The sequence below is a fragment of the Halorussus aquaticus genome, from assembly GCF_024218795.1.
GTDB lineage: Archaea > Halobacteriota > Halobacteria > Halobacteriales > Haladaptataceae > Halorussus > Halorussus aquaticus.
In genome coordinates this window covers 111,763-166,548 of record NZ_CP100400.1, presented here as the reverse complement: position 1 = coordinate 166,548, position 54,786 = coordinate 111,763, and the positions used below count along the sequence as shown (strand labels likewise).

Here is a 54,786-nt window from a genome sequence, read left to right as displayed (position 1 = left end):
TAGGCGCGCATGATACCCATGAAGCCGAAGGTCGGCGCGACGTAGCGCATGAATGTCGCGCCGATGGCAACCACGTCCGCGTCGGTGGTGAACACCCCGACGATGGGTTCGGCCCAGAGCCAGCCGACGACGCCGACCGCCGAGAGGACGACGAACATCGCCTTCGCGGCGAACAGGCTCGTCGCGGCCGCGCGGTCGTAGTTGTTCGCGCCGACGTTCTGGCCGGACATGGTCTCGACGCCGCGCGCGACCGCGATGGCGGGCATGAAGACGACCGAGAGCACCCTCGTGCCGATACCGAACGCCGCGACGACCGGCGTCGAGAACATCCCCACGACCAGCAGCATGAGGTTGATGGAGAGCGCGCGGCCGGTGCCCTCCACCGACGCCGGGAGACCGATGCGGACGATCCGCTTGGCGAACTCGAAGTTGGGCCGCATGTCTCGGAGGTTGATTTCGACGCCGCGGATTCCGGCGAACATGATACCGAGTCCGGCCACGAAGGCGAGCGCGCGCGAGAAGATGGTGGCGTACGCCGCGCCTTCGAGACCCATCCGCGGGAACACCCACCAGCCGAAGATGAGGAACGGGTCGAGGACGATGTTGAGCAGGACCGAGAAGAACATCACGACCATCGGCGTCACGGTGTCGCCGTAGCCCCGCATCAGCGAGATGAACATCAGGAAGCCGAACATGAACACCAATCCGAGCGAGATGACCCGCATGTAGGCGACCGCCAGCGGGTAGACGTCGGGTTCGGCCCCGAAGAACAGCAGGAGGTCGTCGACGACGAAGTACCCGGCGACCCCCAGCAGTATCGAGACGACGACGGCGAACGCGACGGTCTGGGACGCGGCGTACTCGGCGTCGCGTTCGTTGCCCGCGCCGACGTTCTGGGCGACCATGACGCTGCCCGCGACCGACAGCCCCATCCCCAGCGAGATGAGCAGGAACACCATCGGGAACCCGAAGCTGATGGCCGCGAGCGCTTCGGTACTGTACTGACCGACCCAGAAGGTGTCGGCGAGGTTGTACGCGGTCTGGAACAGGTTGGTGACGACGATGGGAATCGAGAGCAGGACGAGCGGTTGTGCGATGCCGCCCTCCGTGAGGTCGAGGCTCTCTTGGTCGAACGCACGCGCGAGGAGCCGTCGCGTCTGCGCGAGTCGGTCGCGGACGCTCACCGTTCGGCCTCCGCGAAGGAATCGGTGGCGAGTACGTTCGACTCGACGTAGCGTTCGAGCGTGCGCCGGGTCCGTTCGGTGGACCGACCGACCGCGACGCTGCGGGTCTGCGCGCCGTTGCAGACCGTCACGAGGAAGTCCGCCGTCTCCTCGGCGTCGAGGTCCGCCCGGAAGTCGCCCGAATCGACGCCCGCCGCGAGGACCGCGGCGAAGCGGTCGCGGAGCGCCCGGTCGAAGTCGTCGAGGCGAGCGCGGAACGCCTCGTCGTAGGGACCCTGCGCCTTCATCTCCAGCACAGCGGTCTTGAACTCCCGGTTCGGGGACTCCGCCGACGATTCGAGTACCGCGTCGAGAATGCCGAGCAGGCGGTCGCGCGGCGTCTCGCCCTCGACCGCGTCGAGCCGCGCGGTGAACGACTCCAGCAGGTCGTCGAGGAACGCGAGCAGCAGGGCGTGCTTGCTGTCGTAGTGGTAGTGGAACGCGGACTTGCTCTTCTCGGACTCGGCGGCGATGTCCTCCATCGTCACGTCCGCGTAGCCGTGTCTGCAGAGCGCCCTGTAGGTCGCCTCCATGATGTCGTCGGTGGGGGATTCGTCCGACATGCGAATCGAGTAACTACCGTAACTGACTGACTGGGCAGTCAAAGCGGTTGTGGTCGTCGGAGGGTGTGCTATTCGCCCCCGTTTCTCAGGGTTCGCTCTCGACGACAGTCAGGGCGTCCGTCTCTCCGCTTCTCCCGAGTCCGTCTCGCCGAGACGCGGTCTCGGACCGTCGCGGCGCGTGGGAACCGGTGCCAAATTCGAATTTCGAAATCTCGTTTCGGAAGTCGTAATCCATCGCCGGATTTATTACGATGAGCGAACTCCACACTACCAACCAATGACCGACGACAACGCAGGCGACGGACGGACCATCCTGCTCATCGGTAGCGGACCGATCCAGATCGGACAGGCCGCAGAGTTCGACTACTCCGGCGCGCAGGCCTGCCGTGCGCTACAGGAGGAGGGTGCGCGAGTCGTGCTGGTCAACTCGAATCCGGCGACCATCATGACCGACCCGGAGATGGCCGACGAGGTGTACATCGAACCCATCACGACCGAGGCCATCGCCGAGATTATCCGGAAGGAGAAGCCGGACGGCGTCATCGCGGGACTGGGCGGCCAGACCGGCCTGAACGTCACCGCGGAACTCTCCGAGGAGGGCGTCTTGGAGGAGTACGACGTGGACATCATGGGCACGCCGCTGGAGACCATCTACGCCACCGAGGACCGCGACCTGTTCCGCCAGCGCATGCACGAACTGGACCAACCCGTCGCGCGCTCGACCACCATCTCGCTGAACGACGGCGACGGCGACGACGAGGGCGAGACGGTCGCCGAGTTGACCGAGGACGACCTCCGCGAACGCGTCGAGGCCGCGGTCGAGGAAGTCGGCGGTCTGCCCGTTATCGCCCGGACGACCTACACCCTCGGCGGGTCGGGGTCGGGCGTCGTCTCCGACATGGACGAACTCGTCGAGCGCGTCCGCAAGGGCCTGCGCCTCTCGCGCAACAGCGAGGTCCTCATCACCGAGTCCATCGCCGGATGGGTCGAACTGGAGTACGAGGTCATGCGCGACGCGGGCGACTCGACCATCATCATCTGCAACATGGAGAACATCGACCCGATGGGCATCCACACCGGCGAGTCCACGGTCGTGACGCCCTCGCAGGTCATCCCGGACGACGGCCACCAAGAGATGCGCGACGCCGCGCTCGAAGTCATCCGCGACTTGGGGATTCAGGGCGGGTGTAACATCCAGTTCGCGTGGCGCGACGACGGCACCCCCGGCGGGGAGTACCGCGTCGTGGAGGTCAATCCCCGCGTCTCCCGGTCTTCCGCGCTCGCCTCGAAGGCGACCGGCTACCCCATCGCCCGCGTGACCGCGAAGGTCGCGCTCGGCAAGCGCCTCCACGAGATAGAGAACGAGATTACCGGCCAGACCACCGCGGCCTTCGAACCGGCCATCGACTACGTGGTCACGAAGGTCCCGCGCTGGCCCAAGGACAAGTTCCCGGACGTGGACTTCGAACTCGGTACCGCGATGAAATCGACCGGCGAGGCGATGGCCATCGGCCGGACCTTCGAGGAGTCGCTCCTCAAGGCCCTGCGCTCCTCGGAGTACGAACCCGGCGTGGACTGGGCCGAGGTCGACGACGAGACCCTCGAAACCGACTACCTCGAAGCGCCGACGCCCGACCGCCCGTACGCCATGTTCGAGGCGTTCGAGCGCGGCTACACCGTCGAGGACGTGGTGGACCTGACCGGCATCTACGAGTGGTACGTCGAGCGCTACGAGAACGTCGCCGAGGCCGTCGTCGCCGCTCAGGAAGGGAACTTCGAGCGGGCGGCCGAGACCGGCTTCACGAACCAGCAGGTCGCCGCGGTCGCAGGCGGCGAAACCGAGAGCGCGGCGAACGCCGCCCCGCGGAGTTCGAGCGGCGCCAGCGCGACCATCGACGACGTGGAGGCCACCGCGCCCGAGCGCGACTTCAAGCAGGTGGACACCTGTGCGGGCGAGTTCGCGGCTTCGACGCCGTACTACTACTCCTCGCGCAGTCCCGGCGCGGGACTCGGCCGCGACGAGGTGCAGGTAGACAGGGACGTCGAGAGCGTCGTCGTGGTCGGCGGCGGTCCCATCCGCATCGGACAGGGCGTCGAGTTCGACTACTGCTCGGTCCACGCGGTCCGCGCGCTCCGCGAGCAGGGCATCGAGGCCCACGTGGTGAACAACAACCCCGAGACGGTCTCGACAGACTACGACACCTCCGACGGCCTGTTCTTCGAGCCGATTACGGCCGAGGAAGTCGCGGACGTCATCGAGACAACCAACGCCGACGGCGTGATGGTCCAGTTCGGCGGCCAGACCTCGGTGGACATCGGCGAACCGCTCGAAACCGAAATCGAGCGCCGGGGTCTCGACTGCGAGATTCTGGGCACCACGGTCGAGGCGATGGACCTCGCGGAGGACCGCGACCGGTTCAACCGCCTGATGGACGACCTCGGCATCGCCCAACCCGAGGGCGGCACCGCGACCAGCGAGGCCGAGGCCCTCGACCTCGCTCACGACATCGGCTACCCGGTGCTGGTCCGTCCCTCCTACGTGCTGGGCGGCCGGGCGATGGACGTGGTCCACGACGACGAGGAACTCAAGGAGTACATCGAGGAGGCCGTCAGGGTCTCGCCCGACAAGCCCATCCTCGTGGACGAGTTCCTCGCGGACGCGGTCGAACTCGACGTGGACGCCGTGGCGGATGGCGACGACGTGCTAATCGGCGGCGTGATGGAACACGTCGAGTCCGCCGGGGTCCACTCCGGCGACTCGGCCTGCATGATTCCGACCCGCGCGCTGGACGACGAGACGCTGGGTCGGGTCCGCGAAGTCGTCGAGGACATCGCGGTGGCGCTCGACACCGTGGGCCTGCTGAACGTCCAACTCGCGGTGCAGGACGGCGAGGTGTACGTCCTCGAAGCCAACCCGCGCTCCTCGCGGACGGTCCCGTTCGTCTCGAAGGCGACCGGCGTCCCCATCGCCAAACTCGCCGCGAAGGTGATGGCGGGCGAGTCGCTGGCCGACCTCGAAGCACAGGAGCAGATTCCCGAGCAGGTCAGCGTCAAGGAGGTCGTCCTCCCCTTCGACCGCCTGCCGGGGAGCGACCCCCGTCTCGGCCCGGAGATGAAGTCCACGGGCGAGGTCATGGGCACCGCCGACACCTTCGGCAAGGCCTACGACAAGGCTCAGGACTCGACCGGCAAGCCGATTCCCGAGGGCGGAACCGCAGTCGTGGACCTCAGTGTGGACGGGTTCGAGGAGTACTACGACGTCGCGGAGTTCGACGACCTGACCACCGCGATTCAGCGCGGCGAAGTGGACCTGCTCGTGACCCGGAACCGCGACGCCCTCGAAACCGCAGTCGAGGAGGAGATCACGTACTTCTCGACCGAGGCGAGCGCCGCCGCCGCGCTGGAAGCGCTGGCGGCCAAGGACGAACCGCTCGACGTGAAACCGGTCGGCGACCGGCCCAAGCGGACCCGCGACTGGGGCAGGTAACCGAGGCCCCGACGCGAGGAACGGTCCTCGCGGACTCAGGTGTCCTTGTAGAACGTCGTCGAGGTCCACTGCTCGTGCCACCCGTCGCAGTCCTCGGTGAACCGACCTCTGACCTCGGCCTTGCTGATGTCCTTGTCGCCCATGCTCGGGTCGTGATCCTCCATGTCGCACGTGCTCGTCGGCTGCATGGCGAGCGTACTCTTTCGAACCGAGCCGTCACACTTGTCCTGCACGTCCCACTTCCACTGACAGTAGCCGTTGTACTGGGAGGACTGGTCGGTCCGCTCCATGGCGGGTTCGCTGTAGCTCCAGTTGACGCCGAAGGTGATGCCGGGACTCCACCCGAGGGTCGCGCTGATGCTGTAGGAGGTACTCACGCTACCGCCGTCGCTCGGCCCCGCGGGTTTCCAGAAGCCGTCGCCGACGTCGTGCCACGCCATCTGGGTCTCGTCCCAGCGGTGTTTGTTCCACGCCTTCTCGTTCTTCCACGAGCTACCGAAGGCCCGGTAGCCCGGCTCGATGGTCGTCGGCGAGTGGAGTCCGTGGAGCGACCCCTCCTCGTTGCCCGCCGTGTCTTGGAGCCAGTAATACGTGGAACTGACCACGCCGTACGGGTCGTTGGCGTACTCTATCTGGGTGTTGTACACCTGTTCCATGTTCTCCACGTCGTTGACGGTCCCGCCGACGCTCTGGGTAGTAACGTCGGCGTCGGACGCTTCGAGTCTCCGGGAGATGTCGCCGACTCGGTTCTCGAAGCGGTCGTGAATCAGGTCCTCCGCACGGGGTCCGGTTCGGCCTTCGGTGGCCTGTGCCCGCGCCGTCTCGGATTCGCTCGCCAGACCGACGTACGAACGGCCGACGCCGTCGGCATCGACTCCGTACGCGTACGCGACGACGGTTCCCTCTTCGGACGAGTCCGGCCCTTCCCCACCCGCCTCGGGTCGCGCTGCCGGGACCGCGTCTACGGTGTCGCCGGTGTTGCGCTCGTAGTCGGCGACTGCTCGCTCGCGCACGGTTCGGCGCTGTCGTTCCGAGACGGGGCTGTTCACGTTGCCGGTGGCGGCGTGAACGTCGGAGGCCTCGTTCGACCTGTTGCGAGCGGCCGTCACGGCGGTTCCGCTCGTGGCTACCGTCGCGAGACCGACCGCACTCGCCTTGAGAATCGACCGTCGTCCGGTCCGTCGCTCCGTCTCGTCGGAATCTTGATTTCGACCAAACATTTCATCCATATATTTATCCGGTGAAATAATATATCAACGGTCTGCTCCCCACTGCAGTTCGTTGCGACCCTGTAGCCCCGTGCAACTACAAAAGTTGTAAAATTCCTCATCTTACAAAACCTTATTTGAACCTAATTCGTTATGGTTGTATGTTCGAGGAACGTGGCCCGCGGGAAAAAGGGGTGACACCGTCCGGGCCATCCACAGACGACTTGATTCGGACGATGGCGAAAGCCGAGGAGTTAGTCGAGATGTTACGCGACGGTCCGAAGTACAAGCCGACGCTCGCCCGGGAGATGGGCGTCTCGAAGTCGACGGTCTACAACTGGGCGACCGAACTCATCGAATACGACGTGGTCCGACGAACGGACGAGGGGTACGAACTCACGCCGTTGGGCGAGCAACTCGCCCGACTGCTCTGCTACACGAGTCGCGTCTCGGCGCGGCTCTACGACGCGAAACCGCTTCTGCGGTCGCTTCCGAGCGAACACCACCCGCCGTCCCGCGCCCTCGTGGACGCCGACATCGTGGACATGACCGACAACCCGTACGCACCCCTCGAAACGCTCTTCGACTGGGTGCGTGCGGCCGACCGCGTCAGGGGATTCCCGACGATAGTCTCGGCGGAGAAGTTAGACGTTCTCGCTCGGAAACTCGATTCGGGCGAGATGACCATCAACGTCGTCGTAGAGACGGCAGACGTGGAACTCCTGAAACGCTGCGCGCCGAACGCGTTCTCGGACATCGTCGAAGGTGGAGAGGTCTACGTGACCGACCGCGAGATTCCGGTTCGACTGTTCGTCGCCGAGGAGCTATCGCCGCCGGTCGGTGTGGCGGTGTTGACCGACGACGGACACCTCGCGGTGTTCGCACGACTCCCGGGCGACGAGGCGGTCGAGTGGGGCCTCGACCTGTACGAACAGTATCGCGACGAGGCCACTCGTCTCACCTCGCCCTGAGAGAAGCACATCGACGCGGCCGAGACGGCGAGACGCGGTGCGCCCGGCCCGAAAGCAGTCCTTCGGACGACTGGTGGTTCTCGGCGACGCGTTTCGTCCGCTCCGTCCTGGGCGGGGTTCAAACGACAGTGAAACCGAGTAACCCGCCGACCAACAGCGCCGCGAGCGCGTACCACGGTTCCCGGCGAACCGTCCGTTGGGCGGCCGGTATCTTTCCGGAGTACTTCAGGCCCAGCGCCACGGCGACGAAGGCGGCGACGAACCCGATTGCCACGTCGGTTCGACCGATACCGTGAGCGTAACCAGCGAGGACGCCGACGACCGCACCGAGGATGGCGGCGTGAATCTCGGTGTAGGTCAGGGAGTTCTTCGATTCGAGGACCGATTTTGCCATAGACGGGTCTACGGCTACGGAACTTAAATTTGTTTTCGGGTACGTAAAATTAGTCGCGGTTCACGTTCCGACGCCGGTCGTCGTCTCCTGATAGCGGAGCAGTTGGTCCGCGCGGTCCGCTTTCGCCAGTAGGACCTCCTTGAGCGTCGGCGGGTTCCGGACGCGGGTGTCTTCGAGGAGGCGTTCGGGCAGCGCCAGCGTTCCCTCGGGAATCCCCTCGTCCCCGTGGACTGCGACGTGTCGCTGGTCTACCTTCATCACGAGCGGACTGTCGAGTCGTTCGATACCCTCACCAGAGGTGTACAACTGCTCGTTGATGCGCTCGTGTTCGTCACGGCGCATGACCGCCTCCTCCCGGTCGGACGGTTGGACGTACAACCGACCGAGGTAGTAGCCGCTCGAAAACTCCTCGAACATGGGTCGTGGTGTCATATACCACTACGTAGGCATAAACGTTACGTAAATATTTATATAGTAGGGCAATTCCACTTTTTAATGAGTTTCGACTTGTTTCGGGAGCGGGGCGTTCCGACACCGGCGTGGAGGGAGACAGGAAGGAGACGAGAGAGCAACGTCGACGATGAAAGTAGCCACCGAGAACGCAGAGACGGGAGACCGCACAGAAACACCCCAAACTGGATTCGACCGACCGCTGTCCCGCAAGTCGTTGGACTGACTTTCCGCTGCGTCGCCCGACTCGTCCGGGAAGACCTTAGTCGCTGGCGCTCCGCGTCCCCTGCATGGCGACGTTGGAGCGATACGCGCGTCGGTACCTCGAAGACGGACCCAATCTCGCGTGGTTGCTGGTCGTGAACGTGCTGGCGATACTCGTCGGCGTGCAGTTCTACGTCGAAACGCTACCCGAGGTTCCCGTCTACCTCTGGCCGTTCTACGCCGACTCGCCCGCCGCGCTGTTTCTGGTGACGCTGTCGCTGGTCACGCTCCTGCCGAACCTCGGTCGCTCGCTGGGCGACGCACCGCAGAACCGCGCGCTGGCCTACCTCCACACGCTGGCGTTCGCGTGGCTGGTCAAGTACGGTATCTGGACGTTCGTCTCGCTGAACCTCGGCTTCTCGGCGTACTTCGGACCGCCGTGGAACCCCGACGCCTTCTGGGCGTACTGGTTCATCATCGTGACTCATCTCGGGTTCGTGGCCGAGGCGTACCTGCTGCCGTACTTCGGCGCGACGACCCGCGGGGCGCTGGCCACCACGCTCGTGGCCCTCTTGGCGAACGACGCCATCGACTACCTGTTCGGGTTCCACCCGCCGCTCCGGTACGAACCCGGCCTACTGTTGCCCGCGGCGACCGTGGCGCTCTCCGTGCTGGCGGTCGCGGCCGCCGCCCGCGCGTTCGGCCGACTTTCGAGCGCCGACGGTAGCGTGTAGGCAGGTTCTAAGCCGATTTTAAACTCTAAGAACCGATTTGGGCCGTCGGAGTAATCACCGTGAACGGAGCGAACGAATGTCGCCCTTTTTAAGCCACGGGAGTATAGGACCAACCGATGAGCCCCTACCGAGCCGTCCTGTTGGCGCTGTTCGTCGTCGGCGGTGCGCTGACCGCCGCGGTCCCGGCGGGTGCAGTCGCCCCCGACGGATTCGACGCGACCGCAGTTGGTCTCGACGGTGACGCCGACGCCCGCACTATCGACGCGGTCGAATCCCGCGCTATCGACGCGGTCGAACCCCGCGCTATCGACGCGGTCGGAGACGGGGACGTGCAGGTGTCGGGGAGTCTCGCTACCGACGCGACCGAAGCGGATGTTCTCGTGAACGCCCAACGCGCCGAGAACAACTCCACCGACAACTCGTCGCTGGGTGCGGACATCTCGTCGTTCATGCAGTCGAGTATCGCGGAAGTCGGGGGTGCAGTCGAAACCGGCATGTGGTCCGCGTCGTTCAACGCCACCGAGAACGAGTCCAAGCAGGTTCGACTGGTCGAACGTCGAACCTCCGAACTCCGCTCGGAACTGCGCGACCTCAAGCAGCAGAAGGCCGAACTCGTCGCCGAGCGCGAGGCTGGCAACGTCAGCGAAACCGCGTACAAGGCGAAGATTAGCCGCCTCATCGGCCAGATTAACGCCCTCGAATCGTCCATCGATACGACCACGGCCCGCGCCAGACAGGTGAACGCCAGCGTCGAGACCCTCGGTACGCTCCGGGCCGAGACCGCCAACCTGACCGGTCCCGAGATCGCCTCGGTCGCCCGCAACGTGACCGGTGTCGGTAACGGACCCGGCGTCGGAAACGGCCAACGCGGTCCGCCGGGCGACCCGGGTAACGCTACTGACGTCGGCAACAACAGCAGTGTCGGCAACGGTAACGGTGTCGGAAACGGGAACGGCGTCGGTATCAGCGATGGCGACGGGAACGGGACCGACGTGGGAAACGGGAACGGCGTCGGTGACGGAAACGGTACGGCTGGCGCGGGTAACGGAAACGGGAACGGGAACGGTGTCGGTGACGGAAACGGTACGGCGGGCACGGGCAACGGAAACGGCACGGCGGGCGCGGGTAACGGCAACGGAAACGGCGCGGCGGGCGGCCGAGACGAGACCGGCAACCCGTCCAGTGGCGGTACCGATGTCGGAAACGCGAGTTCCGACGACGGTCCCTCGGTCGACCCCGGCACTTCGCCGACGGTCCGCGAGGTGGTCCGCGGAGCCACGGCGGCCCCCGGATTCGTCGGCCACGTCGAGACCGCGTTCGACGCCGGAACCGTCACTCCGGACGGCGCACTGACCGTGGCCACGGCGTGACGCGGTACGGCCCACCCTTCTTGACGCGACGTGCGGCCCAGACACGACCGAAAGACACGCTTTTGAGTACGCGATTCGTAGTCCGGATAGCGAATGGACTCCGCCGAGCTACTCGACATCCTCGGGAACGAGAACCGCAGGCGCATCCTCCGTCTGCTCTCGCGCAAACCCTGTTACGTCACAGAGATTAGCGAGTATCTCGGCGTCAGCCCGAAGGCGGTCATCGACCACCTCCGGAAGCTAGAGGACGCCGGTCTCGTCGAGAGTCGCACCGACGACCAGCGACGGAAGTACTTCAGTATCTCGCGCAACCTCCGACTGGAGGTGAGCGTCTCGCCCTACGAGTTCGGCATGAAGAGCGCGTACCCGGCGAGTACGAACCTCGACGCGAGTCGGTGGCGCTACGTCTCGCTCAACGTCCAACTCGACTCGTCCGACGCCGACTCCGACGAGGACGGACCGGGAGAAGACGCAGAGACGGGAACCGACGGAGAGGGGGCAGTCGAAGCAGACACCGACGACGGGCCGGTCGAAGCGGGGGACACCGAGGTCGGCGACGAAGTCACCGAGAGCGACGACCAAGACGACGAGGACACCGAGACGGTCGGCGAGGCCACCGCGCTCGCGGCGGAACTCGACGAACTCCAGCAACTCCAGCGCGAACTGTCGCTGGCCCAGCGGTGGGTCCACGGCCGCATCACCGACGTGCAGGACCGACTCGGCGACGCGGTGAACGGCGACGGGGAGGCCCGCCTCCGGGCGGACGTGCTGGCGGCCGTCGCGGGCGGCGCGACCACCGTCGAGGAGGTGTGTCGGGCGGTCGAAGCCCCCGGCCACGTCGTCGAACCGGCGCTCGCGGAACTGGCCGACCGCGGCTTTCTGGACCGCGACGAGGACGGGGAGTGGGTTCTGGCAGAGTAGCGAGGAGCGGACGCTGGTGGTGAGGTTCTCAGAGACGACTATCGCGTACCGAAGCGGTTCCTCGAAGCGTCAGATGTCGGTCGTCAGGCCGTCTCGGAGGTCGCCGCCGAAGTAGGCTCCGAGCGCGCCCGCCACGAGACCGGTCCCCGCGCCGAACGCCACGAGCGGAACGCCCATCCCGCCGAAGGCGGTCAGCGCGAAGTGGCCGAGCATCGCCGTGATTCCCGCCGCGACCGCACCTGCAGCGGCCGATTCGACGATGGTCGAGCGTTCGACCGCCAGTCCGAGGACGAACGCCGCGACGAACGCGCCGAGCAGTCCCGCGAGGTTGTCGAGGAACGGAAGCGGGATGAAAGCGTTCCCGGCGACCGTCCCGCCGCCGAGCAGGACGAGCGTGTAGAGGAACAGGCGCGGCGAGAAGAAGCCGACGGCGCGGTGTTTTGCGCGCTGGAGGAACGACGACGTTTCGGGCGACTGGGACTCGGCGTCCGCGGAGTCGTCACCGAGAACGTCGGTGAAGTCGTCCGCGACCGAGTCGCGCGTGCGCTGGTCGGAGCGCTGGGGCATACGGGAATGTGAGACGGCCGAGGTAATGGGTCTTTCCGTGACTCCGCTACTCGTGCGGTCGCCAAGTAGAGACGTGTTCGTGGTCTCACCGCGGTCTCGTCGCCTCGTCAACGAGCGATCGGAGCGTTTTCGGGGACCGAGACCGGCGCGTGTGTCCGGCCCGATTGGGGTTCAGCACGTCCCGCCACGTTCGCACCGCCGGGTTAAATTCGCCGAACTCTATCTCCGACGCCAGCGGCGTCACGTTCAAACTGAGTTGCTGCTATCGCTCCGCCGAGAACTCGGAGAGAGGCACCTTCGAGGTCCCGTTTCGACCGAGCGTTCGCGCCTTGATATCCTAGGAGACGACGACGCTCACGTCGCTGGCCGACAGCCGCAGATGCTCCGGGTTGGAGGTCCGCTCGCCGACCTCGGCGCGCAGGAGGACCCGCGACCGTTTGCGGTAGTCGTATTCCACGGTCGCCGCCGTAGGGCCGCTGAATTAGTACGCTTCACTAGTCCCGAGCAGGCCGACGAGTCCGAATCCGACGAGCAACCCCTGTTCGTCGCCGTTCGCCGCGGTTTCCGTGAAGAACAACAGGAGGCCCAGGAGACCGAGAACGGCGAGCAGAACCGGGAGATTGCTCCGTTCGGTCTCGGTCCGGTGAAACTACTTCCAATTGGTCGTGGCGACGAACGGACCGACGAGGCGACTGACCCACTGGCCGACGGGTTCGTGGCCGACCGAGGGGTTCCGACCATCCGGTTCGCGGATGGTGTACTTGAACACCTCCTGGCGAGTAATCTATTGGGCCTCCCGCTTTAGCGCCCGCACGAGGGTTCGGGGGTCCATCCCACGACAACGGTGTTCCGTAAAGACATGAGCGTCCCGCAGGTCCTGACGGTCGTAGTCACAGTTCGTCGTCCACAAGACCGTTTCTCGGACGGTCTTGACGGAGTGGTCCTGGTCGGCCAGCCAGCAAGTCGCGGCGTACCGAATACGGGGATTCGGACGACAAACAGGACCGCGTAGCTGAGGATGACGACGAAGTTCTAGAGAGGTCATTCGGGGTCCATCCCCGGAACGAAGTGCGAGAACGGACGTCAGGAACCGCGGTCCCCGAGAATCAGGTACATTAATTATATTACAATATGGAACACAGTTATTCTAACGTATTTTTGAGCTGCCATTCGGTCCGCGGCGCGCCGTCGCCGAACGCTGTCAGACCGGCGAGGGAGGGTTTTAGGAGAAGATGCTCCCCGTGCAGTGCTTGGCGTACAGGGGTATGTGAGATACTGAGGCGACTGATATCAAGTATATCTCTATTGATTAAAACACCATCCGGAACCCATATAACTTCAATATATGGTATGAATTTAATAGCTATTAGAATATAAATATATTTAAAGAGCTAGGAAATTATTATAAATGCAATGAGGAGAAGAACCAGACGAAGTGCGCTACGGGGTATCGGTGTTTCAATGGCATCTCTAGGATTTGTTAATCCAGTAAGCGCAAAAGAAGATGCAGGAAATACATCCAATAGTGAGTATAATTCTATCTCCACCAAAAACATAAAGAAGATCAGCAATCTTCAAAGCGATGGAAATGGTGGGATATTCGTTGTAGCAGTTGAAAAGAGAGAGCAAGACGTAGTTAAGACGGACTACTTTATCGCACTGGCGCAGTTATCAGAGAACCAGTATCGAATCAAGGAAACAACAGAAGAAATCTATAAATCCTTGTTAAATAACGAGGATAGCTTCATTACTACACAAGAGGCAGAAGACCTTGTCTACACAAAAGGGATAGATGCGATAAATAAGGGTCATATATCAATCGATTATACTGGCTACTGTAGTGAGTTTGGGACAGACAGTCACCATAAGCTTACAATGAGTATTGACTTTAAGGAAAAAATCAATGACATGGGATTAACCGCGGCAGGAGCAGTCGTTTCACTTTTCCTCGACACTAAAGCTAAGATAAAGGCGCTTGTGGTTCTCTCGGGCTACGGATTAGCAATGGTAACTCGTCATTCCGATGTTAGCTGGGTGTATCGAGAAGCTGACAACGGGCCGGGTGGTATTCCAGTAACTCATTCTTATGTAACCGGAGGCTACAAGGATTACGATTGGAAAAATATGAGTCAGTGGACGGACATTACTGGACACGTCGTTCCCAAATCACTCCCGTAATATTTTAACTAGCTATTCTTATCTTTTTATTCTTACCGAAGCGTTAATATTCATTAGATAGTTCCGTTCTGATATGGGAGTAGTTAAGTACCTATCAGAAGTAACCGACTACAGTAGTAAATGGTTGAAAATAAAGGTAGTGGTTTTAGCGACCATCATATCTCTTCTTATTTCTTCTAGAGTAATAGGTAAACTAACCGAATATTTTGGGTATCATTCCCCGATAGCAGGAGCGATAACGATCCTATTTTTCTACATCATATACGTATCGTTAAGTATTGCAGTAAATAGATAGTTGGACGGTCTTGACACACCACATCCACAAATAGAGGATAGGACTCGAAAAGATGGTTTCAAGTCCGGCGCGCCGGTACCTCGTAGTATGAATCCCGGCGACCGCGTCCGCGTCCAGCGGGCCGACCAGACCTACGAGGGCGTACTGCTCCCTTCCTCGACGAGCCAGAACCTCGTCGTCAAGTTGGAGGGCGGCTACAACGTCGGTATCGACAGGGCCGACGCCGACGTGGACGTCCTCGAAAGCGACGTGTACGACATCGAGGAGGGTGACACCGAGGAGTCCTCCGCGGTCGAGTTCGACCCCGACCTCCCGACGATATCGCTCATCTCCACCGGGGGCACCATCGCCTCGACGGTGGACTACCGGACCGGCGCGGTGACCGCGCAGTTCGACGCCGAGGACGTGTTGCGGGCGGTCCCGGACCTCGCGGGCCGAGCGAACTACCGCGGGCGCGTCGTCGCCAACATCCTCAGCGAGAACATGACCCCCGACGTGTGGCGCGACCTCGCGGAGGCCGTCCGCGAGGAGATAGAGGCGGGCGCGGACGGCGTGGTCGTGATGCACGGCACCGACACGATGCAGTTCACCGCGAGCGCGCTCTCGTTCATGCTCGACACGCCGGTCCCCATCGTCTTCACGGGGAGCCAGCGGTCCGCGGACCGGCCCTCCTCGGACAACGTGATGAACGCGGTCTGCGCCGTCGAGGCCGCCAAGGCCGACGCCGCGGAGGTCATGGTCTGCATGCACGCGACCGAGAGCGACGACGCGTGCGCGCTCCACCGCGGGACCCGCGTCCGGAAGAACCACACCTCGCGCCGCGACGCCTTCGAGACGGTCGGCGCGAAACCCCTCGGCGAAGTCGCGTACGGCGGCGAGGAGACCGAGGTTAGCTTCCGGCGCGACTACGCCGAGCGCGGCGAGACCGACCTCGACATCGCGCCGGAACTGGAGTCCGACGTGGAACTGCTGAAGTTCACGCCCGGCACGGACGAGTCGGTGCTCGACCTCGCGGAGGGCAAGGCCGGACTCGTCCTCGAAGGCACCGGTCTGGGTCACGTCCACTCGGAGTGGACCGACCGCATCGCGGAGTTGGTCGATTCGGGCACCACGGTCGTCATGACCAGCCAGTGCATCGAGGGTCGGGTCTGCGACCGGGTGTACGACACCGGCCGAGACCTGCTCGACGCGGGCGTCGTGGAGGGCGAGGACATGCTCCCCGGCACCGCGAAGGTCAAACTGATGTGGTCGCTGGCGAACAGCGACGACCCCGAGGCGACCGTCCGGACCCCAATCGCGGGCGAAATCACCGAGCGGTCGGTCCCGTGGGAGTGAGATGACGGGCGCGACGATTCAGTTGCGGGAGGCCCGCCACGAGGACTACGAAGAGATAGCGGCGTTCACGCAGAACACGTGGCCCGATCGAGAGGGCGGCGACTACATCCCGGACATCTACCACGACTGGATAGACGGCGACGACCGCCGGACCGTGGTCGCCGACGCGGGCGACGACATCGCGGGCGTCGTCCAGTGCGTCCTACTCTCGGACTGGGAGTCGTGGGGACAGGGGATGCGAGTCAACCCCGCGTTCCGCGGGCGCGGCGTCGCCAGTCGCATGACCGAAGACCTGTTCTCGTGGGCGCGCAAGCAGGGCGCGACCGTGATGCGAAACATGGTGTTCTCGTGGAACGTCCCCGGTCTCGGCCAGTCGCGGGCGACCGGCTACGACCCCGCCACGGAGTTCCGGTGGGCGCTCCCCGACCCCGACCCGGACGCCGACCCCGACGCCGAAATCACCGCCGACCCCGAGGCGGCGTGGCGGTTCTGGACCGGCGGCGACGCCCGCGACCACCTCCGGGGCCTCGCGCTCGACGACGTGGAGACGTGGGCGGTCTCCCAACTCACGCGCGACCACCTCCGGACCGCGGCCGACGACGGGGGCCTGTTCGTCGTGCAGGACGACGGGACGAGAGGGTTCACCCACAGGGTCCGGGAGTACGAGCGCCCGGCCGAGGACGCGGACGACGGCGGCGACGAGACCGACCGGTGGGTCGAGTACGGCGTGGGTGCGTGGGAGGACGCGGCCAGCGCGGACGCGCTGTTCGACGCCGTCGCCCGCGACGCCGCCGAGCGCGGGGCCGACCGCGTCCGGATGCTGATACCCGAGACGGTACGGGCGGTCAGCGACGCGGCGCTGTGCCGGGTCGAAGTCTCCGACGAACCCGACTTCGTGCTGGCGGCGGACCTCACGCGCTAGTCGTCTTCGGCGGTTCGCTCGTCGGCGCGCTCTTTCTCGGCCGCCCGTTCGTCCTCCTGTTCGTCGTCCGTGCGTTCGTCGGCGGTCCGCTCGTCGTGTTCCGTCGGGATGTTCGGGTCCGACACCTCCACGTCGTCCTCCTCCCAGTCGAAGTCCTCGAACTCGCCGCCCGGTTCGAGGATGAACGGACCGGAGGCGAGCGTCCGGAGCGTCACCGCCATCGCGCGGATGACGTACGCGGTGAGCATCAGGTACGGAACGAGCGCGATGGTGTAGGCGACGCTGACGAACACCATCAGCGGCGACAGCGTGAACAGCGACACCTGCGGGAAGAGGTTGGTGTCGAGCGCCAGCAGGACGTAGGAGGTGACGATGATGGCGGGCAGCGAGACGTACAGCAGTCTGCTCGACAGGTGGGCGAACTCGCGCTTGTAGTACAGCGACTTGAAGTACTCCCGGCCGGTGGCGAACACCTTCAGCGTCTCCACGATGTCCTCTATCGCCGCCTGCTCGTCGTCGTCCAGTCCCTCGCCGTACTTGCGCTGGAACCGGCGGGCGACGTGGAGTTGCCACGAGTAGTCGTAGTTCAGCCCCGCGAGCAGGACTCTGAAGGTGCCGAACTGGGCGTCGGTCAGCGTCTCGCCCGCGCGCTCGGCCTCGTCGGTGATGTTGTCCGAGAAGGTCTCGGCCTCCCTGCGGAACTCCTCGTCGTCGCTCCGGGCCGCGATGTCGGCGAGCGTCGAGGACTGCTGGTCGATTATCTTGAGGATGGCCCGGAGGAACTCGGCCGGACGCGCCGGACTCACGTCGCCCTCGATGAACTGCTCTATCTGCCCGCGATACTGAATCGAGGCGTCGATTCGCTCGCGCTGGTGTTCGATGTCGGTTATCTCCTCGGAGAGGACGATGGAGTTGATGGAGACGACCACCGAGACCAGCAGAATCATGCCGCTCAACAGCGTGTTGAACAGCGTCTGAACCGTGTTCGTGTCCTTGAGCAGCGCGTACACGTCCACCGGTCGAACGACCGACATCGCCAACAGGACGACGAGGACCGCGACCAGCAGGACCAGCGTGACGTGGGCGCGCTCGCCCCGCAGGAGGAACCAGTGAGCGACGCGCTCGCCGAGCGACGACGGTGCGCCCCGGTCGCCCGGTATCAGCGTGTCGAGCGAGCGATGCTCTGGCACCAACTCGTCGAGCGTGTCGTTTCCGGAGTCCCCCGACCCCATCTCCGTTACGAGTAACGGACCCCATCGTTAAGAACTTCTGGCTGCGACGACCCGGGGAGAAAGCGACGCCTCCCGGAGTTCAGGCGCTCCCTACGCCGGGGGCGCGAGGCGACTGGGTCCGGTCCGGGTCACCCGCCGCTGACCGGGGGAAACAGCGCGAGTTCGTCGCCGTCTTCGAGTTCGGTGTCGAGTCCGTCCTCGGTGTGGACGTTCGTCCCATTCCGGAGGACGTTGATGTGGTCGCGCAGGTCGCCGTCATCGTCGTAGATGCGCGCCTCGAGGTCCGGGTGTTCGGCGACCAGTTCCGCCAGCGCCGCGCCGACCGTCTCGCCGGGACCGGTCTCCACTTCCACCTGCTTCCCGCCCGCGATTTCGGCGAGGTCGGCGAACAACTTCCACTCCATGCCGGAACCTTCGGGTCGGTCGGCCTTTGTTCCATCGCTCCCCGAAGGGAGACGGAGATGGAGACGAGTCGGCTACGCAGGTCACGGAAAACCGCACCACCGCAAACCGCGAACGTGCGGGAGGACGGGCGAATCGCTCACTTCCGGCCGGAGACCGCCGCCTCGTCCTCGCTCTCGGTCGGCGTCGCCTCGCTCGCCGCGGCCTCGATGCGTCGGAGCGTGTCGGGCCGTCCGACCACGTAGAGGGTGTCGCCGGGCGCGAGACGGCGGTCGTCGGCCGGAATCGTCTCCACGCCCGTCGCGTCGCGCACCGCGACCACCGTCGCGTCGATGCTCGCCACCGGCGCGCCGACCAGCGGACTCGCTTCGGTGAGGGTGACCGCGCCGAACGTCTCGTCGGCCGCGCGGAGGCGCGCGGAGAACTCCCGGTCCGCGCGGAGTTCCGCCGGGAGCGTCACGAGGCGATACTCGGTGTCGCGGTCGAGGCGGGCCGCGTCGGCGGCGTCCAGCGCGAGGGTCGCCACGTCGTCCACCGCCGCCCGGAGTTCGGCCGTGGCGACGCGCTCGGGGGCGGCGTCCGCGTCGCCCGCCGCCGACGAGTTACGCCGCCACACCTGCACGAAGTCGCCCGCGCTGGCACCGAACGCCGGGTCCGCCCGGACCGCGACCGCGACCGTCCCCGGCGCGAGCGTCGGCCCGAGTCCCGACACGCGTCCCCCGACCGCGAGGAACTCGACGGTGCCGTCGTCGGCGAGTTCCACGTCCACGTGACCCGCCCCGTAGTCGTCCCGGAGTCGCTCGGCGAGGCGCTCGGTGAGTTCGGCGCGAGAGAGACCCCGGGGGAACCGGAGCGTCTTGCCCGCGATGGTCTCGCGCGTCGCGGCGTCGAGGGGTTCGTAGCCGTCGATGTCCTCGATTTCCTCGGGGAGTTCGACCGCGACGAACCGGCCCACCGACCCGACGAACCGACTCACCTCGGCGTCGTAGCCGACCACGCCCGCGAGGATGCGAGCGCCCGACCGCGCGCCGATTGCGGCCGCCGCCGCACCGAAGACGAACGCCGCGACGTTGACGAGCGCGGTTTCCGGGGTCGGCCCGGCCTCCCCGGTGCTGAGGAACTGCCGGAGCGCCGTGGTGGTGTTCAGCCACGCGCCCACGACGCCCATACCGACCAGCACGGCCAATCCCTCCGGCATCTCTTCGTGGGTGTACGACCGGTAACCCACGCCCGCCACGGTGGCCACGCCCCCGGCGAGCAGCGAGAGACCGACCACGCGCAGGACCGCCATCGCCGGGCGTTCGAGTGCGGTGAGGAGACTCATCGGTTCACCTCCGAGTCGCCGGAACGCCGACCGGTCGCCGCGTCACCCGAACTCCGACCCGCCTCCGTCGCGGTCGGACTCCGACCGACTTCCTCGAAGCGGTCCAGCGCCTCGCGGGACCCGACGACGTAGAGTTCGTCGCCCGCCGCGAGTCCGGTCGTGCCGCGGGGCGCGACCGTCCACGTCCCGCCGCGCCGGACCGCCAGCACCGCGACGCTCCACCGCTCGCGCAGCGCCGCCCCGCCGAGCGTCACGCCGTCGAGGGGACCGCCCGCCGCCAGTTCGATTCGCTGGATTCGCTTGCCGTCGCGCCGGAGGAGCGAGAGGAGTTCGAACTCCCGACGGGTGCCTCGGGCGCGGACCCGGAGGTCGGCCGACGCCGTCCCGAGCAGGGTCTCGGCGTCGCGCCGCGACACGGCGAGGGTCACCCGGCCGTCCCCGCCGGTCGCCCGCGCACCGCCCGCGCTCGCAGTCGGGGTCACGCTCGCGACGCTCGCGTCGGGGTCCTCGTCCGATTCGTCGTCGGGCGCGGCCGGACGACTCGTCGGCGGGGCCGAGGCGGTCTCCCCGGACCGGGCGCTCAGGACGGTGCCGTCCACCGTCGCCTCGGCCGTCGAGACCGTCACCTCGTCGTTGCGTGCAAGCCCCGTCGGAACCAGCGCGTCCACCGAGACCGCGCGCTGGCCCTTCGGGACGCGCCGCGAGAGCGCGCCCGCTGGCGGGGCCGCGCTGACGGTCGCCCGACCGCGCGAGTCGATGCTGGCCGACACCTCCGCGAGGTCGTGGTCGGTCCGGAGTCGCTCTTCGAGGCGGAGTTCGAGTTCCGACAGCGGGAGGTCGGCGGGGAAGGTCCACTCGCCGTCCCGCAGGGTCGCCCTGAGGTCGTCGGTGAGGGGCGGATACCCCTCCACGTCGCCGACCTCGCCCGCCACCCGAACCCGCACTTGTCCGAACCGACCCACGCGCTCGACCGCGTCGGCGGACAGGCCGCGCTCCCGGAGACCCCGGACGGTGAACCGACGCGGGAACTCCGCGCCCATCTTGTCGCCCTGCGAGTGGGCGTAGAGCGTCGCCATCATCACGACGAGCGCCGACACCAGCGCCGTGGGCGAGGCCACGAACTGGGGGTCGAGCAGGCCGAGCAGGCCGCCCTGAATCCCGGCGATGGCGACCCCGAACACCAGCACACCGAACCCGGGAATCGTGACGCCCGTGAAGTACTTGAACGTGAATCCGAGCGACCACGCCACCAGCGCGGGCACGACGGCGGTCAGAACTCCGATGTAGATGCCGAGGAGGAGTTCGACGAGGAGGTCCGGGACGAGGAGCATTCGTACGTTCCGGACAGACAGACCATCCCCAAAGAACTATCGACGCGGGGTCACCGGACCGCCGACGGTCCGGCGCGGCGGAGCGACGACCGACTGTCGGACCGCCGACGAGTCCTCGCGGAGTACCGACGGTTTATTTGGGGTGACCGCGACAGAACCGGTATGGAGGCGGCGACGTGGCGACGCCGAATCGGCGTTCGACTCACCGTGACGCTGACGTTGGCGGTGGCGGTTCTCTCGATAGCGACCGGCATCTCCAGCATCGGCTTCACCGCGGCGTCGGCCCAGAGCCTCTTCGGCGGGCAGATTCCCCAGTGGGCCAAGGAGACCGCCGGGTTCACCGGGACGCTGACCGGATTCCTGATGCTCGCCAGCGCCCTCGGAATGCGTCGGGGGCTCCGACTCTCGTGGTACTCGACGGTGCTGCTCCTGCCGCTGACCGCGGCGCAGGGGTTGGTCCAGTCGAGTCCCTACTCGCTCCCGCTGGTCGTCCTCTCGGCGGCCGCGCTCCCGGTGGTCGTCGTCGGGAGACGCCGGTTCGACCGCGAGGTCGATTTCACGACCACTCAACTGGCCGCCATGGCCGCGCTCGTGGGCGTACTGGTGTACGGAACCGCGGGCACGTACGCGCTGGCCGACCAGTTCAACGGGGTCAACACGCTGTTGGACGCGTTCTACTACACGCTCGTGACGGCCAGTACCGTGGGTTACGGCGACGCCGCGCCCGCGACCCAGACCGCCCGCCTGTTCGGCCTGACGGTGGTCGTCCTCGGTGCCACGACGTTCGCCGTCGCGCTCGCGTCCCTGCTGGGTCCCGCCATCGAAGCGCGCCTCGCGACCGCACTCGGAAGAATGACAGAATCACAACTCGAACTCCTCGAGGACCACGTGGTCGTCCTCGGCTACGGCGACCTGACCGAACCGATACTGACCGAACTCGACGAACAGGTGGAGTTCGTCGTCGTCACGCCCGACCAACAGCGCGCGACCGAACTCTCCGACCGGGGATACAAGGTGCTGAAAGCCGACCCCAGCGACGAGGACCCGCTCAGACGGGTCGGCATCGAGGAGGCCCGGGCCGTCGTCGCGGCCACGAACAACGACGCCGAGGACGCGTTGGCGGTGCTGACCGCAAGCCAACTCAATCCGGACGTGCGCATCGTGGCGGCCGCCACCGACCGCGAGAACGTGGTCAAACTCAAGCGGGCGGGCGCGGACACGGTCATCAGTCCCGCGACCATCGGCGGCCATCTGCTGGTGCGCTCGGCGCTGGGGAGCGACGGGATGGAGAGCGTCGCCGAGAAACTCGCGGGCGAGTCGGCGAACCGCTGAGTCCGACTCGCGGTCAGAACCCGCACCCGACGGTGAGTCCGTGATTCCATCGCCCGATAGTCGCGGGTCACCGTCACCGAGTAGCGTTTCTATTCCGCGATTCCCAAGGTTATTTGAGCCGGGACGGTAGCACCCTGATATGCGATTCCTCCAGATCGCCGTGCCCGTCGGCAAGCGCGACGGCGTCGAGTCGGTGCTGTCGGAGGCCGACGTCGATTACTTTCTCACCGACGAGACGTCGGGGCGCGACTACGCGGCGCTCGTGTTCGTCCCCACGGAACCCGAAGACGTGGAGGCGCTTCTGGACGACCTCCGGGCTATCGGCGTCCAACGGAAGGGGTACGTGACGGTCAGCAAACTCGAAACGGTCCTCTCGGACCGGTTCGAGCGCCAGCGACACGACGGACCGACGGCCGAGGAGACCATCGAGGAGACGAACGGTCGAATCGCGCGGGAGGAACTCCGCGCGCGGGCCGCGGAGATAGCGCCGATTACGGCCAACTACGTGGTCTTCACGGTTCTGAGTACGATTATCGCGACCGCCGGTCTCCTGATGAACAGCGCAGCGGTCGTCGTGGGGTCGATGGTCATCGCCCCGCTCATCGGTCCGGCAATCGCCGCGAGCGTGGGCAGCATCCTCGACGAGGACGACCTCTTTCGGACGAGCGTGAAGGCGCAGTTCGCGGGCCTGCTCGTCGCGGTCGGGAGCGCCGCCGCGTTCGGCGGCCTCGTCCGCGCGACGTTCCTACCCCACGCCGAGATTCGACTCATCGGGCAGGTCGCGGAGCGAATCAATCCGGGTGCCCTCGCGCTCGTGGTCGCGCTCGGCGCGGGCGTGGCCGGTGCGATGTCGCTCACCAGCACGACGAGCGTCGCGCTCGTCGGCGTCGCCATCGCGGTCGCCCTCATCCCACCGGCGGCGACGGTCGGTCTCGGTATCGCCTACGGCGACGTGACCGCCGCGGTGAGCGCGGCCATTCTCGTCCTCATCAACGTCCTCTCCATCAACGTCGCGAGTCTCGCCACGCTCTGGGTTCAGGGTTACCGGCCGAAACACTGGGTCGCCGAGCGAACCGCCCGCCGGGCGGTCGTCCGGCGCGCGGCCTTGCTCCTCGCGGCCGTCCTCGTCCTCTCGTCGTCGCTCGCCGTCACGACCGTCAACATCTCGGAGAACACGGAGTTCGAGCAGACGGTCGGCGACATCACGTCCGAGACGGACGCGCAGGTCCTCTCGGTCGAGTTCTCGTACCGGACCGAACTCTTCCTCCGACACCCCTCGACGGTAACGATTCGGACCGTCGGTGGTTCGGCGAACACGGCGGAATCCCTCCGGGAACGAATCGAACGGCGGACCCAGCAGGACGTGACGGTCGTCGTGATTCGCGAAGACGGCGACGTCTCGGCGGCGCGAGCGCTTCGGTCGCCACCGACCGACGCGTTCGACCGACGCGACTCGCCGACGAACGCCGCCTCCGGCGTCGTCGGGGCGTATCCGGCGGTCGGAGTCGCGTAGGAGCGCCCGTAGAGAGAACCGGCGAGCGCAGCATCCGTCGGCTATCGCTACGTATTTCCACCTCCGGTCCCGGCGTTGGATATGGCAGTACCGGTACGGGAACACGCGTCCCAACACGACGCCATCGCGGACCTTCCGCTCATCACCGAGTCCGCGCAGGTTACGAGCGTTACCAGAATGGACCGCGACCGACGGTCGGAGGTCACGGCCGCAGTCTCTCGATTACTCGACGAACACGGCCTGACTCGCGAGTACGGTCCCGTCGAGAGACGCGAGGACTGCGAACGGGTATCCACGCGACTCGCGCGCGACGACTACCCGGGCGTCGCTCGGCGAGTCGCGACGCTCGCCGAACGGGTCGAGAGACCGAAACCGATGCTCACCAGCGCCCGCTTCCGCACGGAGACGGACGTGGATTTCCTCGCGGGACAGTACGTCGGACTCCGGTACGACGGCACGTCGCGGGCGTACTCGCTGGCGAACTCGCCCACGGAGGACGAACTCGAAATCTGCGTCCGGCGGATTCCGGGCGGTCGCCTCTCGCCCCAGATATGCGCCGACCTCGCGGTCGGCGACGAACTGACGATTCGGGGACCGTACGGCGACCTCGTCCTGCAGGACCACTCCCCGCGCGACATGGTGTTCCTCGCCACCGGGACGGGGGTCGCGCCGCTCAAGAGCATGATAGAGTACGTCTTCGAGACCGGCCGGGACGAGTACGAGGGCGACAGACGGGACGTCTGGCTGTTCCTCGGGGCGGCGTGGCGCGACGACCTCCCGTATCTCGACGTGTTTCGCCGACTCCAGCGCCAGCGGGAGAACTTCCACTTCGTGCCGTGCCTGAGCCGCGAACCCGTCCTCTCGGAGTGGGACGGCGAGACCGACTACGTCCAGCACGCCTTGCTCAAGCACACCGACCCGACGACCGTGACCGCCGGACTGGGCGAAGAACTCGAACGCTGGCTCCGCGAAACGCCTCAGTCCGGCGTCGAGGCCCGCCTCGACCCGACGAACAGCGAGGTGTACGCCTGCGGTATCAACGCGATGGTCTACAGTCTCGTGACGGCCGCCGAGCGACTCGGTATCCCCCAGTCCCGTATCGAGTCCGAGGGGTTCGGATAGCGTTCCGCGCGAAGACGAGTCTGCGGGAGGTGGCTGTGTCGTATCAGAGCAAGATATTTTTCGAGATGCGAAGCGTCCGTCGTTCGATGCGCCGGTCGCCAGCGACCGAGTGAAACGCTACTCGGTGACGCCGCTGAGGCTCGTCATCGGCGTGGCCCCGGCGACGATGGCACCCGTCGAGAGAATCGCCGCGGACAGCACGACGAAGTCGCCGCTCGGCGAGAACCCGGCGATTCCGGCCCCCGTCTGCACGATGAACACCGTGACGAAGAAACTCAGCACGGCGAAGACCAGCATCACGACTGCCGCGACGATACTACTCACTAGTGCGCCAAACGAATCAAGAATTCCCATTTGAGTTACTCCTTCGATAAATAAGATAAACTGTGTCCGTATATTATTTGGGTATTAGTCGTCTCGGTGCGATAACCCACAGTTTCGTCGGCATTCTGCGGTCGTCGGAAGACGGCACCCCGCGAGCGCTTGCACGACTATCCTCGGTGAACGATAGCTACGTCACACTCCAGGTCGTGCAGGCTTCCCGCGAGCGCTTGCACGACTACCCTCGGTGAACGATAGCCACGTCACACTCCAGGTCGTGCAAGCGCTCGAACGTCGGCGGGGAGACGAACCGCGAAGCGGCCGACCGGTCGGTACTCGCGCCCAAGATGGTGAGGTCGTAGTAGGTGTCGTTGGCCGACAGGAACGACTCGATTGACGCCCGCGACACCCGAGTCTCGAACGACCCCTCGAACGTCTCCACGAGGTTGGCGAGCGTCGTCTCGGCCGACCGGCGCTCGTTCTCGCGGTCGATGCAGGTGCAGACGCTGATGCTCCCGGCGAGACCGGTCAGTCGCCGCGCGAAGTCTATCATCGCGTGGGCGGTGTCGCCCGGCCGCCGGACCGGGACCAGCACTCGCTTCCATCGGTCCCGCGACTCGCCGCCCGACCGGAACGCGATGGCGTCGATGTCGCTCCGGAACAGGCCGCGGACGAACTCCGACAGACTGCCCCGTTCCTCCTCGTACGGCGTGACTACGAGGTCGCAGTTCGTCTCGCGGGCCGCCTTCAGGACGGTCCGCGCGAGGTTCTCGCCGTCGCCGACCACGACCACCTCGCAGGGGACGCCGACCTCGGTCTCGATGCGGTTGGCCTCGGTCTCCAAGCGCTGGGCCGACTCCTCGGCGACCTGCACCTCCTCGGTCTCCACGCCTTCGGCCTCTGCCGCATCCGGGTCCACTAACTCGGTCCCGGCCATCTCGGTCGGGACCTGCACGGTCCGTTCGGCCGCTTCGATTGCTGCCTCGTCCACCACGTCGAGCAGTACGACCTTCCCGGCGTCGTGGGCCGCCGCGAGGCGCGCGCCGAACGTGGCCGCGGTCCGACTCCCCTCGCCGCGCATCGGGACGAGGACGTGGTCGTCGCCGTTGGTGGACTGGTAGAGGAACTGCGACCGGCGCTCGTAGAACTGCTCGCGCCAGACGTGGAACGTCACGGCGACGATACTGCTGGCGAGGAAGACGGACGCGACGAACTGGAGGAAGAACTCCTCGAATCCGGCCGAATTGGAGAACGCGGGCGCGATGAGCGCCAGCAGTGCGGTCGAGAACGCCGAGGGTTCCTCGAAGTCGAGCGCCCACGTCACGCCGCCCGTGAGGAAGATGGCCAGCGCCGCCTCGACGGGCGAGACGACCAACTGACTCGCGCCGAGGGGGTCGCGCATCGACGTCTGGAGGCCGACCCAGATGGCGAGGGTCCCGCAGAGCGCCCCGGCGGTGAGTCCGCCGACGAACTTCGCGGGCGAGGCGTACTCGCCCTCCGGTTCCGCGAAGAGGGTGAAGGTGCCCGACGCCAGCGGCGGGAAGAGGACGAACGGGAGCATATCCACGGAGTTCGAGACGGCGGTGACGGCCGCGATGACCAGCGGAACGACGAGCAGAATCGAGAGGTGGATGAGGTTCGCGGTGTGTTCTATCCACCGGCGGAACTCCCGGACCTCGCGCCGCTCGAACCGACGCACGCGCCGGAGAACCGCGTGATAGCGCGAGCGCAGACCGTCCAACATTACCGACACGTCGTCGCGCTCGACTCAAATATCTGTTCGCTCGGAGAAGACGCTCGGAGACGCGCGGGCCGACCGAGGCGACTACGCCGCGAGTTCGACCACGGCGTCGAGCGTGATGCGAATCGCGCGCTCGACGTTGTTCTTGGCCTTCTCGGGGAGTTCCTCGTCCTCGGTCTCGCCCTTCTGGGTGCCCTCCACGAGGTTGCCGTCCACGGTGCAGATGGCTCCGGCCCGCATGTCGCGCCGTCGAGTCAGCGAGAAGACGGCCGCGGCCTCCATCTCGACCGAGAGGATGTTAGCCGCTTCCCACTCCTCGACGTACTCGTCGGTCTCGGCGTAGAAGGCGTCGTCGCTCGCGATGGGACCGACGTGAACGTCCTCGTCGTTCGCCTCGGCGGAATCGACCAGCGCCGAGAGGACGCCGTAGTCGGGCACCGCGGGGTACTCGACCGACTCGTATCGCTTGCTCGTGCCCTCGTTCTTCGCCGCGCCGGTGGCGACTATCATGTCGCCGATTTCGATGCCCTCCTGGAGCGCGCCGGTCGTCCCGACCCGAATCACGGTCTCGACGCCCACGTTGTGGAGTTCCTCGACGGCGATGGCCGCGGAGGGACAGCCGATACCGGTCGAGCAGATGGTGAGGTCGGTGCCCTCGTAGGTCGCGTTGACCACCTTGTACTCGCGGTTCTCGGCGACGACCTCGGAGTCGTCGCAGAGACCGGCGATGCGGTCCACTCGACCGGGGTCGCCGGGGATGAGCGCGATGTCGTTCACGTCGCCTTCTTCCACGAGAAGATGGGGTTGCTTCGCCATGCGCGTGGGTTCTCGGGAGAGGGAGAAAAAGCGTGCGGGTTCGCGACCTCGGAAGCTATTTGTCTTCCGTCTGAACACTCGGCGTATGGGCCACTGTCCCGATTGCGGCGAGGAGGTAGAGGAGTTAACCAAGAGCGACGCCTCGGCGGGCGGATTTCTGAGTTCGCGCAACGTCTGGGAGTGCCCCCATTGCGGCGCGATACTGGGTGTGAGTGGGAACACCTAGGCGTAGCGGTCGTGAGCGTCCCACTCGGTCCGAATCAGTTCGCCGATACCGTGTTCCATCACGGCTTCGCCGAGCGACGTGGCGACGTAGTAGGAGTAGAGACCGTCGGCCCCGCGTTCGTTCTCGACGCGATTGGCTACGACGCCGACGTCCACGAGTTTGTCGAGGTGGTAGTGGAGTTTGTTCGAAGGTACGTCGAGCGCCTCGGCGAGTTCCTTCGCACTCGTCTCGCCCTCTCGAAGGAGTTGTGCGACGATTCGGTAGCGAGTCTCCTCGCTGACCGCTCGCTGCATTGCGAGGTAGTCTTCGAGTTCGAGGATGCTCTCCTCGAGGAGTTTCGGTGGGTCGGAGCGGTAGGTCACGGGAGGGCCTCACGAAGTGAGACTGTATAAATCAACGAGTCAGGAACCGCTGAAAACACGGCGTTTGATGGGGCGTCAAACCCCTCCGGAGTACTGCTCGTCGAGGAACGCCTCCGCTTCGCCGAACGCCGGTGCGGTCCGCGCGCCCTCCTCCATCGCGGCCAGCGCCCCGCAGGCGTTGGCGAACTCCAGCGCGCGCTCGTAGTCGGTGTCCGGCCCGAGGACGCCGCCGCCCCGCAGCAGCACCGCGAGGAATCCCGCGGCGAAGGCGTCGCCCGCGCCCGTGGTATCGACCGCCTCGGCGTCGAACCCCGGATGCTCGAACGACGCCTCGGGCGTGTCCACCTGCGCGCCGTCCTCGCCCTGCTTGATGACGACGACGCGGCCGTGGAGTTCCGACGAGGGGTGTTCGAGGTCGCTGTCCAACAGGGTCCGGGCCTCGCGGTCGTTGAGGAAGAGGACGTCGGAGTACGCCAGCGCCTCGTCGAAGTCGCGCTCGTCGAGGCGTCGGCCGGGGTCGAAACTCACGCTCAGGCCCGCGTCGGTGGCGATGCGCGCCAGTTCCGCGGCCGTGTCGGGCCGCTGGCTGGTCAGGTGGAGGTGGTCGCCGCTGGCGACGTACTCGGGGTCCACGTCGGCGGGCGTGACCGCCTCGTTCGCGCCCTCGTTGCCGAGGACCATGACCTCGCCGTCCTCGTCCACGATGAGGTACTTCGTGGTCGTCTCGCTGTCGGCGACTTCCAACAGGTGCGAGCAGTCCACGCCCGCGTCCTGCAACTCCCGGCGGGCGAACTCGCCGGTCTCGTCGTCGCCGACGCTGCCGACCAGTCCGGCGTCGAACGCCATGCCCGCCAGCGCGACCGCGACGTTGGCGGCGCTCCCGCCGCCGGACCGACGCTGGGAGTCGATTCGGGCCTCGCCGTCGGGGTTCGGGAGGGCATCGACCCGGAGGGTCACGTCCCAGTTGACGTGTCCGGCGGTGACTACTTCGACCATGGCTGGCGACTGTGGCGGCGATTTGCACACGACATACCGCCACGGTATGCACCCGTCCGTCAAAACACTGGTGGGTCGGCGAGGCCGGGGTTCGACTGCTGTTCGAGTCCGTCATTCGGAGCGAACAGAGTGGGACCGAGTCAGCGCGCGACGGAAGGCGAGTCAGTCCCCGAACCGTCGATTCGTCGCCGCGTTAGCCCGTCACGACGAACAGGAGTAGGTTGTGCGCGCCCGGTCCCAGTCCGACCGCGGCGACGGCCCCGAGCAGGAGAAAGCCCTGTTGGGGGTCCTCTCGAACGAAGTCCGCGAAGAGGACGACCACTAACTCGGCGATAGCGAGTTTCACGAGGACGAACAGCCAGCCGACGCCGATGGTCTCGGCGGTCGGGAGCGACGCCGCCAGTTCGAGGACCGCCCGCGAGACTGGCGTTCGCTCGCCGAACCCGAGCAGGTCCACGCCCACGGCGGTCGAAACCGCGTCGAGCGCGTGGCCGAACAGCGCCAGCGCGCCGACCGCACCCGTCGCGGCGGTCACGCTCGGACGCGTCCACCGGGTCGCGCCCCAGAGCGCCCCGGCGAGCAGCACCGCCACGAGCAGGCCGACCAGCGGCCAGAACAGTCGGAGTCCGCCCTCGACGCCCCGGCCGAGCGCGTAGCCGACCACCGCGAGCGCGACCAGCGTTCCGACGGCCGCCAAGGTGCGCTCGGAGTCCACGTCGGACCGAATCGCGGCGAGCCAGACGACTCCGGCGACGACGAACGTGGACAGGTAGACCGAGGGCGTGCCGAGCAGCGGTCTGACCGCTTCTGGCACCCATTCGAGAACGAACAGCGCGTGGAGGCTCGACCCCACGAGGACCCACGGCGCTAGCGCGAGGACGGTCCGTTCGGAGACGAGCGGGTCGGTCCGGGCGAGCGCCGCGCCGACCAGCGCCACCGCCGCCAACAGGCCGACCAGATACGGCATCGGTGGGAGCGCGAACCCCTCGGGAAGCACCATGCCCGATACGGCGGAGCGCGGGGCCGAAAGGCTTGCGGTCGGCGGTCTGGGGTCGGAACGCCGGACTCGGTCGGTCCAAAAATGGCGGACGGAAACCGGCTATCGGGTGTCGGCTTCGGCGGTCGGGGTGCGCCGCTCGGTTCCCCGGGACTGGTACGCGTTGTATCCGGCGAGGACGGCGACGATGGCACCGCTGACGACGTCGCTCCAGAACGCGCCTTCGAGGACCGTCTCGAAGACGAACGGTGCGACGACCATCCAGAGACCGAGCAGCGCGACCAGCGACGCCGCTCCGGTGTTGATTCCCTCTACGTCGTCGGTCTTGAGGGCGTTGTAGCCCGCGATGATACCGATGGCGGCACCGACGACGATGTCGTTCCAGAAGTTGGCCGCAGGCGGCGAGTAGACGAACGCCGAGAGGACTATCCATCCCCCGACGAGGGCCGTCACCGCCGAGACGTATCCACTGCTGTCGTTGTCGCGGTCGGTCGTTTCACTCATAGTCTCTCCCAGTCTTCCCGTTGGACGCTGAACAGGATAAGTCGACTGGCCCCGTCGGACGCTGTTCGAGAGGATTCTCGCGGCCTCTACCGCCGGTCTTCGATTCGGCGAGTACGACTCCACCGTCGGCCGGAAGAGTCTCGCAGTTCTCCGTCGTGAGGCGGGCCGGGACGAATTGCTATCGCCACATGAGATTTATAGAGGGCGCACCGGTCGTCGTCGGTGACATCGGGGAGTTTCGTCGGCGTTCGACGAGTCGGGAGAAGCCACTCGACGAGCGGAGAACTATCGCTCGCGTCCGTCGAAACAGCCCAGAGAACTGCGAGCGGACGACAGCACCGGGAGAACGTCGCCCGGTCGGTTACCCCAGCAGTCGCCGGAGACCGTCGACGAGACCGCGACTCTCCCCGTCGGTCGATTCGTCCTCGATGCGGACGGTCGTCGGTTCTCCGGAGCGGCCCAGACTGACGGCGCGCTCGACGAGTGCGTCGGGGTCAGACACCGCCGCACCGACCGGAGCGACGACCGTGGGGAGGTCGGCGAAGCGCTCGACGTCCACCCGAACGTCGGCCGCGACGATGGCGGCCTCGGCCCGCTTCAGGTCGTCCTCCCCGAGTTCGTTCTCCGTGCCCATCGCACCGTGGACCTCGACCTCGACGGCGTGTCCGGCGTCGGTCGCGGCCTGCGCCAGCGACTCCGCGCCCATCTGACTGTGGGCGATTCCGGTGGGGCACGCGGTGACTGCGACGAGATTCATGACTCTCGGTTGAGGAGGGAATCCACTTCACTCTTCGTACTCGCCGCGGCCGCGCGCTCGGCGACGACCGCCGCGGCGTCCGCGTCGATGCCGTCGAGTCGGCGTCGCACGGCGGGCACCGCGTCGGGAGCCACGCTCGTCTCGGTCACGCCGAACCCCACGAGCATCGCCGCGAAGTCGGGGTCGGCCGCCGCTTCGCCGCAGCACCGCACGCGGACGCCGGCGTCGTTCGCCGCGGCGACGGCCCGTTCGATGGCGCGAATCACCGCGGGTTCGGTCGCCTCCGGGTCGGCGTCGCGCGTCGTCCCGAGGACGTACCGCGCGAGGTCGTTGGTTCCCAGCGAGACCGACGCGACGCGGTCGGCGAGTTCGGGCGCGAGTTCGACGGCGGCGGGCGTCTCCACCATGACGCCGAGGTCGGGGCGCTCGTAGGCGACGCCCTCCTCGGCGAGTTCGTCGGTCACGGCGTCGAGGTGGTCGCGGACTGCCGTCACCTCCTCGACGCGGGTCACGTGCGGGAGGACGACGGTGAGGTCGCCCGCGCCGTCGGCGGCGGCCCGACAGAGCGCGCGGAGTTGGTCGCGGTGGCGGTCGGGGGTCGCCAGCGACCCGGCGACGCCGCGGGGACCGGTCCCGTCGGTTCCCGGAAGCGGCTTGTCCCCGCCGAAGTCGAACGTCCGTACCGCGACCCTGCCCTCGGGGAACCGGTCGAGCGCCGCGGCGTACGCCTCGGTCTGGGCGTCTACGTCGGGGACGCCGTCCGACCGGAGCGCGAGGAACTCGCTGCGGAACAGGCCGACGCCGTCTGCGCCGCGTTCCAGCGCGACCGCCGCTTCCCGACTCGACCCGACGTTCGCGGTCACGGCGAGCGGCGTTCCGGACGCGGTGCGGACGTCCCCCGGAGTTTCTCGGGCGAGTGAGTCTGCGTCGGCGTCGTCCCCGGGGGCGAGCGTAACGCGGCCCGCGGCCGCGTCCACGCCGACGCGACTGCCTTCCTCCACGGTCCGGAGCGCCTCGCCGACGCCGACCACGGCCGGGACGCCGCGCGACCGGAGGAGTATCGCGGCGTGAGAGGTCCGACTCCCCGAGACGGTGGCGACGCCGGTGGCGCCCTCCTCGGCGAGGCGGACGGCCTGACTGGGTTCGAGTCGCTCGGCCAGTACCACCGCGTTCGGCGGGACGCCTCGGACCGAGCGCCCCGACTCGCCGGGGAACGCCCGGAGCAGTCGCCCCCGCAGGTCCCGGAGGTCGTCGGCGCGCGCGGCCGTCTTGCCGCCGGTGTCCTCGAACGCCTCTATCCAGTCTTCGAGGGCGCTCGCGACCGCGCGCTCGGCCGTCTCGTCGGCCTCGATGGCCTCCTCGACGCGCTCCTCGAACGCCGGGTCGTAGAGGAACGTCTCGTGGGTGGCGAGAACGTCTTCGGCGGCTTTCCCCACCGCGGCGGCCGCGCGCTCCTGCTCGTCGCGGAGTTCCTCGACGGTCCGAGAGCGGGCGCGCTCGAACCGCTCGCGCTCCGCGTCCGGCGACCGACTGGAGGCGTCGGGGGTGTCGCGCGTGACTTGGGTATCGGACGCGTCCGGAGCGTCGGGCGAGTCCGAGGCGTCGCGGGTCAGCCAGAACGCCCTCCCGGTCGCCGCGCCCGTGCCGACGCCGACGCCGCAGAGGTCGGTCACGAGTCCTCCCCCGCGAGTACGTCGGCCACCGCATCGAGCGCCGATTCCGCGTCGTCGCCGCGAGCGCGAACGACGACCGCCTCGCCGCGTTCGACGCCGAGCGCGGTGAGTTCGAGCGGACTCTCGGCCCGCGCGGTCCGGTCGCCGGACGCGACGGTGACGGTCGCCTCGAAGTCGGCGGCGGCCTCGGCGACCGCTCGCGCGGGTCTGGCGTGGAGACCGGTCTCGCGCTCGACGGCGACCCGGCGTTCGGTCACGCTACCGCCTCCCGGAGCGCGTTCACGACGACTCGCTCAGAGGAGGCCTCGGCGAGTCGCGCCCGGAACGCCGAATCGGCGAGCGACCGCGAGAGGCGACTCAGCACCGCGAGGTGGTCCTCGTCGGCGTCCGCCGGGGCGAGCAGACAGACGAGCAGCGTCGCGGGTTCGCCGTCGGGGGCGTCGAAATCGACGCCGCGGTCAGACCGGGCGAACGCCACGGTCGGGGCGGTGACGGCTTCGGTCCGCGCGTGCGGGAGCGCGACCCCGTGACCCAGTCCCGTCGGCGAGACCGACTCCCGTTCCAGTAGCGCGTCTCGCGCCGTCGCTCGGTCGGTCACGCGGCCAGCGTCCACTGCGAGGTCGAGTAAGAAGTCGATGCACGCCCGTCGCTCGGCGGGCGGGTCCTCGAGCGTGACGAGCGCGGGAACGACGAAATCCTCGGCGTCCATGGCGGTTACTCCCCCTGCGGAGTTCGCGGTGTATCAATCTTGGGTCGTCTGACCGTGGCGACGACGGCGGTGGTCGCCGCGCCGAGGGCGATGCACCCGAGGAACGCCATCGGTCGGTTCGCCAGCGGGACGACGAGGAGACCGCCGTGCGGTGCGGGCATGGTGACGCCGAGGGCCATCGACGCGGCACCGCCGACCGCACCGCCCGCGACGCACGAGAGCGAGGACCGGCCCGCGTCCTGCGTGGTGTAAGCCAGCGCTCCCTCGGTGACGAACGAGAGTCCGGCGACTATCGCGGCCTTCGGTTGAGTCGGGTCCACGTCCGGGTAGCGACTCGGGACGAGCAGGTGGGAGGCGGCCAGACCCAGCGGCGGGACCATCCCGGCGACCATCACCGCGGCCATCGGCCGGAACATGAGTTCGGGGAGGAGACCGACCGCGAAGACGTACGCGACCTTGTTGACGGGACCGCCGAGGTCCAGTGCCATCATCGCGCCGAGGGTCGCGCCCACCGCGACGAGGACGGGGAGCGACGCGCCGCGCAGCAGCGCCTCGACGGAGTTCATCGTCAGCGCGAGCGGAACGCCGAGAATCAGGGCGACCGGACCGAGGACGGCGGTGACGCCGACCGGGATGGCGAGGACCGGGAGCATCGGACGGAGGACAGACGGCGCGTTGCGGTCTTTCGCCCACTCCGTCGTCACCCCGGCGAGCAGGCCGACAATGAGCGCGCCGAGGTACCCCGCCTGCGCGTCGCCGGTGTCCACGCCGAGCAGCGTCGCGGTGGCCTGAACGAGGCGCGGGTCGTGGACCAGCGCCGCGAGGACGAACCCCGGCGCGAACCCCGGCCGGTCGGCGACCGCGTACGCGACGAACCCGCCGAGGACGGGGACCATGGCGTTGAGCGCGATGGATCCGACGGTCACCAGATACCACGAGAGCGTGCCGATGTCACCGCCGATGGTCGTCGAGTTCCCGAGGGTGTAGCCGACTGCCTGAAACACCCCGGCGATGGTGACGAACGGAATCATGTACGTGACGCCCGTCATCAGGTTGGCCCTGACGTACCGAGGCGTCGCGCGACCCCCGACAGACGCGTCTTCCATGGTATTTGATGTCAAGTGTGAGCGGACGGGCAAAGTGTTTTTGAATTCGTTCGTTTCTGTTCGAGCGTACTCGCTCAGAGCGACCGCATCGTGTTCGAGCGGGCGTCCTCGGAGACGCTCGACAGCGACGGGACCGTGGTCCCCGGCGTCTCCACCACGCGCGCGGCCACCGCGACCCCGTACCGGAGCGTGTACTCGGGCGACCGCTCGTCCGCGGCGGCCTTCAGCACGCCCGCCAGCAGCGCGTCGCCAGCGCCGACCGTGTCCACCACGTCGGCCTCCGGTGCCGGGACGTACAGCACGTCGTCCTCGGTGGCCAGTATCGCCCCGTCCGAATCGAGCGACGCGACCACGCGGCGGAACCCCTTTGACTGGAGTTCGCGAGCGGCCGCGCGGCACTCCTCGACCGTCTCGGTCGGCATCCCGGTTGCGGTCGCCAGTTCCGCGCGGTTGGGTTTGCAGTAGGCGTACTCGACCTCCAGACGGTCGAGAAGGCCGCCTTCGACGTCCACCGCGGTGTCCCAGTCGCCCGCCTCAGCTATCGTGTCGATGGTCGGTGCACCGAGTCCCGGCGGCAGACTCCCGGCGACGACCACCGTGTCGGGGTCGTACTCCCGAATCCGTTCGAGGATGGCCCGCACGGTCCGTCGCTTCACCGGGTGGCCCGACTGGTTTATCTTGTACTCGCCGTCCGCCGAGAGAATCGTCGTGTTCAGACGGGTACACCCCGACATCTCTACGAAGTCGTGGGGGACCTTGGTCCGCGAGAGTTGCTGCTCCACGAAGTCGCCGAACAGTCCGCCGACCAGTCCGCTGGAGACGGTATCGACGCCGAGGGCGTCGAGGTACTTCGAGACGTTGATGCCCTTGCCGCCCGCGTCGTACTGGTCGAGCGTCGTCCGGTTGACCGCGCCGGTTTCGAGCGACCCGTCGAGTTTGATGGTGTGGTCTACCGCGGGGTTCAGCGTGACCGTCAGAATCATTCGCGGACTCCGTCGACGACGTCGACCGACGCCGCCTCGAACGCCTCGCGCATCTCGCCGTCGAGTTCCGCGTCGGTGATGACGAGGTCCACCGTCTCGATGTCGGCGAACTGGACGAAGCTCTTGCGACCGAACTTGGTCGCGTCGGCCACCAGCACGACGCGCTGGGACTTCTCGCACATCAACTGCTTCATCCGGGCCTCGGCCTCGTTCGGCGTGGTGAGACCCGCGGCGGGGTCCACCGCGTTCGTCCCCAGAAACACCTGGTCGAAGTTCGTCCGTTCCATGAACGACTCGCCGGTCGGTCCCACGAGCGCCCGGGTCTGCTGGCGGAGAGTGCCGCCGGTCAGTTTCACGTCGCGGCCGTTGTCCGCGAATTCGAGGGCGAGCATGGGGGAGTTGGTCGCCGCGATGAACTCCACGTCGCCGGGCGCTCGCTTCGCGACCTCCATGGTCGTCGTCCCGGAGTCGAAGAAGACCACCTGCTCGTCCTGAAACTCCTGACGCGCGCGCGCCGCGATGGCCCGCTTGGCCTCCAGATTCTGGACGCCGCGCTGACTGTACGACTGCTCGCTGGCGACGGTCCGAACCGGGAGAGCACCGCCGTGAGACCGCTCGACGAGTCCCTCGTCTTCGAGGTCGCGGAGGTCCCGCCGGATGGTCGCCTTCGAGACGTCGAGCATCTCGGCGAGTTCGGCGACGGAACACCCGTCCCGCTCGGTCACGGTCTCGCGGATTTCTCGTTTACGTTCGGCTGGGAGCATGCGTAGGCCTGTTCGCTATCCGCGTGGAAGTGTTCGGGAACCTTTTTGTTTTCGCTCGGGCGCGTCCGGTCAGTCCAACAGCAGGACGAAGACGAACGCGACGACGCCGCCGATTCCGGCGACCGTCGCGCCGCCGTAGACGCCGTCCGCGTAGTTCACGGCGGCGAGCGCGGTGAGACCGCCGCCGAGGGCCAACAGGACCGCCGATGACGTGCTCACGCGCTCGACGTTCACGTTTCGCCGCCACTCGCGATGGCCGCCGAGTCGGTGTCCACCGACGGTTCGTCCTCGGGGTCGAAGGTCAGGCACTCGCCGGTCGCCGCGTCGAAGTAGTGGACCGACTCGCGGTCGAACTCGACGCTCACGCGGTCGTCCGAGGAGACGGGGACACCGGGGTCCACCGAGGCCTTGATGGGTTGGTCGCCGAGGTCGAGTTCGAGGACGGTCTTCTCGCCCTGCGGTTCGACGACGTTCACGGTCACCGGGATGCCGTCCGGTCGGAGCGTCACGTCCTCGGGTCGGACGCCCAGCACGACGCGTTCGCCGTCGTAGCCCGCGAGCGCGTCGTCGTACGCGGCGGGCACCTCGTGTTCGATGGAACCGACGTCGAGGTAGAACCGGCCGTCGCGGCGTTCGAGGTCGCCTTCGAGGAAGTTCATCGAGGGACTCCCGAGGAAGTCCGCGACGAATCGGTTCCGGGGGTTCTCGTAGACGAACGTCGGCGGTCCGACCTGCTGAATCTCTCCGGCGTCCATCACCGCTATCTGGTCGCCGAGCGTCATCGCCTCGACCTGGTCGTGGGTGACGTACACCGTCGTGGTCGAGAGCTTGTCGTGGAGTTTGTTGAGTTCGGCGCGCATCTGGACCCGGAGTTTGGCGTCCAGATTCGAGAGGGGTTCGTCCATCAGGAACACGTCGGGTTCCCGGACGATGGCGCGGCCGAGGGCCACGCGCTGTTGCTGGCCGCCCGACAGTTCCGAGGGCCTGCGGTCGAGCAGTTCCCCTATCTGGAGGAGTTCGGCCGCCTCGGCCACGCGCTCCTCGATGATGTCCTCCTCGACACCGTGCTGTTCGAGACCGAAGCGCATGTTCTCCTCGACCGACTTGTGGGGGTAGAGCGCGTAGTTCTGGAACACCATCGCGATGTCCCGCTCGTAGGCGCGCTTGTCGTTGACCACGTCGTCGCCGATTTCGATGGTGCCGTCGGTGGCGCGTTCGAGACCGGCGACGAGACGCAGCGTCGTCGTCTTGCCGCACCCCGACGGGCCGACGAGGACCGTGAAGCTCTCGTCCGGCACGTCGAGGGAGACCCCGTCCACGGCGACCACGTCGCCGAAGCGCTTGACGAGGTCGGTGAGGGTTACTTCAGCCATCGATACCACCGCCGTCTGCAGCGTGTTCCGAAATCATTCTTTGACCGCTCCCTGCGTGAGTCCGCTGACGATGTACCGCTGGAAGAAGAGGCCGAACAGGATGCCGGGGAGCGCGGCGATCATCCCGCCAGCCGCGAGGTGTGCCCAATCGACGAAGTCGTCGGCGACGAACAGGCTGACCGCGATTGGGAGCGTCTGGGCCTGCTCGGACGAGGTGAGGACGAGCGCGAAGACGAACTCGTTCCACGAGAAGATGAACGCCAGAATCGCGGTCGCCGCGATGCCGGGCTTGGCGACCGGGAGGATGATCTTCACGAACCCCTCCCACGTCGAACAGCCGTCCACCTTGGCCTGCTCGTCTAAGCTCTCGGGCACGCCGTCGAAGTAGTTCTTCATTATCCACACCGCGAACGGGAGGTTGAAGAACGTGTACGTCAGGATGAGTGCGATTCTCGTGTCGTAGAGACTGCCCGTGAGACCGCCGATGAGCGGCGGCTGAGACATTATCTGGAAGAACGGGACGATGAGCGCGATGGGCGGAATCATCCGCGCCGCGATGATGCTGAGCAACAGCGCCTTGTTACCCAGGAAGTCGTAGCGCGAGAACGTGTAGCCCGACAGCGTTCCCAGCGTCACCACGATGACCGTGGTGGTGCTGGCGACGACCAGACTGTTGAACGTGTACAGTTCGAACGGTCGGTTGTTGAAGATGTCCACGTAGTTCTGAATCGTCGCGTCGTGCGGGAAGAACGTTATCGGGAGCGAGAGCACGTCCGAGGTGGGTTTGAAGCTCGTGATGAGGATGTAGTAGATGGGGAACCACACCACGAACACGTACACCCCGAGCAGGCCGTACGATATCAGTCGCTCGCGCACCACGCTCGGCCACTCGTTGTCCGCGTCCAGACCCAGACTCTCCGTCAGTCGGGCGAGTCGTGACGTTTCGGTACTCATGATTCGTAGGGGGTTTCGCCGAATATCTTGTAGAGCACGGCCACGATGGCGAACGTGACCGCGAGCATCACGACGCCGAGCGCCGCGCCTTCACCGGGCTTGTTGAACACCTGTGCCGTGCGGTAGAGCCACGAGGCCCAGACCTCGGTCTCCGTGCCCGGTCCGCCCTGCGTCATGACCCAGACGAGGTCGAGCGCGCGGATGTCGAAGATGATGCGGATGGTGAGCGCGACCAGAATCGAGGGCTTGAGGAACGGGTAGGTGACGTTCCAGAAGCGCGACCAGCGACTCGCGCCGTCCACTTCCGCGGCGTCGTACAACTGCTCCGGGACGTTCTGGAGGCCCGCGAGCAGGATGATGATGATGAACGGCGTGAACACCCACACGTCCGCGATTATCAGCGCCATCATCGCCAACGTCCCGTCCGACAGGAACGCTATCTTGTTCGGGATCAGTCCGGACTGGACGAGGACGCCGTTGATAGCGCCGTACTGGGTCTGAAACATCCAGCGCCACATCAGCCCGCTCATCACGTACGGGAGAATCCACGGCACGATGACCGCCGTGCGCAGCCAGCCGCGACCCTTCAGGTCTTTGTTCAACAGGATGGCGATACCGAGTCCCAACAGGAACGAGATGGAGACGCTGAACCCGACGTACACGAGGGTGTTCTTCGTGAACGAAACGAAGTTCGGGTTCAGCAGCGCCCCGCCGTCGCCCAGCAGGAGTCGTTGGAAATTCCGGAGGCCGACGAACTCTTTCTGTCCCGTGATGGGGTTCGTGAAGAACAGACTCGACCACAGGAGCTTCGCCGTCGGATAGATGATGATACCGGCTATCCAGAGCAGCGTCGGCCCGACGGTGAGCGGGACGAACAGCTTGTCTAGCCGTCGTCGTAGGGAGTGTCGTGATTCAGTCATCGTGTCGTATGAGCAAACGGGGGGACGCGGTCACAGGACGCCGATGTCCTTGTAGAGTCCGACGATGTTGTCGCGTGCCGTCTTGAGCGCCGCCTGCGGCTCCTTGTCGCCGAGCAGGGCGGGCGTGATCTGGTTCGAGAGGAAGTTGTCCACCTGCGGCTGAGCGAGATACGTCTCGCTCTTCGCGTTTTCGAGGTTGAACTTCATGTCCTCGACGAGGTCGGCGGGGTACTTCTCCTTCACTTCGGAGGACTCGTACACCTCGGGAACCACCGACGGGTTGCCCTCGACGAGCATGTCCGTCTTGGACGACTCGGTCGTGGACATGAACCGGGCGAACTTCTTGGCGGCCTTCTTGCGCTTGGAGAAGGCCGAGACCGCGACGCCGTTGGCGTCTTGGAACGTGGCGCGCGAGGACGGTCCCTTCGGCGGTTTGGCGCTGCCGAGGCGGCTCTCGTCCCAGCCCTCGGAGCCGAGGACGCGGGACCCGAGCGGCGTCCACGATTCGACCGTAGCGAGGTTCCCGGCGATGAAGGTGTCGCCGATGCCGCCCTCGCCCATACTGGAAGTGCCGTCGGGGATGAGACCCTGCTCTCGGAGCGGAATCAGGAAGTCGTTGAACACCTTCGTCCCGGTCTCGACGAACGACGGGTTGTTACTGTCGTCGAACAGTTCGCTCCCCGCCTGATAGAGGAACTGCTTGAACATGAACACATCCTTGTTCGCCCACGTGAAGCCGAACGCCGAGCGATTGCCCGAGCCGAGGTCCGAACCCATGTTCAGGACGTCGTCCCACGTGTCCGGCGGCGCGTCGTAGCCCGCCTCCGACAGCACCTTCTTGTCGTAGAGGTAGGAACCCCACTTGCCGAGTTGGGGAGCCATGTACGTCTTCCCGTCGAAGGTGACGAGACTGCGGAGGCTGTCGGGGAACTTCCCCATGTGGCCGTCACCGAGACCGAGCGGTTCGAGCCAGCCCGCGTTCACGAAGTCGGCGAGCCACCACGTCGGCCCGTTGAACGCGTCTATCTCGCTGCTCTGGTTGCGCCAGTTCGTCGTGAGGCTGGTCTTGAGGTTGCTCCACGGGACCTCGTTGACCTCGACCTGAATGCCGGTCTCGTCCTGGAACCGCTGGATGTTCTTCTCCGTTCCGGGGTCGGAACCGAGTCCGCCGGAGTTGTAGAACACGATTTTGTCGGCCATCTCGCCGCCCGACATCGTCGTCCCGACGGTCGTACCGCCGGAACTGTCGGTCGTCGTGCCGTTCGAACTATCGTTGCCGCTACAGCCTGCGAGCGCGGCGACGCCGGTCGCACCGGCACCTGCGATGAATCGTCGCCTCGTCCGTGAAGGGTTGTCAGCCATGGACGTTCGATACATTACGAAGGTGGGACTTAAAGGTTGGGCAAAACCAAGCACTTCCAATCAGTTTCAATCAGATATACAGTCGAATCCGACTGGATATGCCTGCTATTTTGCAGTCTCTCGTTTTCACGCGGCATGTGAGAGTTTCGTTCAGAAACGAACATCGGGCGTGAGGGGGAGTGTACGGCCTCCGCCCGGACGTGGGACCGACTGGTCGCCCCGAACCACGTCGGAACTGACCGCGGAGGGCCGCGCCCGATCGGTCGGGTTTTTGGTCGCTCGCCAGCGAACACCCACGCATGTCTGACGACCCCGCCACCGGCGATGCTCCGTCCGACGACCCCGCTTCCCGGAACGTTCCGACCGAGGACGTCCCGACAGACGACCCCCTCGCGTGGGCGACGCTCGACTCGGCGGTCGCGTACTCCTGTCCGGGATTCGACGTGCGACACGAGGACGTGAGACTGCCCGACGGCACCGAGACCGACTTCGACTACGTCGCGGAATCCGAGAGCGTCGTGGTCCTCCCGTTCACACCCGAGGGCGACGTGGTCGTCATCGAGGAGTGGCGGCAGGCCGTGCGGCGAGTGAATCGGAGTCTCCCGGTCGGCGGGATGGAACCCGAGGACGAGAACCGCGACGCGGCGGCCCGCCGCGAACTCCGGGAGGAGACCGGCCACGAGGCCGACGGCGTCGAGTTCCTGACCAGCGTCGAACCCGCGAACGGCATCGCCAACTCGGTCCTGCACTTCTTCGTCGCCCGCGGGTGTACGCCGACCGCCGAGCAGGAACTGGACCACAACGAGTCGATTCGCGTCGAGACGACGACGCTGGACGAGTTGCGCGAACACGTCGCCGAGCGCGAGATTCGAGACGGCCGGACGACGCTCGGACTGCTGTACTACGAGGCGTTCGGGACCGCGGCGGAGTAGCGACTGTTCCGGAATGTCACTCGGAACCTGACCCCGGAGCCTCTGTCGGAACGGCACCCTCAGCGGCAGAGGCGGAACGACTCGACTCCCATCGCCGAATCACCGGCGTCAGGTCGGTGTCGAGCGCCCAGTACCGATAGGCCAACGCCGCCCCGAGGTAGATACCCGCGATACCGAGTAGAAACGCGCCGAGCGCGCTCCCCGACCAGTTCATCCAATCGACGACGAGCGGCCACGTATCGCCGAGTCCGTGCAGGAGTCCCACGAAGTAGAGGTTCCGCGTCGTCTCGTAGAGCACCCCGAACGCGACCCCCGACGCCGCGCTCACCGCCACGGCCGAGAAGGCACCTCGCACGGACGCGCCAGCGACCAGCGCGCTCGGAACGTGTCCGAGACCGAACACGAGGCTCGCGGTCAGGATTCCGAGCGCGACGCGGGGACGGGTGTCGTCGCCGAGCAGCGCGACGACCTTCGTCTGGAGGTACCCCCGCATCGTGAACTCCTCGACCATCCCGACGACGAGGAAGTAAAAGAGTAGTGTCGTCACTCGCGGTGCGGGAAGACCCGCGACGAGAACGGGCGTGGTCTCTCGGAGGAACCCGAGACCCCACGGGTTGCCGGTCGTCGCGGCCACGCCGACGCCGAGGAGGTTCAGCGTCACCCACACGCCGCCGAAGGTGGCGACTGCGGGAAGGAGGTGGCGTGACGACAGTCCGAGGTCGGCGATTCCGATGCCCTCCCGCCGGAGCGCGGCGAGAGCGATTCCGGCCAGTAAGACGAACACGGAGATTCGGAACGCCAGCGTGACCGGACCCGACGCGTCGGACACGGCCCGCTTGACCGGCATCGCTCCCGTCAGGAGCAGCGCGAACGCGACGACGAAGCCGACGGCCGTCCGGGTTCCCCCGCGGAAGGTGAGTGTCCGTCGCGACATACCGCCACGTGACAAACGGTGTTCGTATAGGTTCTTCGACTGGTCAGCTAGGTGGTTCGAGTTTATCGAGCTGATGCCGAACAGCGAGGGAAACAACGGTTCCGGGAACGATTACGGTCGCTCGATTCGGAGCGAGAACGACCACTCTCGATACGCCGGGTCGCGGTCCGCCACCGAAACGGTGTCGGTGAAGGTGTACCGCCCCGGCGGGAGGCAGTCGTCGGTCCGGTAGTCGCTCCAGACCGCTGCCTCGCACGCGACTGTCTCGCCGGGCGCGACTGCTCGTCTCCGGAGGCCGAGGGGGTGGCCGAAGTGGTCGTCCGAATCCCGGTCGGGCCGCCAGCACTCCGGCCGAGAGTCGTCGCGGTCGGGGTTCCGGTCGGTCGGCACCAGCAGGAGCGACGGCGGCGGCCCCTCTGCGAGCGCGGGGAGTTCCATCGGTGCAGTGCTGCCGAACAAGAGCGTCGCGTCCGTCTCCCCGGTCCAACGCAGACAGATTTCGATAGTCGCGGCCGCGTCGGCGGTGACGGTCGCTCGGCGCGTCTCGACCGATAGCTCGGCCGGAATGTCGTCGGGGATTTCGGAGACACTGGCGACCGAGACGCGCCGAAACGCCGACGAGTCCGAGGCCGTCATAGGAGAGTCTACTGGACCGAACGCCTTCGACGTAACGGAACGCTTACCCGCTTCATCCGGCTATCCAATCGCAATGACCAGAGACAACTTCGAGATACGCGACCAAGACGCGCTGGGTCGCATCGGGGAACTGGAAGTCCCCCGCGCGGGCGTCACCGTCGAGACGCCGGCGCTCCTTCCCGTCATCAACCCCCACGTCCGGACCGTCGAGCCCTCTCGACTCGAGTCCGAGTTCGGCGCGGAGATTCTCATCACGAACTCCTACATCTTCTACGGGAGCGACGACTACCGCGACGAGGCGCTCGACCGGGGTCTGCACGACGTGCTGGACTTCGACGGAGCCATCATGACCGACTCCGGGTCGTTTCAGTTGGCGGAGTACGGCGAAATCGACGTGACGACCCCCGAAATCCTCCAGTTCCAGCACGACGTCGGGAGCGACATCGGGACCCCGGTGGACATCCCGACGCCGCCGGACGTGCCCCGCGAGCAGGCCGAGGAGGAACTCGCGACGACGCAGGAGCGACTCGAAGTCGCGGAGGGCGTGGACGTGGGCGACATGCTGGTGAACGCGCCCGTGCAGGGTTCGACCTACACCGACCTGCGCGAGGAGGCGGGCCGTCACGCCGAGGCCACCGACCTCGACGTGTTCCCGGTCGGCGCGGTCGTCCCCCTGATGAACGACTACCGCTACGCCGAGATGGTGGACGTGGTGGCGGCGGCCAAGCGCGGCCTCGGCGCGGACGCGCCGGTCCACCTCTTCGGCGCGGGCCACCCCATGATGTTCGCGCTGGCGGTGGCGATGGGATGCGACCTCTTCGACTCGGCGGCCTACGCGCTCTACGCCCGCGACGACCGGTACCTCACCGTTCGCGGAACCGAGCAGATGGACGACCTCGACTACTTCCCCTGCTCGTGTCCGGTCTGCGCGGAGCACACCCCGGCGGAACTGCGGCGACTCGACGACCGCGAGCGCGAGGAACTGCTGGCCGAACACAACCTCCACGTCACCTTCCGGGAGATGCGCACCGTCAAGCAGGCCCTGCGGTCGGGCAACCTGCTCGAACTGGTCGAGACCCGCGCCCGCGCCCACCCCGCGATGCTCGACGGCTACCGCGCGCTGACGGCACACGCCGACCAGTTGGAGCGCGAGGACTCGGTCTCGAAGGGCGCGTTCTTCTACCTCTCGGGCGAGAGCGCGCGGCGACCGGAGGTCGTCCGCCACCGCGAGCGTCTCGACCGCCTGAACCCCGAAGGCCGAGTGCTGCTGACCGAAGGCGGCCCGAGCGACCGCTACGACGAGTCGTGGCGCGTCGTCGCCCCGTTCGGTCCCTTCCCGCGCCACCTCTCGGAGACCTACCCGCTTACCGCCGAGGTTCCCGAGCGCATGGACCCGGAGGGGTACCGGTCGGCCGCGAAGGGAGTCGCCCGACTCGCCGAGTCGAACCCCGAGACCGAGTTCACGCTGGCCCACCACGACTGGCCCGAGAGCGCGCTGGCGCTGGTGCCCGAGGACGTGGACGTGGTGGACCTGAGCGCCGACCCCGAGTGAGCGTCACTCCCGAACGGTTCGACACTCCACGTCGAAGTAGTCCCGGTAGAACCCTCGGTCGAACGTGACCAGTTCGTCGGCCGTTTCGGCGTGTGCGCCGATGAGAAAATCGGCGGGGACGTGTTGGCGCGCGGTCACGGGTGCCCCGCACCCCCCGCATTCGTAGGTCGTCTGATGACCGCACTCGCCGCACTGGAGACCATCGCCGCGCCTGTCGAGATACGTCTGGAACGCCTCCCCAGCGTGGAACAGGGCGTCGTGCGGGAGTTCCTCGATGCCGATACCCGTGTCGTCGAGGAAGGCGTCTAACTGCTCGTGGGACTCGAAGTACGGGTCGGCGGCCAACTCCGCGTAGACGACGGAGTTTATCGAAATCGCCCCGTCAGCGGCGGCCGCTTGGAGCAGCGACACTGCACGTCGGTTGTGTCGGTCTTCGGGATACAGCAGTGCGATGAGCGCGCTCGTGTCTACGACGGTCCGAGTCATTCACGCTCTCCGCGGAGGTCGCGCATCCGCTCTTCGACTGTTTCGTCGGTCTCTGCCGCGCCTCGCCACTTCTCGAAGCGATCCTCTTCGACTTCCTTCTTGAGGACGTACCCTTCGTCGGTCTCTTCGAACTCGATTTCGTCACCCGGTCGGATACCTAGTCGTTCGCGGACTTCCTTCGGAATCGTGACCTGCCCTTTGCTCGTGACGCGGCTCATAGTATGATTTTGACGTATTACAAAAAAAGTATTACGCCGATACGGTAGTCCGCGGGTTCCGAAACCGTGTCCAGAGAACCGCCACGACTAGCCCGAGGGCGCGCTGGCGCGGGTGTCCGAAGATGTGGACACCGTGGACCTGAGCGCCGACCCCGCGTGAGCAGGGTCGGTCAGTTCGACTCGTGCATCTCCCGGAGAACTTGGAGTATCAGTCCGACCATCCCGCCGAAAACGAGGCTGTCGATGGGGAGCATCGGCGGGTCGAACGTACTCATCAGCCACCACGTCGCGCCCGCGAACCCGACGATGACGACGCCTAGACCGAATCTGCCGATGGACCGGAACCACGCACCGACCCGCCGACCGACCGCGCTCGACGCGACCGGTCCCGCCGCCGCGGCCCACGCGACCGCGCCGACCGCGAGCCAGAACCACGTGACGGTTCCGTCGTCGTAGAGGTCGATGCCGACGTCCACTGCGAGGAGTCCGGCGAGGAGCAACGAGAGCTTCGGCCGCCAGCGTTCTCGGTCAGGCGCTGAGTCTCGGTCGGGGGTATCGTCCCGGTCGGTGTCGTCACCGTCTGTTCGCGGGGACGCCATCTTTCGGAGCGTTTCGTCTCAGACTGATAATGTTTTCGAGGCGGTGCGGACGTCGCTTTCCGTCTCGACGTCGGCAAGCAATCGGCTACAAGCCATATCAGTCAGTTCGTGGTACGAGCGGCTATGAGTACCATTGCGCAACTCGGCGTCCCCACGGACGCGTTCGCGCTCCGGGAGACGCTCCCGCGGGTCCCCGACGTAGCGGTCGAAGCCGAGCGCGTCGTGGCCCACGACGAGGGGCGCGTCATGCCGTTCGTCTGGGCCGCGGGCGAGGACCTCGACGCCTTCGAGGACGCGCTCGCGGCGGACCCCTCGGTCGAGAACGAGCGGCGACTCACCGACCTGACCGACGGGCGATTCTACCAGATGGAGTGGGTCGAGTCGGTCGAAGTGCTGCTCCACTCGATGACCGAACACGGGGCCGCCGTCCTGAAGGCGCGGGGCCGCGACCGGCGGTGGCACCTCCGCATCCTGTTTCCCGACCGGGAGGCCGTCTCCCAGACCCACGACTTCTGCCGGGACCGGGACCTCGACGTCGACGTCGAGCAGATACACGAACTGGAGAACCGCGACGAACAGGGCCAGTACGGACTGACCGCCCAGCAGTACGAGGCCGTGACGACCGCGCTCGAAACCGGCTACTACGAGGTCCCCCGCGACACCTCGGCGCGGGACCTCGCCGACGAACTCGCCATCTCTCATCAGGCCCTCTCCGAACGACTCCGACGCGGCCACGGGAACCTCGTCGCGAACGTCCTGACGGTGAAGGCGGTGGAGGACGACCGCGACCGAACGCGCGAGCAGACCGTCGAGTAGTCTCCGCGAGCGGCGACCGCTCGGGACCGTGACTCGGCGTTCAAAATCGGATTACGGGGCGTCAAGCCGCCGCTTCCGGGTGAAATCGTCGCAACCATTTTTCTCCGAGAATCGCGTAGGGACGGACGCCGAGGGACGAACACCCCGGCAGAACGAGGTGACAGACCATGAGTTCGAGAGAGACCACGGCTTCGAAGTGGCTCTCCGGCGCGAACGCGCTGCTCGGCTTGTGGTTGTTCCTCGTGCCGACGTTCGTGTGGGGTGTGAGCGGTGCGAACTACTGGAACGACCTGCTGATCGGTGCGGCGATAGCGATTCTCGGAGCGTACGGCTTCTACGCGGCCACCGACGAGGGCGTCGTCCCGCGGTGGAGTAGCGGCCTGAACGCGCTGCTCGGACTCTGGACGATAGCCGCGGCGTTCGTCTGGACGCTCGCGGGCGTCGCGTTCTGGAACGCCGTCGTCGTGGGCGTGCTGGTCGCCGCGTTCGGCGGATACAACGCCTACGCCGGGACCAAAGCGACCGAGGAGACGACCGCGCCCACGGCGTGACGACGCTCCGGGTCGGCTTCTCGACGAGGCGGTCGCGCCACGTCGGCCACACCGGACCAGACGCCGCTGTTTCGACGCCCGCGAGCGTCCGGGACGGGAGTCGCGTCTCGCAAGATAGTTGCCTCTCGCCCCCCGACCGGGAGGTATGACCGACTACTTCGAGGTCCACGAGCGCGACGGCCCGGCGCGAATCGCCGAGTTGCGCCTCGCGGACGCCGTGACGACGCCCGCCATCGCGGACGACTTCCTCGCCGACGCCGGAAGCCTCTGGACCGCCGACCGGGAGGTCCCCGAGGGGAGCGACGACGTTCTCACGATTCTCCCCCACCGCGGGTTCCCCAGCGGGACCGACGACGAGGTGATGGAGTCGTTCGCCGCGGAGTACCCCGACGTGGACTACCCGAGCGCCGCGGTCGTCGCGCCCGAGACCGCAGACGACTACGGGTCGGACGCCTACGTCCTCTCGGGCGCGCAGGGGTTCGTCGGCCACGGCGCGGGGTTCAAGGACGCCGTCGTGGAGACCCGCGACGCAGTCCCGGCCGACAGCGCGCTCTACCTGCCGGGGGTCGCCACGCCCGCGAACGTCGCCACGCTGGTCTACGCCGGAGTGGACCTCGTGGACGCCGACCGTGCGGTGGTGGCGGGCACGCAGGGGAAGTACCTGACCTCGGAGGGCACCCACTATCTCGACGACCTCTCGGAACTCCCCTGTGCGTGCCCGGCCTGCCGGAAACCGGTCTCGGAGTTCACCCGCGAGGACTGCGCCGACCACAACGTCAACGCCCTCCGCGCGGAGTTGGGAATCGTCCGCGAGCGCATCCGGTCGGGTCGCCTCCGGGACTACATCGAGGGACAGGCCCGCCACGACCAGTGGCTGACCGCCGCCTTCCGGGAGTTCGACCAGCAGTGGTCGTACCTCGAAGAGCGCACCCCGCTCATCCGCGACGCCGAACTCTCGGCCGCGACCGAGGACACCCTCCAGCGCGTCGAGATACAGCGGTTCGCCGACCGCGTGACCTCGCGGTACCGGAATCGGTTCGACAACCCCCTCGTGCTGGTGCCCTGTTCGGCGGCCAAGCCCTACAGCGAGTCCCAGAGCCACGGCCAGTTCCACGACGCCATCCAGTTCCGGGCGCACACCGTCTCGATGACCTCGCCCATCGGCGTCGTCCCGCAGGAACTCGAACTGACGTATCCGGCACAGCACTACGACTCGGTGGTCACGGGTCGCTGGTCCGAGGACGAGAAGCAGTTCGTCGCCGAGGTCCTGCGGCGCTACCTCGAACACAACGACTACCCGCGCGTCGTCGCCCACGTCCCGAACGAGGGCTACCGCGACGTGTGCGAACGCGTCGAGGAGGCGCTCGGCATGGAGTTCGAGTACACCGTCGAGGACCACCCCACCACGACCGAGTCGCTGGGCAACCTGATGCGGACCCTCGACGGCGAACTCAAGTACGGCAAGCGCGAGCGCCAGCACAACACGCTCAAAGCCATCGCCGACTACCAGTTCGGCGAGGGCGCGGGCGACGCGCTCTTCGACGACGTGCAGACCGAGGCCCGCTACCCCAAACTCCGCGTGCAGGACCCCGACGGCGAGCAACTCGCCGCGATGGTGCCCCAGTACGGCGTCCTCTCGTTCACGCTCGCCGGCGCTCGCCACTGGGTCGAGTCCGACGCCCCGACCAAGCGCGTCGAAATCGACAACTTCGCGCCCCACGGGAGCGTCCTCGCGCCGGGCGTCGTGGACGCCGACGACGACATCCGGGTCGGCGACGAGGTCGTAATCGAGGGGCCGAAGGCCTTCGCCGTCGGCCGGGCCGAGATGACCGGGCCGGAGATGGCCGAGAGCACGCGCGGCATCTCGACCACGGTTCGGCACGTCGAAGAGAAGTAGGCGAGTCACGCCACGAACGCGGGCGTCTCCCGACGACCGTTCGGCAGTTTTCACTCGGACGCAGGTAAATTCTCGACCGTATTCGGCGCGTACCGCCGCGTATCGACTCAATAACCATGGTAGCCCGGGCCGTACTCGGACGCGACATGGCGACACCCCAACTGGACTTCGAGAGCGACGTGGCGACCCGCATCTACCGGTGCGTCGAGCGACGCGGGTCCGCCGCCCGCGAGGAGGTCCGCGACGAGGTTCGAGTCGAGGAGACCGCGGGGGCGAAACCGCCGCGGTCGGGCACCGAGTCGGCGACTCGGCTCTCGGTCGCGGAGTTCAACGACCACCTCGACGAACTGCTGGACGCCGGGGCGCTGACCGAGCGCGACGGTCGGCTCTACGTCTCGCCCGACGCGGACACCGAGACCCACGAGACCGACGAGTTCGAGTACGCGATACGACCCGCCGACGAGGACGACCGCGAGGCGGTGGCCGAACTCATCCGCGACGTGGCCGCGGAGGGGGCCATCGTCGTGGACGAGCGAGTGGCCGATGCAATAGAGCGGGACGGCGCGCTGGTCCGACTCAACGAGCGCGAGTCTCGGATGTTCTTCGTGGCCGAACTACGGCGCGGGGTCGCCGAGGAGAAGAGCGAAGGTGCAGGAGGCGAAGGCAGTGAGGACGCCGAAGACGGAATAATCGGGTGGGTACACCTGCAGGGCTTCGAACTCCCCGCCCGGAGCCACACCGCCGAACTGACCGTGGGCGTCGCGCGGGAGTACCGCGAAGCGGGCGTCGGCGGGACCCTGCTCGAACGCGGCATGTCGTGGGCCGCCGACGGCGACTACCTGAAGGTCTACCAGAATCTCCCGGCGACCAACGAAGACGCGCTGGAACTGCTCGACGAGTACGGGTGGGAGCGCGAGGCGACTCGGGCCGACCACTACCGGGTCGAAGGGGACCTCGTGGACGAGGTCCAGATGGCGAAGCGACTGGACGGCGACGAGTAGCGGACGGTCTCACCGCTCGGCGAACACGCCGAGGACGAGACCCGCGAACAGGAGCGCGCCGCCGAGCGCGCTCGCGCGGCCGACGAGGACCCACGTCGCCGTCTGCGACCCGGTCCACGTCGCCGCCCGCACACCGGTCGTCGCCGAGGTCAGCACACCGCCGAGTTCTGCGAGTAGACCGACGCCGACCAGCGCGACTGAGGCCAACGCGGTTCGGTCGGACGCGCCGGGGAACGTGCCGACGGTTGGCGGGTAGAACTGGTAGGTCGCACCCGCGATAGTCATGCCGAGGAACCCGAGGACGTTGAGTCGGAAGTGGGTCTCGACGAGCGCCGACGAGGCCGGGACGTCGCCCTGCGCGAACGAGAGACCGACCAGCACGCCGAGGACGCCCGACGCGACGCCGACGAGGACCGCGTAGAACCCGACGCGGCGGCGCTCCGAGCGGACGAAGAGGACGGCGTACGCCAGCGCGAATCCGACCACGGCGAGTGCTTCGAGGGTCGCTCCGGTCGGGAACCACGGCCTGCGGTAGAGACCCCACGCGAGGACGGCCGGGCCGACCGCTCCCGCGGGTAGGACGACGGCGACGAGCGCTTGCGGCGGCGAGGCGACCAGAAACCGCGGGAACAGTCGGAATCCGACCGCGAAGACGAGGAGCGCGGCGGTGCCCGCCGCCAGCAGGTGGGCCGTGCGCGCGACCCCGAGCGACGAGAGACCGGGGAGCGAGGGAACGAGGGCGACGCGTCCGGCGACGGTGGCGTAGGACCCGACGAGCAGGTACGCGAGGACGACGGGAACGAAGGCGTTGGCGAAGCGGTCCACCGGCCTGCGGTCGGCGTTGGCGTCGCTCGTGCCGGTCTCGCGGCCGGTCGGGTTGTCCCGGAGGGTCCACGCGAGCGCCGCGACGAAGACGGCGACTCCGGCGGTCCAGCAGAGCGCACCGACCGCACCGACTCCTTCTGGGACGCCCGAGAGCGGCGCGGCGGCGAGTCCGACTGCCCCGAGCGCGGTGAGCGGGAAGTGGACGGCGGGCGCGCGGGTGAGCGCGAGCGACCGGTCGAAGTAGGAGGGGACCAGCGAGTAGGCCTTCCCGAAGACAGCGTGGAGGACGAAGCCGTAGACCGCGAGCGCCACTCGAACGCGTCTGTCGACGCCGACGAGCGCGGCGGCCTGCCACGCGACGAGGAAGAGCGCGCTCGCGGCGACGAACCGTCGCGCCCACCGCGTCACCGCTCGGGCACCCATATCAGCAGCAGTAGATGAACGGGTACATGAGTCCGACGCGGTCGCCGTCCGCGAGGCGGGTGTCCAGCCCCGAGAGGTGTTCGTTGAACTCGCCGCCGACCGTGACGCGGGCGTAGGTCCGGGTCTGCTCGCCCTCGGGGTTCTTCCGCCACGTGTCGGGGAGGTCCTCGGGCGGTTCGGCCCACCCGCTCGTGGACGCCTCCGCCTCGGTCTCGGCCAGCAGCAGGTCCTTCACGTCGTACTCGGCGAAGAACGCGTCGAGGAACTCCCGGAGCGTCTCGCCCTCGAAGGTGAACTCCAGTTTCGGCGCTCCGACTTCGGTCCGGACGTGGCCGGTGCATCGGACCTCGACGGTCGTCTCGGAGTCGCGAGCGGGCACCTCGGCGCTTCTGGCGTCGGTGTTCATAGTCGGAGCGACGCGCTCCACCGCGGAATAGTCCAGTCCGAACACGTTCGATCCACGTGCTGGCTGAGGCTGTCGGTGGCCCCTGTCCGTCGAGTCGCGGGCGACCGCGGAGACCGACGACGCCGAGCGCCCACGGAGAACCCTTCCGGCGGCCGTAGCTATTTGAGCCACGAAGGCCAAGGGCCGGACATGGACGAACTGACGCTCTCCGTGCCGGACCCCATCGTCGAATCGCTCCCGGCCGACGGCGAGGACGCCGCCCGAGACATGGAACGCGCGGTCGAAGGGTGGGAGCGCCGACTCAACAGCGCCATCGCGGAGGCCGACGGCGACGACGACGCCGCGGGCGCGGTGGTGGACGCGCTCGAACGGTTCGAGAACCGGTGGGAGCAGTACGACGACTTCGTGGCCGAGTTGCGCGCGTGGGGCCAGTCGCCCATCTACGCGATGGCGTGGCGCGACCTGATGGGGGCGCTGATGCAGCAACTGTACGACCACGAGAACCTCGGCGAGCGCATCGACCGCGAGCGTCACGCCCGAATCGTCAGCGACGGCATCCGACCGGGGCGATGAGATGACGCTGGAACTCCGCTTCTTCGCCAACTTCCGCGAGACGGTCGGCCAGAAGACCCTCGAACGCGACTACCCCGACGGGACCACCGTCGGCGACGTGCTGACGGACCTCGCCGACGAGTACGGTCTCGACCTCTTCGAGGACGGCGACCTCCGGTCACAGTTGTCCGTGATGAAGAACGGCACGGACGTGGTCCACATCGACGGCGTGGACACCCGCCTCGCGGACGGCGACACCCTGAGCGTCTTCCCCCCGGTCGCGGGCGGAAGCGACGCCGTGACGGCGGAGGGATGATGCGGGTCGAGAAGTCCTTCCGGGGCATCTCCGAGCGACTCGCCCGGCGGTACCTCTCGAACCTCGGCGGGACCATCGAAGGCGGCGACCCGGAAGGCGACGGCGACGTGGTCGGCGACGACTGGCGGGCCAGCGTCTCCTCGGAGAAGGTGAAAATCGGTCGCTCCGTGACGCTGACCGAGGTCACGGTCGTCTTCGAGGGCGAGGAGAGCGCGCTGGACCCACTGATAGAGAAGTTCTCCCAGAAGGCGATGCGGGCGGGCGGATGAGCGCGCTCCCACCGAACGACTGGCGACGATGACGGCCGAGAATCCCATCGAGGGGCAGGTACTGGTCCTGACCGCGGCGAAGGCCAGCGTCGGCGGCCAGCGCGTCCCCGACCTCGTGGCCGAGGGCCGCCGGGAGGTCGAAGTGCGGGCCGACGACCTCCGCAGGCGGTACGAGCGAGTCCACGAGGACGACGTGCGGACGGTCTTCCTCGTCCCCGAGGGGTTCTGGGCCGAGGTCGGCGAGGACCTCGGGTGGTCCGAGCGCGAACACGAGACCGTGGCCCGGGCGAACGCCGAGCAACTGCTCCGGGTCGGCAAGCGCGAGGACCGGCGCGAGGAGTTCGAGACCGCGCTGGAAGTGCGCGAAGCGGTCGTTATCGCGGCCTGACGCCTTCGTCGTGCGGGCTAGTCGTCGCCGGGACTCGCCTCGGGTGCGTCGGCCTCGGCGTCCGTCGCCGACCCCTCGCCCGCAACCATCGCCTCGAACCCGCGTTCGAGGTCGGCGACGAGGTCCTTGGGGTGTTCGACACCTACGGAGACCCGGAGCAGACTGTCGGTGATTCCGAGTTCCGCACGCTCCTCGGCCGGGAGTGGTGAGTGGGTCATGCTCGCGGGATGTTCGATGAGGCTCTCGACTCCGCCGAGACTGACCGCGAGCGTGAACTCCTCCAGCGCGGCGACGAAACGTTCGACCGCGTCGAGGCCGCCGTCGAGTTCGAAGGAGAGGACGC

The 54,786-nt window shown here is 66.9% G+C and carries 59 protein-coding genes (2 of these 59 cut by a window edge); 22 read left to right on the top strand and 37 right to left on the bottom strand.

The genetic code is table 11. From position 1 onward, the window contains the following. Together NGM06_RS00820 and NGM06_RS00815 are read right to left on the bottom strand one after the other, a co-directional pair. Positions 1-1,184 carry the 5' portion of an MATE family efflux transporter gene (locus NGM06_RS00820; protein ID WP_254268483.1) on the bottom strand. It extends 247 nt beyond the left edge of the window, so the window shows 1,184 of its 1,431 coding nt (coding positions 1-1,184); it begins with the start codon at positions 1,182-1,184; the stop codon falls past the left edge of the window. Then, positions 1,181-1,786, bottom strand: coding sequence for a TetR/AcrR family transcriptional regulator (locus NGM06_RS00815; RefSeq protein WP_254268482.1), 606 nt, complete (start codon positions 1,784-1,786; stop codon positions 1,181-1,183). Before NGM06_RS00815 ends, NGM06_RS00820 begins: the two co-directional genes overlap by 4 nt. A 277-nt stretch (positions 1,787-2,063) precedes the next feature. On the opposite strand from NGM06_RS00815, the gene carB reads away from it, so the two are divergent. Continuing rightward, positions 2,064-5,273, top strand: coding sequence for a carbamoyl-phosphate synthase large subunit (gene carB / locus NGM06_RS00810; RefSeq protein ID WP_254268481.1), 3,210 nt, complete (start codon positions 2,064-2,066; stop codon positions 5,271-5,273). A gap of 35 nt (positions 5,274-5,308) precedes the next feature. Here carB and NGM06_RS00805 read toward each other — a convergent pair whose 3' ends face one another. Then, positions 5,309-6,493 (bottom strand): hypothetical protein, encoded by a 1,185-nt coding sequence (locus NGM06_RS00805; protein WP_254268480.1) that lies wholly within the window; start codon positions 6,491-6,493, stop codon positions 5,309-5,311. 149 nt (positions 6,494-6,642) lie between these two features. Here NGM06_RS00805 and NGM06_RS00800 point away from each other — a divergent pair, with 149 nt between their 5' ends. After that, entirely contained in the window at positions 6,643-7,452 is an 810-nt protein-coding gene (locus tag NGM06_RS00800) for a helix-turn-helix transcriptional regulator (protein ID WP_254268479.1), read from the top strand. 118 nt (positions 7,453-7,570) lie between these two features. Here NGM06_RS00800 and NGM06_RS00795 read toward each other — a convergent pair whose 3' ends face one another. After that, a complete protein-coding gene (locus NGM06_RS00795; RefSeq protein WP_254268478.1) occupies positions 7,571-7,846 on the bottom strand; it encodes a hypothetical protein in 276 nt (91 codons plus the stop codon). Positions 7,847-7,906: 60 nt separating this feature from the next. Next, positions 7,907-8,263, bottom strand: coding sequence for a DUF5802 family protein (locus NGM06_RS00790; protein ID WP_254268477.1), 357 nt, complete (start codon positions 8,261-8,263; stop codon positions 7,907-7,909). A gap of 323 nt (positions 8,264-8,586) precedes the next feature. On the opposite strand from NGM06_RS00790, the gene NGM06_RS00785 reads away from it, so the two are divergent. The 3 genes from NGM06_RS00785 to NGM06_RS00775 all read left to right on the top strand — a co-directional run bounded on the left by NGM06_RS00785 (position 8,587) and on the right by NGM06_RS00775 (position 11,525). Next, a complete protein-coding gene (locus NGM06_RS00785; RefSeq protein ID WP_254268476.1) occupies positions 8,587-9,234 on the top strand; it encodes a DUF1405 domain-containing protein in 648 nt (215 codons plus the stop codon). 116 nt (positions 9,235-9,350) lie between these two features. Next, the gene (locus NGM06_RS00780; protein WP_254268475.1) at positions 9,351-10,604 is read left to right on the top strand and encodes a kinetochore protein SPC24; all 1,254 of its coding nucleotides are present in this window, start codon (positions 9,351-9,353) and stop codon (positions 10,602-10,604) included. Positions 10,605-10,697: 93 nt separating this feature from the next. Then, complete coding sequence (locus NGM06_RS00775) at positions 10,698-11,525, top strand: ArsR/SmtB family transcription factor (RefSeq protein WP_254268474.1); 828 nt, start codon at positions 10,698-10,700, stop codon at positions 11,523-11,525. A gap of 69 nt (positions 11,526-11,594) precedes the next feature. Here the strand turns inward: NGM06_RS00775 and NGM06_RS00770 are convergent, their stop codons facing one another. Beyond that, a complete protein-coding gene (locus NGM06_RS00770; protein ID WP_254268473.1) occupies positions 11,595-12,092 on the bottom strand; it encodes a DUF8526 domain-containing protein in 498 nt (165 codons plus the stop codon). A 1,413-nt stretch (positions 12,093-13,505) separates the two neighbouring features. Between NGM06_RS00770 and NGM06_RS00765 the strand changes: the two genes are divergently transcribed. The 3 genes from NGM06_RS00765 (at position 13,506) to NGM06_RS00755 (ending at position 16,822) form a co-directional block, all read left to right on the top strand. Next, positions 13,506-14,270, top strand: a complete 765-nt coding sequence (locus tag NGM06_RS00765) for a hypothetical protein (protein ID WP_254268472.1) — start codon at positions 13,506-13,508, stop codon at positions 14,268-14,270. A gap of 382 nt (positions 14,271-14,652) precedes the next feature. Next, positions 14,653-15,900 (top strand): Glu-tRNA(Gln) amidotransferase subunit GatD, encoded by a 1,248-nt coding sequence (gene gatD, locus NGM06_RS00760; RefSeq protein WP_254268471.1) that lies wholly within the window; start codon positions 14,653-14,655, stop codon positions 15,898-15,900. A 1-nt stretch (position 15,901) separates the two neighbouring features. Next, on the top strand, positions 15,902-16,822 hold the full coding sequence (locus NGM06_RS00755) for a GNAT family N-acetyltransferase (protein ID WP_254268470.1): 921 nt from the start codon (positions 15,902-15,904) through the stop codon (positions 16,820-16,822). Here the strand turns inward: NGM06_RS00755 and NGM06_RS00750 are convergent. The 4 genes from NGM06_RS00750 to NGM06_RS00735 form a co-directional block, all read right to left on the bottom strand. Then, a complete protein-coding gene (locus NGM06_RS00750) occupies positions 16,819-18,054 on the bottom strand; it encodes a DUF7972 family membrane protein (RefSeq protein ID WP_254268469.1) in 1,236 nt (411 codons plus the stop codon). The two genes, NGM06_RS00755 and NGM06_RS00750, sit on opposite strands and share 4 nt — an antisense overlap. 128 nt (positions 18,055-18,182) lie before the next feature. Next, positions 18,183-18,458, bottom strand: a complete 276-nt coding sequence (locus NGM06_RS00745) for a ubiquitin-like small modifier protein 1 (RefSeq protein WP_254268468.1) — start codon at positions 18,456-18,458, stop codon at positions 18,183-18,185. Positions 18,459-18,595: 137 nt separating this feature from the next. Further along, positions 18,596-19,780, bottom strand: a complete 1,185-nt coding sequence (locus tag NGM06_RS00740) for a TrkA C-terminal domain-containing protein (protein ID WP_254268467.1) — start codon at positions 19,778-19,780, stop codon at positions 18,596-18,598. Beyond that, complete coding sequence (locus tag NGM06_RS00735; RefSeq protein ID WP_254268466.1) at positions 19,777-21,111, bottom strand: potassium channel family protein; 1,335 nt, start codon at positions 21,109-21,111, stop codon at positions 19,777-19,779. Before NGM06_RS00735 ends, NGM06_RS00740 begins: the two co-directional genes overlap by 4 nt. Positions 21,112-21,273: 162 nt before the next feature. On the opposite strand from NGM06_RS00735, the gene NGM06_RS00730 reads away from it, so the two are divergent. The 3 genes from NGM06_RS00730 to NGM06_RS00720 all read left to right on the top strand — a co-directional run bounded on the left by NGM06_RS00730 (position 21,274) and on the right by NGM06_RS00720 (position 25,078). Beyond that, a complete protein-coding gene (locus NGM06_RS00730; RefSeq protein ID WP_254268465.1) occupies positions 21,274-22,443 on the top strand; it encodes an NAD-binding protein in 1,170 nt (389 codons plus the stop codon). A gap of 139 nt (positions 22,444-22,582) precedes the next feature. Beyond that, a complete protein-coding gene (locus tag NGM06_RS00725) occupies positions 22,583-23,956 on the top strand; it encodes a TIGR00341 family protein (RefSeq protein WP_254268464.1) in 1,374 nt (457 codons plus the stop codon). An 81-nt stretch (positions 23,957-24,037) separates the two neighbouring features. After that, positions 24,038-25,078: an FAD-binding oxidoreductase gene (locus NGM06_RS00720; protein WP_254268463.1), complete on the top strand. Its 1,041-nt coding sequence runs from the start codon at positions 24,038-24,040 to the stop codon at positions 25,076-25,078. Positions 25,079-25,195: 117 nt separating this feature from the next. Here NGM06_RS00720 and NGM06_RS00715 read toward each other — a convergent pair whose 3' ends face one another. The 3 genes from NGM06_RS00715 to NGM06_RS00705 form a co-directional block, all read right to left on the bottom strand. Next, entirely contained in the window at positions 25,196-25,432 is a 237-nt protein-coding gene (locus NGM06_RS00715; protein ID WP_368410458.1) for a hypothetical protein, read from the bottom strand. A gap of 205 nt (positions 25,433-25,637) precedes the next feature. Next, positions 25,638-27,143 (bottom strand): HPP family protein, encoded by a 1,506-nt coding sequence (locus tag NGM06_RS00710; protein WP_254268461.1) that lies wholly within the window; start codon positions 27,141-27,143, stop codon positions 25,638-25,640. Between the two features lie 81 nt (positions 27,144-27,224). Next, a complete protein-coding gene (locus NGM06_RS00705) occupies positions 27,225-27,956 on the bottom strand; it encodes a guanosine phosphorylase (RefSeq protein ID WP_254268460.1) in 732 nt (243 codons plus the stop codon). 85 nt (positions 27,957-28,041) lie between these two features. Between NGM06_RS00705 and NGM06_RS00700 the strand changes: the two genes are divergently transcribed. Further along, complete coding sequence (locus tag NGM06_RS00700; protein WP_254268459.1) at positions 28,042-28,182, top strand: hypothetical protein; 141 nt, start codon at positions 28,042-28,044, stop codon at positions 28,180-28,182. On the opposite strand, the gene NGM06_RS00695 is transcribed toward NGM06_RS00700, so the two are convergent. The 16 genes from NGM06_RS00695 to NGM06_RS00620 all read right to left on the bottom strand — a co-directional run bounded on the left by NGM06_RS00695 (position 28,179) and on the right by NGM06_RS00620 (position 41,642). Beyond that, on the bottom strand, positions 28,179-28,544 hold the full coding sequence (locus NGM06_RS00695) for an ArsR/SmtB family transcription factor (protein WP_254268458.1): 366 nt from the start codon (positions 28,542-28,544) through the stop codon (positions 28,179-28,181). The genes NGM06_RS00700 and NGM06_RS00695 overlap by 4 nt on opposite strands. 75 nt (positions 28,545-28,619) lie before the next feature. Beyond that, complete coding sequence (locus NGM06_RS00690) at positions 28,620-29,540, bottom strand: ATP-dependent ribose-1-phosphate kinase (protein ID WP_254268457.1); 921 nt, start codon at positions 29,538-29,540, stop codon at positions 28,620-28,622. A gap of 193 nt (positions 29,541-29,733) precedes the next feature. Continuing rightward, complete coding sequence (locus tag NGM06_RS00685) at positions 29,734-30,540, bottom strand: DUF63 family protein (RefSeq protein ID WP_254268456.1); 807 nt, start codon at positions 30,538-30,540, stop codon at positions 29,734-29,736. Between the two features lie 99 nt (positions 30,541-30,639). Beyond that, the gene (locus NGM06_RS00680) at positions 30,640-31,041 is read right to left on the bottom strand and encodes an SPW repeat protein (protein WP_254268455.1); all 402 of its coding nucleotides are present in this window, start codon (positions 31,039-31,041) and stop codon (positions 30,640-30,642) included. 361 nt (positions 31,042-31,402) lie between these two features. Further along, positions 31,403-31,798, bottom strand: a complete 396-nt coding sequence (locus NGM06_RS00675; protein ID WP_254268454.1) for a PTS fructose transporter subunit IIB — start codon at positions 31,796-31,798, stop codon at positions 31,403-31,405. Continuing rightward, the gene (locus NGM06_RS00670; protein ID WP_254268453.1) at positions 31,795-33,471 is read right to left on the bottom strand and encodes a putative PEP-binding protein; all 1,677 of its coding nucleotides are present in this window, start codon (positions 33,469-33,471) and stop codon (positions 31,795-31,797) included. Before NGM06_RS00670 ends, NGM06_RS00675 begins: the two co-directional genes overlap by 4 nt. Then, complete coding sequence (locus NGM06_RS00665) at positions 33,468-33,728, bottom strand: HPr family phosphocarrier protein (protein WP_254268452.1); 261 nt, start codon at positions 33,726-33,728, stop codon at positions 33,468-33,470. The genes NGM06_RS00670 and NGM06_RS00665 overlap by 4 nt, the downstream gene beginning before the upstream one ends. Further along, entirely contained in the window at positions 33,725-34,180 is a 456-nt protein-coding gene (locus NGM06_RS00660) for a PTS sugar transporter subunit IIA (RefSeq protein WP_254268451.1), read from the bottom strand. The genes NGM06_RS00665 and NGM06_RS00660 overlap by 4 nt, the downstream gene beginning before the upstream one ends. Before the next feature lie 5 nt (positions 34,181-34,185). Then, positions 34,186-35,286 carry a PTS fructose transporter subunit IIC gene (locus tag NGM06_RS00655; protein WP_254268450.1) on the bottom strand — a complete coding sequence of 367 codons (1,101 nt, stop codon included), beginning with the start codon at positions 35,284-35,286 and terminating at the stop codon, positions 34,186-34,188. A gap of 74 nt (positions 35,287-35,360) precedes the next feature. Next, on the bottom strand, positions 35,361-36,269 hold the full coding sequence (pfkB, locus tag NGM06_RS00650; RefSeq protein WP_254268449.1) for a 1-phosphofructokinase: 909 nt from the start codon (positions 36,267-36,269) through the stop codon (positions 35,361-35,363). After that, the gene (gene glpR / locus NGM06_RS00645; RefSeq protein WP_254268448.1) at positions 36,266-37,033 is read right to left on the bottom strand and encodes an HTH-type transcriptional regulator GlpR; all 768 of its coding nucleotides are present in this window, start codon (positions 37,031-37,033) and stop codon (positions 36,266-36,268) included. The genes pfkB and glpR overlap by 4 nt, the downstream gene beginning before the upstream one ends. Before the next feature lie 69 nt (positions 37,034-37,102). Further along, on the bottom strand, positions 37,103-37,252 hold the full coding sequence (locus NGM06_RS00640; RefSeq protein ID WP_254268447.1) for a hypothetical protein: 150 nt from the start codon (positions 37,250-37,252) through the stop codon (positions 37,103-37,105). An 11-nt stretch (positions 37,253-37,263) separates the two neighbouring features. Then, positions 37,264-38,406: an ABC transporter ATP-binding protein gene (locus NGM06_RS00635; protein ID WP_254268446.1), complete on the bottom strand. Its 1,143-nt coding sequence runs from the start codon at positions 38,404-38,406 to the stop codon at positions 37,264-37,266. Between the two features lie 33 nt (positions 38,407-38,439). After that, positions 38,440-39,360, bottom strand: a complete 921-nt coding sequence (locus NGM06_RS00630; protein ID WP_254268445.1) for a carbohydrate ABC transporter permease — start codon at positions 39,358-39,360, stop codon at positions 38,440-38,442. After that, positions 39,357-40,280, bottom strand: a complete 924-nt coding sequence (locus NGM06_RS00625) for a carbohydrate ABC transporter permease (RefSeq protein WP_254268444.1) — start codon at positions 40,278-40,280, stop codon at positions 39,357-39,359. The genes NGM06_RS00630 and NGM06_RS00625 overlap by 4 nt, the downstream gene beginning before the upstream one ends. A gap of 30 nt (positions 40,281-40,310) precedes the next feature. Next, entirely contained in the window at positions 40,311-41,642 is a 1,332-nt protein-coding gene (locus NGM06_RS00620) for an extracellular solute-binding protein (RefSeq protein WP_254268443.1), read from the bottom strand. Positions 41,643-41,941: 299 nt separating this feature from the next. Here NGM06_RS00620 and NGM06_RS00615 point away from each other — a divergent pair, with 299 nt between their 5' ends. Continuing rightward, on the top strand, positions 41,942-42,574 hold the full coding sequence (locus NGM06_RS00615) for an NUDIX hydrolase (protein WP_254268442.1): 633 nt from the start codon (positions 41,942-41,944) through the stop codon (positions 42,572-42,574). A gap of 16 nt (positions 42,575-42,590) precedes the next feature. Here NGM06_RS00615 and NGM06_RS00610 read toward each other — a convergent pair whose 3' ends face one another. Continuing rightward, a complete protein-coding gene (locus NGM06_RS00610) occupies positions 42,591-43,508 on the bottom strand; it encodes a CPBP family intramembrane glutamic endopeptidase (protein WP_254268441.1) in 918 nt (305 codons plus the stop codon). A gap of 111 nt (positions 43,509-43,619) precedes the next feature. Continuing rightward, positions 43,620-44,144: a hypothetical protein gene (locus tag NGM06_RS00605; RefSeq protein ID WP_254268440.1), complete on the bottom strand. Its 525-nt coding sequence runs from the start codon at positions 44,142-44,144 to the stop codon at positions 43,620-43,622. A 73-nt stretch (positions 44,145-44,217) separates the two neighbouring features. On the opposite strand from NGM06_RS00605, the gene tgtA reads away from it, so the two are divergent. Beyond that, the gene (tgtA, locus tag NGM06_RS00600; protein ID WP_254268439.1) at positions 44,218-45,696 is read left to right on the top strand and encodes a tRNA guanosine(15) transglycosylase TgtA; all 1,479 of its coding nucleotides are present in this window, start codon (positions 44,218-44,220) and stop codon (positions 45,694-45,696) included. Between the two features lie 3 nt (positions 45,697-45,699). Here the strand turns inward: tgtA and NGM06_RS00595 are convergent, their stop codons facing one another. The 3 genes from NGM06_RS00595 to NGM06_RS00585 all read right to left on the bottom strand — a co-directional run bounded on the left by NGM06_RS00595 (position 45,700) and on the right by NGM06_RS00585 (position 46,999). Beyond that, positions 45,700-46,182, bottom strand: a complete 483-nt coding sequence (locus tag NGM06_RS00595) for a type II toxin-antitoxin system VapC family toxin (RefSeq protein WP_254268438.1) — start codon at positions 46,180-46,182, stop codon at positions 45,700-45,702. Next, complete coding sequence (locus tag NGM06_RS00590) at positions 46,179-46,400, bottom strand: AbrB/MazE/SpoVT family DNA-binding domain-containing protein (RefSeq protein ID WP_254268437.1); 222 nt, start codon at positions 46,398-46,400, stop codon at positions 46,179-46,181. The genes NGM06_RS00595 and NGM06_RS00590 overlap by 4 nt, the downstream gene beginning before the upstream one ends. A 170-nt stretch (positions 46,401-46,570) precedes the next feature. After that, positions 46,571-46,999, bottom strand: coding sequence for a hypothetical protein (locus NGM06_RS00585; RefSeq protein ID WP_254268436.1), 429 nt, complete (start codon positions 46,997-46,999; stop codon positions 46,571-46,573). A 123-nt stretch (positions 47,000-47,122) separates the two neighbouring features. On the opposite strand from NGM06_RS00585, the gene NGM06_RS00580 reads away from it, so the two are divergent. The 4 genes from NGM06_RS00580 to NGM06_RS00565 all read left to right on the top strand — a co-directional run bounded on the left by NGM06_RS00580 (position 47,123) and on the right by NGM06_RS00565 (position 51,264). Next, positions 47,123-47,815, top strand: a complete 693-nt coding sequence (locus NGM06_RS00580) for a helix-turn-helix domain-containing protein (protein WP_254268435.1) — start codon at positions 47,123-47,125, stop codon at positions 47,813-47,815. A 167-nt stretch (positions 47,816-47,982) separates the two neighbouring features. Beyond that, positions 47,983-48,366 carry an SPW repeat domain-containing protein gene (locus tag NGM06_RS00575; protein ID WP_254268434.1) on the top strand — a complete coding sequence of 128 codons (384 nt, stop codon included), beginning with the start codon at positions 47,983-47,985 and terminating at the stop codon, positions 48,364-48,366. 145 nt (positions 48,367-48,511) lie between these two features. Further along, complete coding sequence (gene arcS, locus NGM06_RS00570; protein WP_254268433.1) at positions 48,512-50,263, top strand: archaeosine synthase subunit alpha; 1,752 nt, start codon at positions 48,512-48,514, stop codon at positions 50,261-50,263. A gap of 146 nt (positions 50,264-50,409) precedes the next feature. Then, positions 50,410-51,264, top strand: coding sequence for a GNAT family N-acetyltransferase (locus NGM06_RS00565; protein ID WP_254268432.1), 855 nt, complete (start codon positions 50,410-50,412; stop codon positions 51,262-51,264). A gap of 9 nt (positions 51,265-51,273) precedes the next feature. Here NGM06_RS00565 and NGM06_RS00560 read toward each other — a convergent pair whose 3' ends face one another. Both NGM06_RS00560 and NGM06_RS00555 read right to left on the bottom strand, forming a co-directional pair. Then, complete coding sequence (locus tag NGM06_RS00560) at positions 51,274-52,512, bottom strand: hypothetical protein (protein WP_254268431.1); 1,239 nt, start codon at positions 52,510-52,512, stop codon at positions 51,274-51,276. Position 52,513: 1 nt separating this feature from the next. Beyond that, positions 52,514-52,918, bottom strand: coding sequence for a pterin cluster protein (locus tag NGM06_RS00555; protein ID WP_368410500.1), 405 nt, complete (start codon positions 52,916-52,918; stop codon positions 52,514-52,516). A 189-nt stretch (positions 52,919-53,107) separates the two neighbouring features. On the opposite strand from NGM06_RS00555, the gene NGM06_RS00550 reads away from it, so the two are divergent. From NGM06_RS00550 to NGM06_RS00535, 4 genes are read left to right on the top strand one after another with little or no spacing between them, the layout of a single operon-like run. Continuing rightward, positions 53,108-53,491: a DUF7971 family protein gene (locus NGM06_RS00550; RefSeq protein ID WP_254268429.1), complete on the top strand. Its 384-nt coding sequence runs from the start codon at positions 53,108-53,110 to the stop codon at positions 53,489-53,491. Between the two features lies 1 nt (position 53,492). Beyond that, the gene (locus tag NGM06_RS00545) at positions 53,493-53,786 is read left to right on the top strand and encodes a ubiquitin-like small modifier protein 1 (RefSeq protein ID WP_254268428.1); all 294 of its coding nucleotides are present in this window, start codon (positions 53,493-53,495) and stop codon (positions 53,784-53,786) included. After that, positions 53,786-54,055, top strand: coding sequence for a MoaD-like domain-containing protein (locus NGM06_RS00540; protein WP_254268427.1), 270 nt, complete (start codon positions 53,786-53,788; stop codon positions 54,053-54,055). Before NGM06_RS00545 ends, NGM06_RS00540 begins: the two co-directional genes overlap by 1 nt. Positions 54,056-54,083: 28 nt before the next feature. Next, positions 54,084-54,443 (top strand): DUF8048 family protein, encoded by a 360-nt coding sequence (locus tag NGM06_RS00535; RefSeq protein ID WP_254268426.1) that lies wholly within the window; start codon positions 54,084-54,086, stop codon positions 54,441-54,443. A gap of 17 nt (positions 54,444-54,460) precedes the next feature. Here the strand turns inward: NGM06_RS00535 and NGM06_RS00530 are convergent, their stop codons facing one another. Next, positions 54,461-54,786 carry the end of a trans-sulfuration enzyme family protein gene (locus tag NGM06_RS00530; RefSeq protein WP_254268425.1) on the bottom strand. Its footprint extends 961 nt past the window's final position, so only the last 326 of its 1,287 coding nucleotides appear in the window; its start codon lies off the right edge, out of view; the stop codon is at positions 54,461-54,463.

Bases quoted from the DNA above. Each gene is read 5' to 3' on its own strand.
- NGM06_RS00815 (WP_254268482.1), bottom strand. From the start codon at position 1,786: ATGTCGGACGAATCCCCCACCGACGACATCATGGAGGCGACCTACAGG.
- carB (WP_254268481.1), top strand. From the start codon at position 2,064: ATGACCGACGACAACGCAGGCGACGGACGGACCATCCTGCTCATCGGT.
- NGM06_RS00805 (WP_254268480.1), bottom strand. From the start codon at position 6,493: ATGTTTGGTCGAAATCAAGATTCCGACGAGACGGAGCGACGGACCGGA.
- NGM06_RS00800 (WP_254268479.1), top strand. From the start codon at position 6,643: ATGTTCGAGGAACGTGGCCCGCGGGAAAAAGGGGTGACACCGTCCGGG.
- NGM06_RS00795 (WP_254268478.1), bottom strand. From the start codon at position 7,846: ATGGCAAAATCGGTCCTCGAATCGAAGAACTCCCTGACCTACACCGAG.
- NGM06_RS00790 (WP_254268477.1), bottom strand. From the start codon at position 8,263: ATGTTCGAGGAGTTTTCGAGCGGCTACTACCTCGGTCGGTTGTACGTC.
- NGM06_RS00785 (WP_254268476.1), top strand. From the start codon at position 8,587: ATGGCGACGTTGGAGCGATACGCGCGTCGGTACCTCGAAGACGGACCC.
- NGM06_RS00780 (WP_254268475.1), top strand. From the start codon at position 9,351: ATGAGCCCCTACCGAGCCGTCCTGTTGGCGCTGTTCGTCGTCGGCGGT.
- NGM06_RS00775 (WP_254268474.1), top strand. From the start codon at position 10,698: ATGGACTCCGCCGAGCTACTCGACATCCTCGGGAACGAGAACCGCAGG.
- NGM06_RS00770 (WP_254268473.1), bottom strand. From the start codon at position 12,092: ATGCCCCAGCGCTCCGACCAGCGCACGCGCGACTCGGTCGCGGACGAC.
- NGM06_RS00765 (WP_254268472.1), top strand. From the start codon at position 13,506: ATGAGGAGAAGAACCAGACGAAGTGCGCTACGGGGTATCGGTGTTTCA.
- gatD (WP_254268471.1), top strand. From the start codon at position 14,653: ATGAATCCCGGCGACCGCGTCCGCGTCCAGCGGGCCGACCAGACCTAC.
- NGM06_RS00755 (WP_254268470.1), top strand. From the start codon at position 15,902: ATGACGGGCGCGACGATTCAGTTGCGGGAGGCCCGCCACGAGGACTAC.
- NGM06_RS00750 (WP_254268469.1), bottom strand. From the start codon at position 18,054: ATGGGGTCGGGGGACTCCGGAAACGACACGCTCGACGAGTTGGTGCCA.
- NGM06_RS00745 (WP_254268468.1), bottom strand. From the start codon at position 18,458: ATGGAGTGGAAGTTGTTCGCCGACCTCGCCGAAATCGCGGGCGGGAAG.
- NGM06_RS00740 (WP_254268467.1), bottom strand. From the start codon at position 19,780: ATGAGTCTCCTCACCGCACTCGAACGCCCGGCGATGGCGGTCCTGCGC.
- NGM06_RS00735 (WP_254268466.1), bottom strand. From the start codon at position 21,111: ATGCTCCTCGTCCCGGACCTCCTCGTCGAACTCCTCCTCGGCATCTAC.
- NGM06_RS00730 (WP_254268465.1), top strand. From the start codon at position 21,274: ATGGAGGCGGCGACGTGGCGACGCCGAATCGGCGTTCGACTCACCGTG.
- NGM06_RS00725 (WP_254268464.1), top strand. From the start codon at position 22,583: ATGCGATTCCTCCAGATCGCCGTGCCCGTCGGCAAGCGCGACGGCGTC.
- NGM06_RS00720 (WP_254268463.1), top strand. From the start codon at position 24,038: ATGGCAGTACCGGTACGGGAACACGCGTCCCAACACGACGCCATCGCG.
- NGM06_RS00715 (WP_368410458.1), bottom strand. From the start codon at position 25,432: ATGGGAATTCTTGATTCGTTTGGCGCACTAGTGAGTAGTATCGTCGCG.
- NGM06_RS00710 (WP_254268461.1), bottom strand. From the start codon at position 27,143: ATGTTGGACGGTCTGCGCTCGCGCTATCACGCGGTTCTCCGGCGCGTG.
- NGM06_RS00705 (WP_254268460.1), bottom strand. From the start codon at position 27,956: ATGGCGAAGCAACCCCATCTTCTCGTGGAAGAAGGCGACGTGAACGAC.
- NGM06_RS00700 (WP_254268459.1), top strand. From the start codon at position 28,042: ATGGGCCACTGTCCCGATTGCGGCGAGGAGGTAGAGGAGTTAACCAAG.
- NGM06_RS00690 (WP_254268457.1), bottom strand. From the start codon at position 29,540: ATGGTCGAAGTAGTCACCGCCGGACACGTCAACTGGGACGTGACCCTC.
- NGM06_RS00685 (WP_254268456.1), bottom strand. From the start codon at position 30,540: ATGGTGCTTCCCGAGGGGTTCGCGCTCCCACCGATGCCGTATCTGGTC.
- NGM06_RS00680 (WP_254268455.1), bottom strand. From the start codon at position 31,041: ATGAGTGAAACGACCGACCGCGACAACGACAGCAGTGGATACGTCTCG.
- NGM06_RS00675 (WP_254268454.1), bottom strand. From the start codon at position 31,798: ATGAATCTCGTCGCAGTCACCGCGTGCCCCACCGGAATCGCCCACAGT.
- NGM06_RS00660 (WP_254268451.1), bottom strand. From the start codon at position 34,180: ATGGACGCCGAGGATTTCGTCGTTCCCGCGCTCGTCACGCTCGAGGAC.
- NGM06_RS00655 (WP_254268450.1), bottom strand. From the start codon at position 35,286: ATGGAAGACGCGTCTGTCGGGGGTCGCGCGACGCCTCGGTACGTCAGG.
- pfkB (WP_254268449.1), bottom strand. From the start codon at position 36,269: ATGATTCTGACGGTCACGCTGAACCCCGCGGTAGACCACACCATCAAA.
- glpR (WP_254268448.1), bottom strand. From the start codon at position 37,033: ATGCTCCCAGCCGAACGTAAACGAGAAATCCGCGAGACCGTGACCGAG.
- NGM06_RS00635 (WP_254268446.1), bottom strand. From the start codon at position 38,406: ATGGCTGAAGTAACCCTCACCGACCTCGTCAAGCGCTTCGGCGACGTG.
- NGM06_RS00630 (WP_254268445.1), bottom strand. From the start codon at position 39,360: ATGAGTACCGAAACGTCACGACTCGCCCGACTGACGGAGAGTCTGGGT.
- NGM06_RS00625 (WP_254268444.1), bottom strand. From the start codon at position 40,280: ATGACTGAATCACGACACTCCCTACGACGACGGCTAGACAAGCTGTTC.
- NGM06_RS00620 (WP_254268443.1), bottom strand. From the start codon at position 41,642: ATGGCTGACAACCCTTCACGGACGAGGCGACGATTCATCGCAGGTGCC.
- NGM06_RS00615 (WP_254268442.1), top strand. From the start codon at position 41,942: ATGTCTGACGACCCCGCCACCGGCGATGCTCCGTCCGACGACCCCGCT.
- NGM06_RS00610 (WP_254268441.1), bottom strand. From the start codon at position 43,508: ATGTCGCGACGGACACTCACCTTCCGCGGGGGAACCCGGACGGCCGTC.
- NGM06_RS00605 (WP_254268440.1), bottom strand. From the start codon at position 44,144: ATGACGGCCTCGGACTCGTCGGCGTTTCGGCGCGTCTCGGTCGCCAGT.
- tgtA (WP_254268439.1), top strand. From the start codon at position 44,218: ATGACCAGAGACAACTTCGAGATACGCGACCAAGACGCGCTGGGTCGC.
- NGM06_RS00595 (WP_254268438.1), bottom strand. From the start codon at position 46,182: ATGACTCGGACCGTCGTAGACACGAGCGCGCTCATCGCACTGCTGTAT.
- NGM06_RS00590 (WP_254268437.1), bottom strand. From the start codon at position 46,400: ATGAGCCGCGTCACGAGCAAAGGGCAGGTCACGATTCCGAAGGAAGTC.
- NGM06_RS00585 (WP_254268436.1), bottom strand. From the start codon at position 46,999: ATGGCGTCCCCGCGAACAGACGGTGACGACACCGACCGGGACGATACC.
- NGM06_RS00580 (WP_254268435.1), top strand. From the start codon at position 47,123: ATGAGTACCATTGCGCAACTCGGCGTCCCCACGGACGCGTTCGCGCTC.
- NGM06_RS00575 (WP_254268434.1), top strand. From the start codon at position 47,983: ATGAGTTCGAGAGAGACCACGGCTTCGAAGTGGCTCTCCGGCGCGAAC.
- arcS (WP_254268433.1), top strand. From the start codon at position 48,512: ATGACCGACTACTTCGAGGTCCACGAGCGCGACGGCCCGGCGCGAATC.
- NGM06_RS00565 (WP_254268432.1), top strand. From the start codon at position 50,410: ATGGCGACACCCCAACTGGACTTCGAGAGCGACGTGGCGACCCGCATC.
- NGM06_RS00560 (WP_254268431.1), bottom strand. From the start codon at position 52,512: ATGGGTGCCCGAGCGGTGACGCGGTGGGCGCGACGGTTCGTCGCCGCG.
- NGM06_RS00555 (WP_368410500.1), bottom strand. From the start codon at position 52,918: ATGAACACCGACGCCAGAAGCGCCGAGGTGCCCGCTCGCGACTCCGAG.
- NGM06_RS00550 (WP_254268429.1), top strand. From the start codon at position 53,108: ATGGACGAACTGACGCTCTCCGTGCCGGACCCCATCGTCGAATCGCTC.
- NGM06_RS00545 (WP_254268428.1), top strand. From the start codon at position 53,493: ATGACGCTGGAACTCCGCTTCTTCGCCAACTTCCGCGAGACGGTCGGC.
- NGM06_RS00540 (WP_254268427.1), top strand. From the start codon at position 53,786: ATGCGGGTCGAGAAGTCCTTCCGGGGCATCTCCGAGCGACTCGCCCGG.
- NGM06_RS00535 (WP_254268426.1), top strand. From the start codon at position 54,084: ATGACGGCCGAGAATCCCATCGAGGGGCAGGTACTGGTCCTGACCGCG.